Here is a 41,444-nt window from a genome sequence, read left to right on the forward strand (position 1 = left end):
GGAACAAAGGCTTCCAGCAATTGACTCAAGAGAATGCGGCTGCCCTGCAATGGAAACCAGATGGCCCGGCTGAGAAAGTGATGGAATCTGGAGAATCCGGTTTCATCACTCAGGCCGAGCAAGGTCAGGAGGGCAGAGATGGTGCGCTTGCGGGTGGCAAGGATGGACCCGACAAGCAAGGTTTGAGCAGTGATCCAGGTGGGCTGGGTAAACATCTCGGCAAAAGGGGCGATAACATCGGTGAACCATTTTGGGACTTTGAACATCTCCAAATGGTTTCAGGCGGCGCTGAGATTTCTCTCAGCGCCGCCTGAAAAAATGGACAAAGTCGAACTTAGACCCTCAGACTTTTTGACCCTTAGACCCTCCGAAGGAGTTCCCCCATGTCCCCCCTCCCCTTTCTTTTCCTGTTGCCCCTGCTGACGCCCGCGCCCATGAGCGCCGGGACAGTTCTGGGGCTGAGTACGCCGCCGCTGCATTTCGTGATCGCCGCCGATATGACGGGCAGCAGCAAGAATCCCGCCTACAAGTACGCCGAACAGGCCAGATTGCTGTCGCAGAGCATCATGCTCAATCAGGTGCGTTCAGGGGACACGCTCACCCTGCTCCGCATCTGCGAGGGCGTGCAGACGGTGGCCGACTTCAAATTCGCCTCCAAAAATGGCGCGCGGATGGGCAAGGCCGACATCCTGCGCTACACGGGCGCACTGACGCAGCCGTGTACCGGGCGGGGCAGCGCGATTACCGCCGGGCTGAGCAAGGCGAACGAGCTGACCGCCAGAACCGCAGGCACGGGCGACGTGATCGTGATGTTCACCGATGGGGCGCTGCTGGATGACCCGGCGCGGGGCAAGCTGGGAATTATTTTTGACAAGCTGCTGGGCCGCAAGGACACGCGCCAGCTCTTCTTCGCGGGCCTGAGTCCAGAAAAGGACAAGAACGGTAACTCCATCCGCGACGGTTTCGTGAACGCGCTGGGCAAGGCGGGCAACGACGCGCGGGTGCTGACGGCGGGCGCGTATGACCTGAACAACGTCTACCCCACCTTCGCCGACGCCGTGAAAAAAGCCAGGAGGTAGAGCCAGTGACCACCGACAGAACGGTTGAAATCCACCTCTCCAAGAGAGAGCCAGAGCTGACCTCGCCTGAGTCTTCAGCCCCTCAGACCCCTAAGCCTTCAGACGGGGCCAGCGGCCCCACGGACCCCGGAGCCTTTGACCTCTCCAGTTACGCCGCTGCCCTACCGCGCCCGGAAGCGCTGAGCGCCGAGCAATTCCTGCCGGTGCTGAGGCCGGAGCAGTTCTCGGAATTGCTGGACGATTTGAGGGGCGAGTTGCAACTGGTCCCAGATGAGGCGGCCCGCAGCGCCCTGACCTCACGGGCGAGAATATTGCGGCTGAACGTGGACCAGTACCGCATCAATTACGACGCGGCCCGGACGACGCTGGACCGCGTGCTGGCCGAAACCGGCGTGGGCGTGCGCGGCTCCTGGGCACGGCAGCAGGACCACCTGAATTTCATGAACGTGGCCAGCGGCGATGTGGAGCGCGAATACCTGAAGGCCACCGAGGAGATTGAGGCCGCCCGCCAGGGCCGTTTTGAGGCGCTGACCCGCCACGGAGTGCGCCCTGATGTGAACAGCGCCGAGGGCTTTTACCACGAGCAGGCGCTGGCCGAACTGGCGCGCGAGGGCCACGCCCTGCGTCCACCGGAGGGCCGTTCGGGCAGCAAGAAGGTCTTCAATGCGTTTGCCGTGTTCAGCAAATTCTTTGTGGGCATCATCAGCGGCGTGAGCATCAATCTGCTGTTCAACCCGGAAAGTCGGCTGTACATGACCGTCATCGCGCTGACCGCCGGGATCATGTTCAGCGTGCTGCTGCTGTGGCTGGTGGACGAGCTGGCGTACCGCGCCAAATTGGCGACGCGCACCCAGGGCATGGCGCGGCCTATCGCGTACCTGGGCGGCATCGTGGCCGTGACCGCGCTGTATCTGGGCGTGGAAGGTTACCTGAACTGGGACGGCATCCTGCGCGTGACCCAGCAGATTGCCGCCAACGCCGCGCAGCAGGGGCAATTAACTGATCTGAGTGCCGCCTCCGATACGCCGACGGAGCCGCAACACTGGTCCCTGCTGGTCTTTACCCTCGCGCTGGTCAGCATGGCGGCGGGCGCGGCACTCATTCAGGGCCGCGAACGCGCCCGCATTCTGCTGGAGCGCGAACGGCTGGCAAGCAAGGTGGCCGAACTGAAGGTGGAAGGCCGTTACGCCGACGCCGCCCGCGCCACCGATCACGTCACCTATCTGGAGATGGCCCGTGACCGCCTGGCCCCCCCGCGCGACGTGACCAGCCCGGACCACGCCCGCCTGAACGAGCGCGTCCTCAACCACTGGGAACAGGAACGCGACGGGCAGGTGCAGAGCATCGCCGCCGATCTGGTGCGCGAGGCGAGGGCCGTGCAGGACGCCCTGGAAGCCTTCGCACAGGATTTGACCGGGGCCAAGCACCCGCAGACGCGACGGGGATTTGGGTTCTTGTAGGGAGTGAAATGTAGGGCTTTTTGCTCCCTCCCTCTTCATGGGGGACTGGTACAGCTCGGTACGAGAGGGCTGGGGACTTGCAAAGCTGCGAAGCAGAGGGGGTCAGGCGGGCATGGCATCCCAGAAACTCGTTTCCTGATGGCCCCCATTTTTTTCTGAGGGGCCAGGCAACTTGCCATATTTCCCCCCTCCCAGCCTCCCCCGCAAGGGGGGCGGGGCTAAAAGCTCTTATTGATCAGGCTGCCAGCTCTTCCAGCAGAAGGCGCTACCCTGGACTTTCCGCGCTCCTTTCCACCCCGGCACCCGCGCTAAACTCGCCCGCATGACTGCTCCATCCCCCACTCTGACCACCGCCGAGATTCGCGAGAAGTTCCTCAGTTTTTTTGAGAGCAAGGGCCACCTGCGCCTGCCCAGCGCCAGCACGATCTCCCCTGATCCCACGACGCTGTTCACGGTGGCGGGGATGCAGCCGTTCAAGGCGCAATTCATGGGCGCGCCCGCCCGCTTTGAGCAGGGCGCAAACAAGCGCGTGACCACCGCCCAGAAATGCCTGCGCGTCGGCGACATTGAGAACGTGGGGCGCACGCTGCGGCACTGCTCGCTGCTGGAAATGCTGGGCAACTTCAGCTTCGGCGACTACTTCAAGCGCGAATCGCTGACCTGGGCCTGGGAATTTCTGACTGACCCGGAATGGATGGGCCTGGACGGCTCCAAGCTGTACGCCACCATTTACGAGGACGACGAGGAAGCGTATGACATCTGGACGAAGGAAATTGGCCTGCCCGCAGACCACGTCCTGCGCTTCGGGGCCGACGAGAACTTCTGGCCCGCCGACGCGCCGAAGGAAGGCCCGAACGGTCCCTGTGGCCCATGCAGCGAGATTTTCTATGACCGGGGACCGAAGTACGGAGACGACACCTGGGCCGAATACGCCGACACCCGCGAGAGCGCCCGCTTTCTGGAAATCTGGAACAACGTCTTCCCGCAATATGACCGCCAGGAACCGGGGGCAGACGGCACGCCGACGCTGATTGACCTGCCCTTCAAGAACATTGATACGGGCATGGGTCTGGAGCGGATTGCCACCGTCGTGCAGGACGTGTATGACTTTTACAGCAACGATGTCTTCGGCCCGATTGTCGCCAGGGTGGCCGAGCTGAGCGGTCACGCCTACGAGGGGCCGCAGAACGTCTCGCACCGCGTCGTGGCCGAGCATGTCCGCAGCGTCAGCATGGTCATTGCAGACGGCAGCACGCCCGGCAACACCGGGAGCGGCTACGTGATCCGCAAGATTCTGCGCCGCGCCAGCCGCCACGCCTACCTGCTGGGCCTGCGCGAGCCGACGCTGTACAGGCTGGTGCCACTGGTGGTGGAGAGCATGGGCGACGCCTACCCCGAACTGCGGACGGAACAGGCGCGGGTTGAGGCGATGATTAAAAGCGAGGAAGAGCGGTTTTTGAAGACTTTGGAAGGCGGGATTCAGCGGGTCAATCAGTCTATATCAGCACTTATTTTCAGGAAAATTGCAGATCCTGAAATCAATGAGGCCACAGAGGAATTTAAGAACGATCTTTATGGCAGTGGAACCAACACACACACCATTCAATATTATTACAATACTAGCTCAGAAGACTGGCGATTACTAAACAAAATACTCGATGGGAGACTCGAAAATCTTCTAACAAATTTTGAAGAGCAAGATATCAAGAGGAGAGAAATCGAAGGGGGCATTCGTTTTATGCACTTCGATTCTCAGATGAGTCCACAGATGGAAGTCAAACCAGTAAATAGAGAAGCCCCGATGCTCCTCTCTGGCGAGGAAGCTTTCATTCTCTACGACACCTACGGCTTTCCCGTCGATCTGACCAAGGAAATTGCTGAGGAATACGGTGTCAGCGTGGACGAGGCCGGGTACGCCGAGAGCCTGGAAAACGCCCAGAACATCGCGCGGGCGGGCAGCAAGTACGGCAAGTCCGAACTGTTTGGCGCGCAGGAAGCGCTGGAAGACCTGCCCCAGACCCAGTTTGTCGGCTATGACGATCTGGAGGCCGACGGCAAGGTGCTGGCCCTGATGGTGGGCGGCGAACGCATTGAACACCTGAGTGCAGGCGACGAGGCAACCGTGGTGCTGTCCCAGACGCCTTTCTACGCGGAAGGCGGCGGCGAGGTGGGCGACACCGGACGCCTGGAATGGGAGGGCGGCGCGGGCATGGTGCGCGACACCCGCAAAACCCCCGGCGGCGTGTTCCTGCATGACGTGGCGGTTGAATCCGGCGAGCTGAAACCCGGCCAGAGCGTGCGCGGCGTGGTTTCGGGCGAGCGGCACGCGACGCAGCGGCACCACACGGCCACGCACCTGCTGCATGCGGCACTGCGGGCGGTACTGGGTTCGGGGGTGCGGCAGGCCGGGTCCCTGGTTGCGCCGGACCGTCTGCGCTTTGACTTCTCGCACGGCGCGGCCATGACGGTGGATGAAATCGCGGATGTGGAGCGGCTGGTGTCCCGCTGGGTCAGCGCCAACTTCCCCGTGACGTGGCAGGAAATGCCGATTGCCGAGGCGCGGGCGGCAGGCGCAACCGCACTGTTCGGCGAGAAATACGGCGACACCGTGCGCGTGGTCCGGGTGGGCGGCGACGTGTCCTACGAGGGACAGGCCGTGGCGAGCATGGAACTCTGCGGCGGCGCGCATGTCTCGCGCACCGGGGACATCGGCGCGTTCGTCCTTCTCAGCGACGAGAACGTGGCCGCTGGGGTCCGCCGCATTGAGGCTTTGGCGGGCGAGGCCGCAACCGAATGGCTGCGCGAACGCCTGCAACAGATGGCCCGCGTGTCCGCCATGCTCAACACCAATCCCGACGGTCTGGAGGGACGTGTGGCTGGCCTGCAAATTCAGGTCAAAGCGGCTGAGAAGGAAATGGTGGCGGTGCGCCGTCAACTGGCCGAGGCCCAGATGGGCGGCGGCAGCGGCGCGGCTTCCCCGGTGCGCGAACTGGGCGGCTTCAAGGTGGCGTCCCTAAAACTGAGCGGCATTGAGGGCAACGAATTGCGCGGCGCTGCCGACAAGCTGCTGGATCAAAGTGAGGCCGATATTGTCGTCATCGCCGGGGATAAAGGTCTGGTTGTGAAGGCCACCAAGGACGCTGTGGCACGAGGGGCGCACGCCGGGCAACTGGTGGGCAAGCTGGCGGCGGCGGGCGGCGGCAAAGGCGGGGGCCGCCCGGATATGGCGCAGGCGGGGATTACGGATGCGGGGGCGGCTCTGTTGGCGTTGGATACAGCGTTCTGAGTTTATCTTTCAGCCTCAGCTCCGGTTCACCGCCTCCATGCAGGAGTTGACCACGACTGACGGGTGCGGCGCGCAACGCGGTCAGGTCAGCGGCAGGGCCATCGTCCTTCAGCTCACCAGACTGACCCCTGGTTGATCAGATTGGCCTTCCGCTAACCTGACTGACCTATAGTGGGCCTTCATGCGCCCAGGTTTCCGCCTTCTATCTTCTGTGATGCTGTGCCTTCTGATCGTCAGTCCTGTGGGCGAAGCCCAGACGATCAAATACGACAAGCCCATCGTGATCCGCAAGGGCGGCACCTACCGGGGCAACTGGCAAAGCCTGGACCCCAAAGTGCCCGCCGTGACCGTGGCCACCAGCCAGAAGGTCATCATCGAGCGGTCCAACATCCAGAGCAAGGGCACGCTGATCTACACCGCGTTCACCAGCGCCAACCTGACGGTCCGCAACACCAGGGGCGTGGCGCTCAATCCAGACCGGCCCCTCAAGGAATACCGCTATCCGGGCCGTTTCCTGGCCGCCGAGGAATTCAGGAACATCGTGCTGGAGAACAACGAGATGATCGGGACCTCGGGGATTTACCTGCGGGCCTACAAGGGGCGGGCGAAGCTGGGGGAAACCATCAAGATCCTGCGCAACAAAGCCCTGAATATCGACGGGCGCTACAGCGTGGGCAAGGGCCGCTACTCGGACAAGGAATACCGGCTGGTGCAGTTCGTGCAGTTCAACGCAGTCCGCAAGATCAGCGGCGCAGAGATCGCCTGGAATCAGGTCATCAACCAGCCGGGCAAGAGCCGCCCCGAGGAAAACATCAACATGTATCTGTCCAGCGGCGTGCCCAGCAGCCGGATCAAGATCCACGACAACTACATTCAGGGGGCGTATGCCGTCAACCCACGGGTCAGCACCTACGCGGGCGGCGGCATCAACGCGGGCGACGGCAGCGCCAGGACTGTGGCCGAGGCGGCTGGCCACGTGCTGGTCTACAGAAACCAGGTCGTGGCCACGTCCAACAACGGGATCGCCGTGTCTGCCGGTCACGATATCGAGGTCTACAACAACCGCATCATCGCCAGCGGATACTTGCCCAGCGGGGCACCCATTCCTGCCCAGAATGTCGGCCTGTACGTGTGGGACGCGGGCGGCGACAAGGCCAGGAAGACCTTTTTCAACATCACGGTGCGCGACAATCTGGTGGCCTGGGGCAATCCTCTCAAGGGCCGCGAGGCCCAGAATCCCATCTGGTTTCCCGACTGCGAACCGGGCAAATGCCGTGCCAACAGAATCCTCCCTGGCCGCATCACCCTGACGATGGAACGCCAGGAATACACCCGCTGGCTGGCCAAATTGAAGTCGGCCAGAATCACGGTGGGACCAGTTTCCAGGTAAACCGCCTCTGGCCAGGAGAAGCGCAGAGTCAGGCCGCCCGTTTATTTTTTATTAGCGGCCTGACATCTACATTCCGTCATGTCACGAGGTTCGGGCCGGGTCCGTTCCCTCTTCTGGGAGAAGTATGTCTGCAAGCCGTCCGTCCACGCTGTTCCCCGCCCGAAATCGGCCTGCTTTCAGCTCGGCTGACACCCCTCAGCCCCAACACTTTCAGGGCGCACGGATTCTGGCGGTTTCCCTGCGCCCGCGTCCCTTCGTGGGAAAAATGACCGGGACTGACCTGTGAAGTCCATGCCGCTGCGGTCTTCCGGGGCCAGGGGTGAGCTGCCGCGCACCGGCTGGGCGGTGTGGCTGGCGCTGCTGCTGGCCGCGCTGCTGGTGGGCGTCCTGGCCAGTGTGCAGCCGCTGCTGGCCGGTGGCCTGACCGCCCTGATGGTCCTGCTGGCCGGGCTGGCGCGCGTGTGGAGCCGACTTTCGCAGTTTGCCCTGGGATTCATCGGCGTTTCGCTGATCGGCTACGCCTTTCTGGGCAAGGGCTACTCGTATATCGGTGTGCCGCCGCTATTCGTGGGCGAGATGGCACTGGGCCTGGGGTTGCTGGCGCTGTGGCGGGTCGGCACGGTGGGCGTCCGCCACTACCGGGGCCTGCTGGCGCTGCTGGGCGTGTTCCTGTTCATCGGCCTGATCAATACCGTGCCGTACATCGGACTCTACAAAATCGATGCGCTGCGCGACGGCGTGACCTGGCTCTATGCGGCTTTCGCGCTGATCGTGGCGGGGCTGCTGCTGCGCCTGGGCTGGCTGGAACGGGTCACGGCGCAGTACGCCCGCCTCATTCCGTGGTTCCTGGCCGCTGCACCCCTGAGCTTCATCGTCTTCAAGCTGTTCGAGAAGGTCATTCCCGCGTGGCCGGGTAGCGATACCCCGCTGCTGTATCCCAAGGGTGGAGACATCGGCGTGCATCTGGCGGGCATCGTGGCCTTTTTGTTGCTGGGCCTGCACCACCGCTTTACACCGCCGGAGCGCCGCCGGAGCTGGCACGAATGGCTGTGGTGGGGCCTGATCCTGCTGGGCATCCTGGCCACCTCTGAGAGCCGCGCCGCGACGCTGGCCATCGTCGCCAGTGGGGCGTTCATCGTCCTGCTGCGCCCCCGCAGCGGCTGGGGCCGTCCGGTGTATCTGGTGGCCGTGCTGCTGACCCTGCTGATCGCCACCAACTTCAAGGTCAATCTGGGCGGCCAGCGTGACATCTCTGCCGAGGCCCTGCTCCTGAATGTCCAGAGCATCGCCGGGGACTCCGGCTCGGACGTACGCGAGGGCACCCGTACTTGGCGGCTGAACTGGTGGAACGACATCGTGGACTACACCGTCTACGGCCCCTATTTCTGGACCGGCAAGGGCTACGGCATCAATCTGGCCGACTCCGACGGGTATCAGGTGTACGAGGACCACTCACTGAGAAACCCGCACAACGGCCACATGACCTTCCTGGCCCGCTCCGGGGTGCCGGGCTTCCTGGCCTGGACGGCGCTGCAACTGGCCTTCGGCGTTTGCCTGCTGCGCGCCTCCGCCCGCGCACGCGCCGCCCGGAACACGCTGTGGGCCAATCTGAACCTGTGGATCTTTGCGTACTGGGCAGCCTTCCTGGTCAACGCCTCCTTCGACGTGTATCTGGAAGGCCCACAGGGCGGCATCTGGTTCTGGTGCCTGTTCGGCTTCGGGCTGGCTGCCCTGGAAACCCAGCGCCGCCAGTTCGCACGGTCTGACTCTCCCGCCTCACCTTCCGCTCTGCCTGTTCCCACCGCACTCAAGGAGTCCTGAACGATGTCTTTTCCCACCTCACCCGATCTGCGCCCTGCCGTTTCCATCCCACCCTCCCCCACCCTGATCTCCCGCTCGATTCTGGGGATGCGGGTGGACGTCACCACCTATGCGGACGCCACGGCGCGTGTGATGGACTGGGCACGTTCGGGGCAGGGGCGCTATGTCTGTGCCTCCAACGTCCACATGGTCATGGAGACCAGCGACAGCGCCGAATTCCGGGACGTGGTCAACGGGGCCGATCTGGTGACCTCTGACGGCGTGCCGCTGGTGTGGGCTTTAAAGGCGCTGGGCGTACCCCAGGCCGAGCGCGTCTACGGCCCCACCCTGATGCTGCATGTCTGCGAGGCCGCCGCCCGTGAGGGCGTGCCCATCGCCCTGTACGGCGGCACGCCCGAGAGCCTGGAGGAATTCGTCGTTTTCCTGCACTCGCACTATCCGGGCATCGAGATCGCCTGTCTGATCGCCCCGCCCTTCCGCCCCCCTACCCCTGAGGAAGACGCGCTGTACACGCAGCAGATCGCCGATTCGGGGGCCAGGATCGTGTTCGTGGGCATCGGCTGCCCCAAGCAGGAGCGCTGGATGGCCGCCCACACAGGCCGCCTGGACGCCGTGCTGCTGGGTATGGGGGCCGCGTTCGACTTCCATTCCGGGCGGGTCAGGCAAGCCCCCGCCGCCATGCAGAAGCTGGGGCTGGAGTGGCTGTTCCGCCTGATCATGGAACCGCGCCGCCTGTGGAAACGTTATGCCAAGCACAACCCCCGTTTCGTGGGCAAGTTCATGCTGCAACTGCTGGGCCAGAAAGTGATTGACCGGGGACGGACAGCGAGCAGAGGCTGAGGGCTGGGCGGCACAATTCAGAGCAGGATGCGTTTCGGCGGTACAGGGGAGAACCCAGGGTGCCGCCGAATTATTGACTTGAGATATAAAATATGTTTTAATTCAGTATGAAAAAAGTAAGTATACGAATCTCAGATGGTGAGCAGGAATTACAGTATCTGGTTTCGCCCGAAGTCGCAGGAAAGCTGGTACAGCAGCTCAATCAAGCGGTTTTTCCCGCCACTATGCCGCTTCCGCAGGATTTTGACTTCACGCCCGTTTCGCCCAAATATCGGGGGCTTGCAAAGTATCTGCATGAACAGGACGCCGCCCCCGTTCCTCTGACCTTCTCGCAGATTGAAGACATTCTGGGGGAAGCACTCAAGCCTTCGGCCAGAAAACATGCAGCGTGGTGGGCGAATACAGATAGTCACTCACAGGCAACTGCGTGGCTGGCGGTGGGCTGGAAAACCAGTGAGCTTGACCTTGCCAGGGAAACCCTTGTATTTCAAAAAAGTAAGTGAAAGGAGAAATGTCATGACACTGTATTCACATCTGACCGAATTGGCCCTGACCCACGCTGTCCCTCCTGCGCAAGCCTGGGAGAACTCCGTGCAGATCCTGGGCGCACAGGGCATCGGCACAGCGTCCAGCAGAGGCAAGGGCTGTCCGAAGGCGGCGTTCGTGGGTCTGGCCGAGCATGGCTACGTCCGTGGATTCACTGCGTCATCTGACAGGCCGATGAGGGAAAACGCCCGCCATGCCTTATGTGCTTACCGCCTGTATGTGGCTGATCCCTCGTTGCTGGACCGCAAGGCTCTATGGTGGCAGGCTGTCGCTGCTGAGCGTGGCATCTCCCGTAAAAGTCAGAATGGCGTGCTGGATGTTATGACTGCACTGATCCAACAAGACGCTTTTCTTCCGGCAGCAGGGACAGCCTCACACTGACCTGTCACAGCCCGGCACGCGATCAAACAGCGGCAGGGTCACTTCTCCCCGCCGCTCTACCATTAAGCCCATGCTGACCGCCTTCGCCACGCTGCTGTGCGTCACGGCGCTGCTGGCCTACCTGGACGAGCGCTATCTCCACTTTCCCACCACCGTGGGCGTCACGCTGGCCGGGGCGCTGGCGAGCGCCGTCCTGATCGGGCTGGACGCACTGCACCTGATTCCCGGCGTGCGCGGCTGGGCGGCGGGCCTGCTGCAAACGCTGAACTTCACCAATTTCGTGCTGAACGGCATTCTGGCCGTGCTGCTGTTCGCCGGGGCGCTGAGTCTGGACGCCCGGCAACTCCTGCGTCAGCGTGACAGCATCCTGATACTGGCCTTTCTCAGCACATTGATCAGCACCTTTCTGATCGGCTTCGCGGCCTACTTTGTCTTCGGTCTGGTGGGGCTGGACGTGCCGCTGATCTGGGCGCTGCTGTTCGGGGCGCTGATCAGTCCCACCGATCCGGTGGCGGTGCTGGACCTGCTGAAGCGGGCCAAAGTTCCGGCCAAGATCGAAACCCTGATCGCCGGGGAAAGCCTGTTCAACGACGGCGTGGGCGTGGTCATTTTCCTGGCCCTGGCCGGAATCGCGGGCATCGGCGGGCGGCACGATGGCGGCGTGGGAGCGCTGGAAATCCTGATCCTGTTTCTGCGCGAGGCAGGGGGCGGCCTGCTGTTCGGGGCCGCGCTGGGGGTGCTGGGCTACCGCCTGCTGAGTAGCATCAACCAGCACGCCGTGGAAATCCTGGTCACGCTGGCGCTGGTGGTGGGCGGTTACGTCGCCGCCGCCGCGATGGAGATCAGCGGGCCGCTGGCAATGGTGGTGGCCGGACTGGTGATCTCGGCCAACCGGCACGCGGTCTTCAGCGATGAAACGGGCGCATTGGTGGAAAGCTTCTGGGAAACCATCGATCAGGTCCTGAACATCCTGCTGTTTGCCTTTATCGGGCTGGACGTGCTGCTGACCCGCACCACCGGAGCGCAACTGATCGCCAGCGCCGTGCTGATCATGGTGGCCCTGGCCGCCCGCTGGATCAGCGTGGCGCTGCCCTTCATGCTGGTGCGTGCCCGCGAGGGCTACGGGGCCTACACCGTGCGGCTGCTGACCTGGGGCGGCCTGCGCGGCGGCATCGCCATCAGTCTGGCCCTGAGCCTGCCCGCCAGCCCGTACCGCACGCACGTCGTGACCGCCACCTACGCCATCGTGCTGTTCACGATTGCCGTGCAGGGGTTGACCATCCTGCCGCTGGTGCGCCGGGCCGCCGAGGCCAGCCCGGACGCGTGAAGCCAATGCTATTGCATTCCATCTCACATTGATGACTGCCCACAGGCAGCTCAATACCCACATGACAAGTTCAGAAAAGACGATGTCCCGCGAGGTTCAACTGGCCGCCCGGCCCCAGGGTGCGCCCAAAAACAGCGACTTCGCGCTGGTGGACCGCGAACTGGGCCAGCCCGGTGACGGCGAGGTGCTGGTCCGCAACCTGTTCCTGAGCGTCGATCCCTACATGCGCGGGCGCATGAACGATACCAAGTCCTACACGCCCCCTTTCGCGCTGAACGAGACCATGACCGGCGGCGCAGTGGGCGAGGTCATGGCCTCGGGTGCAGACGGCCTGAGCGTGGGCGATCTGGTGCTGCACGATCAGGGCTGGCGCACCCACGCAATGCTGCCCGCCAAGGCGGCGCGCAAGGTGGACGCGATGGACGGCGTCTCGCCCAGCGCCTACCTGGGCATTCTGGGCATGCCCGGCCTGACCGCCTACGCGGGCCTGCTGGACGTCGCCGCCTTCAAGGAGGGCGACGTGGTGTTCGTGTCGGGCGCGGCGGGCGCAGTGGGAAGCGCCGTGGGCCAGATTGCCCGGTTGAAGGGCGCATCTCGCGTGATCGGCAGCGCCGGGTCCGCCGAGAAGGTGGCGCACCTGACTGAGAAACTGGGCTTCGACGACGCCTTCGACTACAAGGGCGGCTCAGTGACCAAACTGCTGCGCGAGGCCGCGCCGGACGGCATCGACGTGTACTTCGACAATGTGGGCGGGGACCATCTGGAAGCGGCACTGTTCGCCTTCAATCCCTTCGGGCGGGCGGCGCTGTGCGGGGCGATCAGCCAGTACAACGCCACCGAGGCCCCCAGCGCCCCGCGCAATCTGGCGCTGGCGATTGGCAAGCAATTGACCCTCAAAGGCTTTATCGTCAGCAGCTACAGCCACCTGTACTCCCAGTTCGTGCAGGAGGTCGGCGGCTGGATCGCGTCCGGCCAACTGCACTACGACGAAACTGTGATGGAAGGCATCGACGGCATGCCCGGCGCGTTCATGGGCCTGCTGGACGGCCAGAACACCGGGAAAATGGTGGTCAAGCTGTAGGCTTGAAAGGCTTGACGGTATCCCCTCGGCTGTGTTGGCTGGGGGGATTAAATTTGAAAGATGCCCAGGAAGAAAATGTCCAGCACACTCCAGAAGCAGTTGGCGGCGGCGCGGTTCACAGTGGCCAGGGGTCAGGAACGGTTGGTCGAGAGCATCACCGGAAGTCTGCGCGTTGCGGGATACGCCGTGAAGCGCAGTGCGGTGGCTGAGGCCGTAACAAGGCGCGAGAAGTAACCCCGTACGAATGGGCATCCCGACGAATCACCACCCCGCAATTGACATCCCCCTCACCTTCTCGCCTCAGTCCCGGATCATGAACATTGGCGAGAATGGGGGTAATGCGTGCCCTCCTGCCCGTGCTGACCCTCGCCCTGCTGGGTGCGGCGTCGGCGTTGCCCGCCCAGGTCAGTATCGGCAACATCAAGCACGAGTATCAGCGGCTGAACAACTGCGGCCCCGTGACGGTGGGCATGGCGCTGAGCCGCTGGGGCGGCACCCTGAATCAGTACGACATCGCGCCGAAGCTGAAGGCGGGCGGCGGCGACGTGAACGTGTCGCCCGAGGAACTGGCCGCCTTCGCGCGGAGCCAGGGCATGAGCGTGCATCTGGCGCGCGGCGGCACTCCGGCCATGCTCAAGCGCCTGCTGGCCGCCGGATTCCCGGTGATCGCCGAAACGTGGTTCATCACCTCCGACAGCGGCGGCATGGGCCATTACCGCCTGCTGACCGGCTACGACGACGCCAAGGGGAAGTTCTCGGCGCTGGACTCCTACATGGGCCGCCTGGGCTTTACCTACGCCGAGCTGGACGAGCTGTGGCGTTCCTTTGGGCGCACCTTTCTGGTGATCACCCCCCCAAGCAGACAGGCCGAACTGGACGCGGTGCTGGGCTATCACGCCGACGCGGGCATGACCAAACGTGCGGCCCTGCGCGTGTCGCTTGCGGAGGCAGAAAAGAAGAACGACGCCGTGGCGTGGCTGAACGTGGGGCAGGCCAAACTGAACATGGGCGATTCGCGCGGCGCGGTGCGGGCCTTCGACGCCGCCTTCGCGGCCCAGCCTGACCGCAGGCTCGATCCCACGCGCCCGGCGCGCACCGTGGGCGGCCTGGCATGGCGCACGCTGTGGTATTCCTTCGGCCCGCTGGAGGCGTACACCCGCAACGGGCGCTACGACGACGTGCTGCGCCTGACGAACGCGGTGCTGCGCGACGTCCCCGCGCACGAGGAAATGTATTACTGGCGGGGCCGGGCGCTGGCCGGAATGGGCCAGACCGCCAAAGCCCAGGCGGCTTACCGCGAGGCGCTGCGGTTGCGCCCAGGCTTCGGTGCGGCACAGACGGAACTGACGAAACTCTAAACCCCGTCCGCTTTTCTCTGGGGATTGGAGTGGGTTGCGGGCCGCTCCAGCAACTTCCTGACCCTGTAAGCCGTATAAAGGGGCATGAATGAACCTGTCCTCCAGGAGACGGTGATTAACCTGCGGCCCTCTGGCGGCGCGGAACTGGCCCCCCGGCCCGTCACGGCGGGCAAACTGGTACTGGCCACCGGCGGCGGCGTGCTGGCGCTGGCCGTGCTGGGCGGCGCGGCGGTGGCGCTGTTCAACGTGGCGCTGACCACCGTGACCATCGCCGCCTTCGGCGTGGCGCTGCTGGCCGTGATCGTGCTGATGCCCGCGCTGATGCTGGCCCTGAACGCGGGCCGGGTGCGGGCCAAGGAAGCGGTGGCCCGCGCCATGCCGCTGGAAACGCTGATCTTGCAGCGCACGCAATTCGAGAACCTGATCACCGCCAAGAGTCGCCAACTGGCCGAGGCCAACGGCCATCTGGAAGACTTCCGCCGCCTGATCGACACCAACAGGAAGGACATGGACGCCGCCGATCTCGCCCGCTGGGAAAACGACTTGCAGGTCAGCCGCGACGCCTTTGCCCGCGCCCAGACGCACATGGAAAACCTGCGCGACGATCTGGGCGAGTTTGACCGCCAGATCAAGAAGGCGCGTATCGACACCCAGCTCGCCCAGGCCAAGGGCAACGTGGCCTCCGCGCTGCAACAGGCCAACCTGAGTGCCGAGGACCGCCACGTCACCGAGAGCGCCCTGAGCGAGATCGCCCGCCGCGCTGGCCGCAACGCCGCCCTGCTGGACGAGGCGCTGGCCGCTGGCGAGCAGTCGGGCCGCGCCCGTGGAGGCGGGGCATGAGGCCGCAACGATGACCCGCGCCCGCGTGCTGACTGCCGTACTGGCCGCCATCCTGCTGCTGTGCGCCGCCGCCGTGTACCTGGATCAACAGGGCTTTTTCGGGGGCGAGTCCGCCGTATCAACGCCCACACAACCCGCCACCCCTGCTCAACGGTCCACCCCCGCCGCGCCCCCAGATACCACCAACGGCGACGGCTACGGCGAGCTGAAATGAAATCTTCTACTGGAGGTCCGCTATGAAACGCCCCCTGACCCTCGTGCTGCTGTCCACGCTGGCCCCAGCCCTGTTGAGCAATGCCCAGGCTGCCGATCCCATCTCGTTCAACGTCGCCACCGGCAGCCCCACCGGCACCTACAGCGCCATGTTCAAGAACATCGGGCGGGTGTGTACCGGGAGCGCGTATCTCAAGGAGCGCGGCACCGGCGGCAGCCTGGATAACATCGATCTGCTGATGAACAACGAGGTCTCGCTGGCCTTCGTGCAGAGCGATGTCCTCAAGGCCCGCCAGCAGATCGATGGGGACCCGCGCGTGGCGAATATTAAAGCGCTGCTGCCGCTGTACGACGAGGAAATCCATATTTTTGCCAAGCCGCCCGTGACCAGCAAGAGCTTTCTGGGCAAGACCACCGTGACCGGCGTGCAGACGTTTAACGACCTCAAAGATAAACGGGTGGCGGCCTGGGGCGGTAGCGTGATCACCGCCAAGGTGCTGAGCGCCAAACTGACCGTGCCCTACAGCATCGTGCCCGTCAAAGACCAGCCTGCCGCCTTTGCCGCGCTGAACGCCGGAACGGTGGACGCCGTGCTGGCGGTAATCGGTCAGCCTGCCGCCTGGGTCAAGGGACTTACTGGTGTGCGGCTGGTGCCGTTGCCGTTCAGCCCGCCGCTGGAGGGCATCTACACCTCCGCCAAGCTGCTGTACCCCAATCTGAGCGTATCGGGCGTGCCCACGGTGGCCGTGCAGAGCGTGCTGGTCACGCGCGACTTCAAGACCCCCGACAGGAAAGATCGGTTGCTGACCTACAAGAAGTGCGCCGAGGGCAAGCTGGTCAACCTTCAGGAAGACGAGGGGATGCACCCCAAATGGCAGCAGGTGACCTTCAAGACATGGCCGTGGCCGGAGTACAGGTAGGCCAGAAATTCAATCTGCGCCCAGAAAGCTGTTCAGATGACGCGACAGATGGTTGCCACCCAGCGGCTGCGGGGTCTGGAATGTCAGCACGGCCAGCGTGCAGTGCGGCCCCGAGGCGCTGTGGCCCTCGGCGTAGGCCCCCTCCAGCAGGGCGCTGAGGGCGCGGGCCAGCCGCCGGTACCGTTCGGGCGAGAGGCGCAGCGTGAGCGAATCCAGATGGGTCGGATGGGTTTCCAGACTGGCGCTGTCGGGCGGTGGCGGCAGCGAAATCGGACGCTCGCCTGAGCCGAAGCCGTACACGTCTTCCTCACCCTCGTGCATTAGCGCCCAGGAGCGTTCGTAGGCGCGCAGAAAGCCCCCGCTCAATTCGCGCATATCCGCCGTGCCGTTGCCCTCTGAATCCTCTGGAGGCAGCAGACCACTGGGCACCCGGAACTCCCGCGCCGCCAGCCTATAAAAGACCCTACCGCTCTCCCTCTTGACTTCCAGCAGCAGGCCCAGACCGGCCAGTTTGCGGGCGTGGTGGTGCGCCAGATTGGCCGCCATGCCTGCCGAAGCGGCAATCTCGCTGGGCGAACGCGGCTGCGTGAACAGGCCCAGAAAGCCGATGTTCTGCCGCAGTGCGCGGACAGTGTCGGCGTCGGTGATTCTCTGCGTTTCTGCCTGGGAAGTGGTCATGTCGCCCAGTCTGAACTTCCGGCTTTCAGCGCGCGAGGGCCTGGGCTGAAAGCCCGTCTGATGGGACAGGGGGGCCGGATGGCCCAGACCGCGCAACCGCTGGGCGAAGACAAGCAGGTCTGCCCGGCCAGGCTCGTCAGGATCGGCCTCCCAGAAAGGCAACGCGTGGGCACAGGCGCTACCGCAGAAGCCGCTCGCCCCGAACGCAATACAGTGTGACCGAAAGAGCTTTAAGACGTATGGCACAGCCGCAACGGGCAGTGCGGCGTCTCCGGCTAACTGAGAGCGGCGAACAGTGGGGCCTGCCTGCGCCTTAAATAGCGCCCGAATGCACCCACCCACGACACCCTCACCCGGTAACAGATGGGACACTCGTGAGATTGCTCATGGTGGGGGCAACCGATTTTTTATGAGTGCTGGAGCGTCCTTTCTCACCTGAAACATTGAATAGTGGGAAGCGTCATGAAGCAGAAGATTATTCTTTTCTCATCTGCCCTGCTTCTAGGGGTGGCCGGAGCCGGGCTGGCGCAAACAGGCCCCGCACAAATGAATTCAGCGCAGACCAACCCGGCGCAGGCAAATCCAGCGCAGGGCGGCGATCCCTTCTTGCGCGGGGTTCCGGCGCAGGCCGCGCCCGTGGGGGTAGGGACGCTCAACGCGGCCCCAGCCCCCATCAACCTGACTGGAGTTCAGAACGCCGCCTTCGGTATGCCCCGTTCCAGCCAGAGCGGCAGCGTGACGCGCGTGGTCTTTGACCTGCCCACTGGCGTCAGCTACACCCTGACCCCCACCTTCACCGGGCTGCGGCTGGACATTCAGGGCGCGCGGGTGATCCCCACCGTTTCCGGCAAGCTGGGCGACAGCGTCAACGAGTACCGCGCCGGGGGCGGGCAGGCCACCCTGGTCACGCCCTATCCCCTGTCGCTGACCGGCGGCTGGAAGGCAGCCGAAACCACCATCGGCACGGGTGGGCGGGTTCTGGTTCTGGATTTTGGGGCCTCCGTAACAGGTGGGGCCAGCGCAGAACTCAGTGGGCAGGTCCGCACGGTGGCGCAGGGAACAGCACCACAGACAGCGGTGACCCAGGCAACGGTTAATCAGGCAACAGTGACCCCGAAAAGCGTGCCCACACCCATGACTCCGGCCCCCGTTGCCGTCAGCCCCACGCTGAATCCCCCTGCGGTCCTCTCGGTGCCGCGCGCCGTGACCACCCGGCCTGCCACCACCCCGCCCGGCGATGATGTCGCGCCCACGCCCGGTGGCCCGCTGCCGCCCGCGCCCGCCCTGCCCGGCGCGAATTCGGAAACCCCCAGCGCCCTGAGCGGTCAGGTGGCGGGCACAGCCAGAGGCATCCTGCTGAATCCGCCGCGCATCGGCAAGAATCCTGGACAGACGCGGGTGGTGCTGGACCTGCCGCCGGGGACGACGTACCGGATCGTGCCAGGGGGCATCGGCCTGCGCGTGGAACTCAGCGGCGTCAGCGTGATCCCGATGGTGGCGCAGAACATCAGCCCCGAACTGCGCTCCTGGCGGGCCGAGACGACGCCGGGCGGGGCCACCTTCACGCTGCTGACCGCCTCGCCCACCACGGCCCGCAGCGGCTGGCGTGCCCAGTTGCTGCCGCCCGCCAGCGGGGACCTGTCGCGGCTGGCCATCGACCTGTCGCCTGCGCTGGCCGACCTGACCCCGCTGCTTCCCCAGCAAAAACTGCTGGCCGCCGTGCCCGCCATTCCAGCGGCGCGCGGCACGGCGATTCTGGCCCTGAGCGCCAGCTACGTGCGCCCGCGCGTGGTCCTCGATCCCGGCCACGGCGGCAGGGACCCCGGCGCAGTGGGAGCCGTCGTGGAAAAGGAGATCGTGCTGGACGTGGCCCTGCGTGTGGCTGCCCTGCTGCGCGCCGCCGGGATCGACGTCGCCTTGACCCGTGACAGTGACCGCGCGCTCGATCCGGTGAAGAACACCGATCTCAACCTGCGCGCGAAGGCCGGCACGCCCGGTACGCAACTGTTCGTGAGCATCCACGCCAACGCGATGGACGCGCGTAGCGCCCTGCTCGGCTACGGCATCGAAACGTGGTGGAACCCCAACCATCCGCTGTCCAGCAGTCTGGCGGCGCTGCTCCAGACCAACATGATCAACGAAACCGGGGCATTCTCGCGGGGTCTCAAGAACAGCCAGTCGCTGGCGGTGCTGCGCGGCAGCCGCATTCCCGCCGCGCTGATCGAGATCGGCTACACCAGCCATCCCGTGGACGGCCTGAATTTACAGGACACCAATTACCGCGACCGCGTGGCGCTGGGCATCGCGCTGGGCATCCGCGAGGCGCTGGTGTCGGGCATCGTGGACGGCGGCGCGGTGGGCGGCGCAGGCAAGTAGGTGCCGGAGGAGTCAGGAAAGACAGCCGAGTTCCAGGCGCGGATTCTGGCGCTGGTGGCCCGCATTCCGCCGGGCCGGGTCATGACCTACGGCCAGTTGGCCCTGCTGGCCGGGCATCCCGGCGCGGCGCGGCAGGCGGGCCACGTCATGAACGGCCTGATGGGCGGCCAGGACGCGGCAGGGGCCGGGTTGCCGTGGCAGCGGGTCATCAACGCGCAGGGCCGCGTCAGCACGCACAAGCTGGGTTTTGGTGACCTGCAAGAGCGGCTGCTGAGCGCCGAGGGCGTGCCCTTCGACGCCTCCGGGCGCTGCGATCTGCCCGCGCGGCAGTGGTGGCCCGAGGAAGACCGGGGTGCCCCACCCGAGGCGCTGTTCTAACATCAACAGCAGCACGGCAGAATGTGACTGCAACAGTAAGCCTTCTGGACCAGCAATGACGACGGATATGGCCGCCGCCACCCGGCCCCCAATCTGTTCTCTGGAAACCTGCTTAAAGGCCGCCTAAAAGGGCTGGGGGCGGCACGTCCCGGCCCTCCCAGCGTATGCTGAGCGCATGAACAGAACGCACAATCGCCGCAACCCCTGGGTAGAGGGGAGTCTGGCTTCCTGGATGGGCGGCGTGACCCTGGGCGTGGTCCTGGGCGTCACCCTGTTGATCGTCACCCCCCGCCTGATGGCTGCCCCCGGCGAGACCGCCAAAGCGCCCACTGCCGCCGAGCAGACCACCGATTCGGCCCCTGCCGGAACCCCCATGACCGGGTCCGACGACATGGCCGGCGGCACCGCTGCCAACCCGGACACGTCCAGCACCGCAGAAACGGCCACCACCAATGCTCCCACCACCGAAACGCCCGCCGCCGAGCAGGACACGGGCGGCGAATTGCCCGCCGCGCAGTCTCCTGCTGTGGCTGAAACCACCACGGGTGATCCGGCCCAGCAGGACACCGACGGGGAAGCGGAAACGGTGGCGGCGGGCGGCCAGAGCGACGCGGCCCCCACCCCCAACGCTGCCGAGGGCGACGCCGAGGCAGGCACCGCCATCTTCGCCAGCAACTGTGCGGGCTGCCACGGCGCGCAGGGCGGCGGCGGCATCGGCCCCACGCTGGTCACCGATCAGGGGCCGAAAGCCTGGACGCTGGCCGAATTCACCACCGTGATGCGTGAGGGCGTGGTGCCCGGGGGCCGTGAACTGAGCGCCGTGATGCCCCGCTTCAGTGACGCCCAGCTCAGTGACACCCAGGTGGCCGATCTGCTGGCCCACATCAAGACCCTGAACTGAGTCTCTCTTCCTTGAAGTCGCCGTCCTGTACGAACAGGGCGGCGATTTCGGCTATCCGGCCTCGCCCAGCCGTGCGGCCAGCGCCCGCAGGTCCGCCCGGTCCTCATCCGCCACGCGGTAGGCCATGCGCCAGCGCTCCGGGGCGATCAGCGGGCGGACGTTCCACAGTTCACGCACGCGGCCCCGTTCCAGGGCGTCCCGAACGGCGAACAGCGGCACCAGCGTGGCCCCCAGCCCCACCTCTGCCGCGCCCACCACCGCGCGCAGATCGGGGGCCACCACCGTCTGCCGGGCCGCGAACCGCTGGCCCAGCACGCCCAGAAAAAAGCGCCGGGTCACGGGCAATTCCACGCTGGAGCTGACCCAGGGACGGGCATTGAGCCACCCCGCCAGACCGCCCAGCGGCACATCCGGCGCGGGCCAGTCGGGCGGGCCGATCAGGACATACGGCACCCCGGCCAGCGCCCGCTCGCTCAGGGCGCGGCCCTGGACCGGAACGCTGACCAGCGCGGCGTCCAGCGTTCCGGCCTCCACGCGCTCCAGCAGGCCGCGCGCCTCGCCGAAGCTGAGATGCAGGGGCTGCTCCCAGCCCTTCAGGCGCGGCAGGACGTGGCCGTGCAGGAATTCCGGCGTGCTGCCCAGCCGCAGCGGCGTCTCGGCCAGGATGGGGCGCGAGACGCGCAGGCCACGGGCCACGTTGTCCAGCCGGTCCACCGCGTCGGCCACGGCGGCGTACAGCAGCTTGCCGCGTTCGGTGGGCGTCACGCCGCGCGGCGTGCGGATAAACAGCGCCTCGCCCACACGGGTTTCCAGCGCGGCCAACTGGGCACTGACCGCAGGCTGGGTCAGGTGCCGCTCGCGGGCCGCACCGCTGACACTGCCCGCCCGGTAAATCGCCACGAACACCCGGAACGCCTCTGCCATTGCCATCAGTTTCTGTTATACCGCCCAGCAGTAGCCATGATTTGATGTCATGGCCAGGGGCCGCGCACAATCGGCACATGACGAACGATCCCGCCTCCAGCCGCGCCCAGTTCAACGCCCACGCCAGCAAGTACGCCGCCAGCGAGGTCCACAGGCACGGCCCCAGTCTGCCCGTGTTGCTGGACTATGCCGCACCCACACCGCAGGACCGCGCGCTGGACGTGGCCACCGGGACGGGCAACACCGCGCACGCCCTGTCGCCCCACGTGCGAGAAATCGTGGGCCTTGATCTGGCCGAGGGGATGCTGGCCCACGCCCGCCAGCGTGCCACGGACGACGGCCAGACCAACGCCAGTTTCGTGGTGGGCAGCGCCGAGGACATGCCCTTCCCCGACGCCTCTTTCACGCTGATCACGTCACGCCATGCCCCACACCATTTCCTGAATCTGGACCGCTTTCTGGCCGAGGCGTTTCGCGTGCTGGAAGGCGGCGGGCGGGTGGTGGTGGCCGATCAGATCAGCCCCACCCCCGCCGTGCAAGTATGGATGGACGAATACCAGACCCTGCGCGATCCCAGCCACCACGCCCAGCGCACCGTGGAGGCGTGGCAGGAGCTGGCGGAAGCGGCTGGCTTTGTGTGGACGCAACACACGCTGGTCCCGTACCGTCTGGACTTCGCGTGGTGGACGGCGCAGTCTGGTTGCAGCCCCGAAACTGTGCAGCGTCTGCGTACCCATGCCGACGCCCTGAGCGAGACAGAGCGGCAGGCTGCGGGGCTGGAATATGACGGCGGCGCACTGATGGCCCACCACGAGCAGATGATGGTGGTACGGCTGGAGAAGCCCTGAAGAACAGGCCGATCCTTGAATCAGTCTGGCCCTGAGCGTTCTCCTCTGGCTGCCAGCCGCCGCGTGATCTGTGCCAGGAGTTCGGCGGCCCGCAGCAGCTCGCCCTCGTCCAGCCCGGCGCTGATGCGGTTGGCCCAGGCACTCTGGGCCGTTTCTATCCCGGTCAGGGTGCGCTGACCGGCGGGGGTCAGGCCCAGCAGTTTTGCCCGCTTATGTTCAGGGTTGGGAAAGTATTCAGCCAGTTCATCGGCCACCAGCAGATCGGCGGTGCGCTGCACGCTCTGACGGGTCAGGCCCAGGCGACGGGCGACGGCGGCCACCGTCTGTGGCTGCGGATCAGCGCAGGCCAGCACGGCGGCGCGTGCGCCCGTCTGCCCGCTGGGCGCAGCGAGGCGGTCCTCGGCCCCGGCCAGCAGGCCCGCCAGGTGTTGCACTTGCAGAGCCAGAGCCATGAGTGCCGCGCCACTGGGAGTTTGCGCCATAGTCTTGACAGCATACTGTCATCTGAGGCAGACTGGGAAAGTTGACAGCACTCTGTCAATCTGGCCCTCTCGTTCTGGAGGTTACATTGAACGTTACCGAGTCTGCGATTTCCCTGAACGTCCCCGATATCGCCGCGTCTGCCGCCTTTGTCCGCAAACACTTTGGCTTCGTGGCCGAGATGGATCTTCCCGAAGTGGTGTCCCTGCGCCGCGAAGACGTGGGCTTCAGCCTGATCTTTCTGCCCACTGGGTTGAAGACCTTCAAACCTGCCGAAGCTGCCGGGAGTGCGGGAATGGGCCTGCTGGTGGCGTTCGTGGTCGATGACATAGACGCCGAATACGCGCGGCTGCGGGCGGAGGGCGTGCAGATCGTCACCCCGATGGAAACCGAGGAATGGGGCGAACGCTATTTTCAGATGCGCGATCCCAACGGCGTGATCTATCAACTCGTGCAGTGGGTGACGTCACCCCCAGCGCCCTGAATGCGGTTCCTCTTTACCTGTGGTTCAGGGAGCGGGCACGTTCGTAGAATTTCCTGCCACCCGACGGCCAGCCCAATGCGGCGGCCTGGGTTCACGGTTCTGAAATCAGGCCCAATTCCGCCCGTGCCGCCCGCGTCAGGCCCGCCACCACCAGCGCGTGACTGACCGCCAGCAATTCCCCCACCAGCGCATCGGGCAGGCTGCCGTCCAGCGTCAGGGTGACCCAGTGGCGTTTGTTCAGGTGATAGCCGGGAACGATAGCGGCGTGAGCGGCGCGCAACCCATCGCCGTGGGCCGGGCGCACCTTTAGCGACAGCTTCAGCGGATCGCCCGTGATGCCGCTCAGCGCGTAGACCTTGCCACCCACCTTCCAGACCAGCGTCGTGGGGCCAAAGGGAAATGTTTCCTGTGAGCAGGCCAGCCGCCCACACGCCGCCCGCAGTTCGGCCACCGTTTGCATGGTTTCAGGATATGGCGCTCATGCCCCTGCCGGACGGGGCGGGAATCTCAGGCAGGGTGCGCTGGGGCAAGCCCTCTGGCATGTGAAGGGCAGGTTGAAAGACAGGCAGAGAAAAGGGACGCGGCCTTCCACTCGCCGCGTCCCCCAGTTCCCGCAACTCTTACTTGGGCATCATCTTGTACAGCTCCATTCCCCGCGCCGTGCGGGCCTTGAACCCCTTCCAGGAGGTGTCGTCGGCCTTCGGCGTACCGTCGGCGTTGCGGCTGACCTTGATGTCGTTGGATTTTGGAGTGGGCACGTTCAGGTACGCGGCGTCCTCGGCCTCGCCCTTCAGCTTCAGATCCAGGAACGCAGTCACGAAATGCTGGTTGATGTTGTTCAGGCGCGCCATGTCCCAGGCGGGTTCGGCGTAGTGCATGTAGTCGTCGAAGCTGTTCAGGGACGCGGCGGGCGGCGGGTTGGGCGCAGAGTTATGCGCGGCGTTCTGATAGACCAGCATGTAGCGCTCGGCGTTCACGGCGTTTTCGAACAGCGGCTTGACACCGCCCTCGTAGTAGGACACGTCGTCCCGGTCCCCCACCACGAACATCGTCGGCACCTTCAGCCCGGCCAGTCCCGCCTCATCCCAGAAGCCGTATTTGCCGCCAAAGTTGACACCGATGCCCTTGACGGCGGCGTCTCCACCCCACGGCGCGAAGGCCACCACCGCCTTGATGCGGGGGTCCACCTTGAAATTCCCGGTCTGCCGGGCCTTGAGCGCGCCGCCCGGCACCAGTGGCACCATTTCCGGGCCGTAGCCTGCCCCAGCCGCGTTCAACGCGCCGTAACCGCCCATGCTGTAGCCCACCAGCGCGGTCTGGTCTGCGTTGATCAGACCGCTTAACGGCGAGCCGCTGCCCGCCGCGCCCAGCCGCGCCATCTCGCCCAGCACGAAGTTGTCGTCTATCGCCCGGTTCAGCAGCGTGCTGGCAAAGGCGGCCTTGTCGGCGTGGGTGCTGTCTGTGTGATCAATCGCAGCCACCACGTAGCCCTTGCTCGCCAGGTTCTCGGTCAGGTAGGTCATCAGGTAACGGCTGCCCGCATAGCCGTGTGAGACGATCACCAGCGGGTAAGGCGCGGCAGCCGCAACGGGCGGGGCGTCGCGGGTGGCGCGGCCCAGCGTGATGAAGGGCGTGTTGGGGCGCTTGGGATCATTGGGACCGCTGCCCAGCACGTCGGTGTAGGTGGTGACGCCACTGCCGCTGTCGCCCTGCGCCGGATACCAGACCTCCACGGTCAGCGGGCGGTCATAGCGGGGAATGTCGCCTTCCTTGGGGGCGTTCACGATGTCCAGTTGGCCGGGGTTGGTCAGCGTCAGCGTCCGCACACCCACGGCGTAGGGGCCGCGTGCGCTCAGCTCCGGTGCGTCGGGGCGGGCGTCACCAGGGACCGACTGGGAAGGGACCGACGGCGCGAGTTGGGCGTGGGCAGCGGGAACGAGCAGGGCCAGGGTCAGAAACAGGACTGATCTTTTCATGGCAAAAAACCTCCGGGAAAGCAGGCAACGGCACTCGCCGCGCGGGGGCGGCAGGGTTGGGTTGTCAATGCGCTTTCCAGGGTAGCTCTAAAGCGGGCGGGTCATGCGGGGGTCAGCCGGGCCGCCAGCCGCCGTCGCCGCACAGGGTCAGCAGATCCAGTTCCCACAGCAGCGCGGCGTGGAGTCCAGCGTTCAGACCAGATGCGGCGGCCTGATGCAGCAGATCCTCAATAGTTTCCGCGCGCACGGAGAAACGGTCCTTCAAGCCGTGGAGCCGTACCCACCCATTCATCAGCACCTCCAGCGTCAGTAGCGTGTCGCCCCCGTCGTCGCGCAGATGGACGAGGGTGCGCCGGACGATAGGAGCATTCATCTCAAGTTTAGCCGCCAGTAAACCCGACCGCCAAAAAAGGAAACTGGAGCGTCACGTTCTGCGGCCTCCAGTCCCTGCACTTCAGATTTAGAACTCAGCGGGCGCTGCCCTCGCCCGGCGGGAAATCGTCGGGGATGAAGTTGAAGATTTCCAGATCGTCCACGGCGCTGCCTGCTCCCTGAAGCTGGGCCAGTTCGGCGGCGCTGGCACGCGGCTGCTGCGTATCGTGGCCGTACCCCAGCGCGTCGGCCATCACGGCAGCGGGCACGGCGGAGAACATGCGGGCGGCCTGCGCGGGGCTGGCGTCCAGCAGAACGTCAGACAGCACCTCGTCGGGAATGTCCTGGGAAATGCGGGCGCGGGCGGCGGCGATGGCGGCGGGGTCCAGCTCAGGCCGCTCGGCGGTTTCCTCGTCCAGATGGGCGGTGCCGGGCGGACGCAGCCCACCGAGACCCTTGCCCTTGCCCCGCCACCAGAACGCCGCCAGCAGCAACACGGCCACAACCACCACGAATATCATGGCCGCAGGTTACGGCCCGCCGTCTCACGGCGTTCTGCCCGCTGGTGGCATGAATGACGGGAATTGCACACCCCTGCCCCCACTGGGCCACCCGCCCAGCCGTTTACGCCTCGCTGTAGGTCTTCTCGATGGGCATGCCCACCGCGTTGCCCCACTCGGTCCAGCTTCCGTCGTAGTTACGCACTTTGGGGTAACCCAGCAACTCGCGCAGCACGAACCAACTGTGGCTGCTGCGCTCGGCGATGCGGCAGTACGCGATCACGTCCTTGTCGGGGGTCACGCCCTCGCCCGCGTACAGCTCCTTCAACTCGTCGGCGCTTTTAAAGGTGCCGTCCTCGTTGGTGGCTTTGGCCCACGGAATGCTGCGTGCGCCGGGAATGTGGCCGCCGCGCAGCACGCCTTCCTGCGGGTAGTTCGCCATGTGGGTGACCTTGCCCGAGAACTCGTCGGGGCTGCGGACATCCACCAGCGCGCCCTTGCCTGCCTGCACACTTTCCAGATGCGCCCGCACCTCGTCGCGGTAGGCCCGCAGGCTCTCGTCACGGGTCATTTCGGGGTAGGTGGTGGCTTCATGGCTGGGGTAGTCGGTGCTAACCTCGCGCTCCTCGGCCATCCATTTCTGACGTCCGCCGTTCATCAGCTTGAGGTTCCGCACGCCGCTGTAAGACAGGAACCAGTACGCGTAGGAGGCCCACCAGTTGCTCTTGTCGCCGTACAGGATGATCTGATCATCGGGTTTAATGCCCAGACGGCCCAGCAGTGCGGACACCTCATCAGGGCCGATAAAGTCGCGCTCCACCGGATGCCAGAAGTCGGTCTGCCAGTCCACCTTGACCGCGCCGGGGATGTGGCCGGTGTCGTACAGCAGGATGTCTTCATCCACTTCAATCAGGCGAACGCCGGGGGTGTTCAGGTTCTGGGCGACCCAGTCAGTATTTACCAGTACATCTTTCACGTATTCCATAAATCGAACCTCCAGATTTTTTACTGCTTAGGTCTTCTAGGCACAGTCTAACCTTCACCACTAGTTGACCGATCATGTCAACTGGACAAACCTCACCATAGCGGCCCGGGGCGGGGCGGTACAGTGACGCATGACCTCTGACCCCTCCGCCAGCGCCGTCCTCCCCGACAAGCTCCAGAGCATCGTGAGCCTGTTCAAGAGCGCGCCCAAGTCGCTGCGCCTGCAAGCCTTGCTGGAATACAGCCGCAAGTTGCCGCCGCTGCCCGCCAAGTATGTGGAACACCCGGAATTTATGCAGCCAGTGCCCGAATGCACCAGCCCGTTTTTCCTGGTGACCGAGCAGGACGGGAGCGGCGGCGTCAACATGTATTTCAAGGTGCCGGAGGAAGCCCCCACCGTGCGCGGCTACGCGGGCATCCTGCATGAAGCGCTGGACGGGGCCTCGCCCGAGACCATCCTGAACATCCCCGACGACTTCTATATGAACATGGGCCTGTCCGAACTGATCACGCCGATGCGCCTGCGCGGCATGGGCGCGATCCTGATGCGCCTGAAGAACGTGGTGCGCGAGGGTGAGAAGGTGGAAAGCTAGAGCCTCGGCTTCTGTTCTGAAAGATCGGCCCCTCTCCTGCAAATGGAGAGGGGTTTTGTCTATTCTCTACCCGGCAGCACCCTGTCCAGCGCCAGCGCGGTCAATCCCAGTCCCAGACCGTAGGCCAGATGCGCGCCCAGACGGTTGATGTGGCCCTTCGGCGTGGACCCACCGGGGCCGTCCTGAAGCCCCATCAGCGGCACCAGTCCCTCGTCCATCAGCGCCCACAGGCCAACGCCGAAGATGGCGGCCTTGAGCGGCTGATCGGGGCCAGTCAGCGCGCCGTATAGCCCGCCGTTCAATACGCCCATGCCCCAGTGGACGCCCTCGCTGAGCGCGGTGCGGGTGCCGTCTTTCCTGGGGGTGTGGCCCTCGGCAGCCTCGTAGGCCAACCGTCCCAGGGCGGCAGTGCTGCTTTCGCCGGGCGCGTGCAACTGCCCCAGCGGCGCGATGCTGTGGCGGTCCGGCGTCGGCTTCTGATCACCGTCCCCATCGCCCTGAAGCAGCGGGGCCACCCGCGTCCAGTACTGCCCCATCGCCAGCGTCCCCACGGCCCCACCGATCAGGCCGATCACGATATTTCGGAAGAGTGCCATCCCATAGAGTAAGAACAAATACCGTTCTGGCCGCCGAGGATAAAGGAAGTGGGAACACGCGTCGGGCTGCCAGTCGGCCTCCTCTACACTGTCTCCCATGCAGCCCTACCTCGACCTGATGCGGCAGATTCTGGATCACGGCGCGGTGAAAACAGACCGCACCGGCACTGGCACCCGCAGCATCTTTGGCGCGCAGATGCGCTTCGATCTGGCGGACGGTTTTCCGCTGGTCACCACCAAGAAGATTCACCTGAAGTCGGTCATCCACGAGTTGCTGTGGTTTCTGTCGGGGAGCAGCAACGTGGGGTATTTGCAGGAAAACGGTGTAAAAATCTGGGACGAGTGGGCGGATGAGCAGGGCGAACTCGGCCCGGTGTACGGCGTACAGTGGCGCAACTGGCCCACGCCGGACGGGCGGCACATCGACCAGATTAAACAGGTAGTCGATCAGATCAGGACCAACCCCGATTCTCGCCGATTGATCGTCAGCGCGTGGAACGTGGGCGAGATTGAGAACATGGCGCTGCCTGCGTGCCACGCGTTATTCCAGTTCTATGTGGCCGATGGACGCCTGAGCTGTCAGCTCTATCAGAGAAGTGCAGATTTTTTCATTGGCGTGCCGTTCAACATTGCCTCCTACGCCCTCTTAACAATGATGATCGCTCAGGTCACAGATTTGCAGCCAGGGGACTTCGTCTGGACCGGGGGCGACTGCCATCTGTACAGCAACCATCTGGAGCAGGCGCGTGAGCAACTGTCGCGTGATCCCAGGCCGTTGCCCACCATGCACCTGAACCCGGACGTGAAAGACCTGCTGGCTTTCAAATACGGGGATTTCAAGCTGACGGGTTATGAGCCGTATCCTCACATCAAGGCGACGGTGGCGGTTTGACCCTGCATCCAAAAAAATCGCGCCTGACGTTCGTGGTGGCGATGGCCGAGAACCGCGTGATCGGCAGAGACGGCGATTTGCCCTGGCGCTTGCCCGCTGATCTGGCGCATTTCAAGCGGCTGACCGTGGGCAAACCCGTGGTGATGGGCCGCAAGGTCTACGACTCGATTGGCAGGCCGCTGCCCGACAGACAGAACATCGTCCTGACCCGCAATCCAGAGTTTCAGGCCCCCGGCTGTGTCGTCGTCCACTCGCCAGAGGAAGCGCTGAAAGCCGCCGCTGGGCCAGAAATCATGATCATCGGCGGCGAGGAGATTTACCGGCTGTACCTGCCACAGGTGAATCGGGTGGAACTGACCCTGGTCCACGCGGAAATCGGGGGCGACACCTTTTTCCCCGAACTGCCCGACCAGTGGACGGAAACGGCGCGGCGTGAGCGGGCGGCAGACGAGCGCAATCCATATGACCTCAGTTTCCTGACGTTGGAGAGGGCGCTGTTCCCCTGACGCTACGGCAAACCTGCCATTACAGCTCAGGTTGCTACAAACAGGCCACCCGGAATCCGTGTCAGCTTTCCGCTTCCGACACAGGCAGCAGGACCGTATCCACCAGCGGGCCACTCTGCTGCGCCAGTGCACGGGCGGCGGCGGCATCCAGCGGGGGCGAGATGTAAAAACCCTGCGCTAGCGTGAAGCCCAGCGCCCGGACCTGCGCGTACTGCTGGGGCGTCTCGATGCCCTCGGCCACGGTGGTCAGCCCCAGCGCCTGCCCCAGTTCAGCCACCGCTCGCACCAGCGCCGTGCTGGTATGGCCGCCGTCCAGATCAGCGATAAAGCTGCGGTCCACCTTCAGGTCGCTGATTGGAAACTGGCGCAGGTAACTCAGCGACGAGTAGCCGGTACCGAAATCGTCCAGGGCCAGCCCCACGCCCAGTTCGTGCAGCGCCCGCATGGTGTCCAGGGTGGTCGTGCGGTCATTCATCAGGACGTTCTCGGTCAGCTCCAGCGTCAGGCGTTCGGGGGCCAGCCCGCTGCTGCCCAGCACGCCCCGGACCTCGGCCACCAGACCGGGCAGGTGCATCTGGGCTGCTGTCAGGTTGACTCCCAATCCCAGGGCCGTGCGTCCGGGCAGGGCGGGCCATGTGGCCGCCTCATGGGCCGCCGTCCGCAGCGTCCAGCGGTCCAGCGGCACGATCAGACCAGTGTCCTCGGCCAGCGGAATGAAGGCTTCGGGAGACAGCAGGCCGCGCGTAGGATGGGGCCAGCGGACCAGGGCCTCGAAACCCCGCAGGTGGCCGCTGCCGAGGTCCACGACGGGCTGATAGTGAACCTCCAGCGCGCCGCTGCCGATGGCCGCCCGCAACTCGGTTTCCAGTTCCAGGCGGTCCAGAACCTCGCGGTGCATGGCGGCGTCGAAGACCTGAGCGCGGCCCCGGCTGTGGGCCTTGGCGTGGTACAGGGCCACGTCCGCGTTTCGCAGCAGGGTTCCGCCGTCCAGCGGTGTGCCGCCTTCCAGATCGCCGCCCGGATCGTCATACAGCGCGATGCCCAGGCTGGCGCGCACCTGTAATTCCAGACCCTGCACGGAAATCGTCGGCTCCAGCGCGCGCAGCAGCCGGTCCGCCGCCTCGGAAGCATGCTGGGAGCCGGGCAGATGCTGGAGCAGCACGGCGAATTCGTCGCCGCCCAGCCGGGCCACTGTGTCACCCGGACGCACGCCCGCCTGAAGGCGCTGCCCGGTCAGGATCAGCACCTGATCCCCGGCGCTGTGGCCCAGGCTGTCGTTGATGGCCTTGAAGTTGTCGAAATCCATCAGCAGCACGGCCAGACTGTTGGGGGCCGGGGACGCCTCCAGCGCCCGCGCCACACGCTCGCCAAACAGACGGCGGTTGCCCAGCCCGGTCAGTGGATCGTGCAGCGCCAGGTAAGCCAGCCGCGCACTCAGGTGCTGCCGCTCGCGGATCACCGCCCCCAGCAGCAGCCCCGAGACCGTCACCGTGACCAGCCCGAATTGCAGGGCCAGTCCGCTCGTTTCCGCGATCTGGCCACCGGTCAGCAGGGCCACGCCCACGTTCAGGGCCAGCACGCACACGGCGGCGGGGGCAAAACCGTGCCGGGTGGCAATCCACAGCACTGGAATGAACAGGGCGTAGCTGTAATTCAGGGTGGTGCCGCGCGGCCCGCCGTACCCGGCCCAGACCGCCGCCACCACCAGCACGGCGGCCACGGCGGCGTCGCGCGCCCAGGGCCAGACTTCTGATCTGGGCCGGGTTTCCGGCGGAAAGGTGGGGGCCTGTGCGGGGGCAGACGACCACAGCCCCGGCCAGCGCCCCAGCCACAGCAGCAGCGGCGGCGCCAGCAGCCCGACGCCAGTGGCGCTGCCCGCCCACAGTTGCAGGGTCAGGGTCAACCCCTTTGAAGCGGGAAGCAGCCCGGCCACCGTCAGGTTAAAGACCTGCAAGGCCGACATCACCAGCGGCGCGCCCAGCATCGCCACCGTCACGAACAGCGCCGCGTCGCGCAGGCGCGGCAGACGCGGATCGATGTGCAACGAACGCAGCAGCATGTAGGCCGCCGCCACCGTGGCGGCCACCGTCATCACGATGTAGCCCAGCAGGGGCCAGAAGGGCAGGGTGTCCACCACGAAAAAGGTATGTACCAGTCGGCTCAGGATCAGCAGCGGCCAGAAGCGCAGGCCGAACACCAGCAGCAGCACCACGTCCAGCCCCACCGCCGGATACCACACCGTCACCTCTGGCGAGGTGGCGAACTGCTGCGAGGCCACATCCAGCCCGTACCATGCCAGCAGATACACCGCCCCGATCAGCACTGGCCGGAACCACAGATTGAGCATGTTCTTACATTAGGCCGAATGCGAATCCAGAAACGAGAAAAACTTCAAGACTTCAGGTCAGCTCCTGGCCCTGAACTTCAATCCCCTGTCAGGTGGTGCAGGAGAGGGCAGGACAATAGTGCCCACCGCCCTTGTTCTCCCTTCCCAGGACCACTAGGCTGTTCCTCTTGTACTTCCCCTGCGCTTCGCCACGTCGGCGAGAACCACGGGGGGAAGATCGGCGGGAAAGCCTAGTGACGCCGGGGCTGACCGAAACCGAAGGAGCGTTTAAAAATGCATAAAGTTGCCATTGTGGGCCGACCCAACGTCGGCAAATCAAGCCTGTTCAACCGCCTGATCGGGCGGCGCGAGGCCGTCGTGGCCGACTTCCCCGGCGTGACCCGTGACGCCAAGGAAGGCATGATGCTGTACCAGAACCACCGGATCACGCTGGTGGATACGGGCGGATTGTGGAGCGGCGACGAGTGGGAAGCCGCCATTCGCCAGAAGGCCGAGTGGGCCATCGAGGGCGCGCAGGCCGTGATCTTCGTGCTGGACCCCCGCGAGGGCCTGAGCGCCGCAGATTACGAGGTCTCCGACTGGCTGCGCCGCCTGGGCATTCCGGTGATCGTGGTGGCCAACAAGATCGACAGCCAGAAACATGAGGTCTATCTGGCCGAGCTGTGGGGCCTGGGCTTCGGCGACCCGGTGCCGATCAGTGCCGAACACGCACGCGGCCTGGACGAACTGATGGACCGCGTGATGACCCACATGCCCGACGACGACGACGACGTGCCGGAAATCGCGCCCATCCGAATTTCGTTGATCGGGCGGCCCAACGTGGGCAAGTCCAGCCTGCTGAACGCGATTGTGCAGAGTGACCGCGCCATCGTGGCCGATCAGCCGGGCACCACCCGCGACAGCCTGGACGTGGAATGGGATTACGGCGGGCAGCGCTTTGTGCTGGTGGACACGGCGGGCATTCGCAAGAAGCCCCCCACCGCCATCGAGGACTACGCCATCCAGCGCAGCCAGGCGGCCATTGCCCGCAGCGACCTGATCTGGCTGGTGGTCAACGCCGACGAACTGGGCGACCACGAGCTGAAGCTGGCCAACCTCGCCTACGACAGCGGCAAGCCCGTGATCGTGGTGGTCAACAAGTGGGACCTGATCCCCGACGCGGACCTGAAAAGCACCGAGCGCGACCTGAACCAGAAGCTGCACCATATTTCCTACGCGCCGCGCGTGTACACCAGTGCCATCAACGACTACGGCATCCACGAGATGCTGGCCGAGGCCATGAAACTGCACGACAAGTGGCAGAGCCGCGTGCCCACCAGCGAGCTGAACCGCTGGCTGGAAGTCTGGCAGATGCGTCAGGCCGTGCCGAACTTCCACGGCAAGAAGCTGCGGATGTACTTCATGACCCAGGTGGAAACCGCGCCGCCCACCTTCGCCATCTTCTGCAACCGCGCCACTTTCGTGACCCGCGCCTACGAGGGCTTCCTGCAAAACCGCATCCGTGAGGATCTGGCGCTGGCCGGAATACCGGTGCGGCTGAAGTGGAAAGAAAAGGGACCGTACAAGCGCGGCGAGAAGGGTGAGGCGGCGGAAGTTTAACCCTCTGTCAAGCCCCACACTGCTGCCGATACAGACTCCGATTGAATCGTTTGGGCAAACGATGAACATCTGAGGTAAGTGGGGACGAGAAGAACAGGTTCCGGGCGTGGAATTGGCAAACTGGTGTTTTCCCAGTTTGTTAACCAAATAGACGGAATCTGTATGAACCGTTAGCCTGCGGGCATGACTGTTCCGCAGACCGCCGCACCGCGCCGCTTCCGGGCCATCGCTGTGCAGCCGAAATGGAGCGCTGAGCATTTCGTCAGCGACGATGCCTTCCGGGGCTGGCTGCGCGGCCAGTTGGAGGCGGTCCGGCCCCATCTGTCGCCGGACCGTCCCAATCTGGTGGTCCTGACCGAGCTGAACGGCCTGCCGCTGGTGCTGCGCGGCGCGGGCTGGGCGCTGCCCCTGAAGACCTTCGAGCGGGTGGCCCTGGCCCTGTTCCTGGCCCGCCTGCCCCACGCCTTGCCGGTGCTGCTGCGCGAGAAGGTCTCCCCCATCCGCGCGCTGCAACTGGCAGGCGGCGCCGACAACACCCGCCTGTACCTGCACACCTGCCGCGATCTGGCGCGCGAGTACGGTGTGTACCTGTGTTGCGGCTCCGCGCCCACGCCGCGCTACCGCGTGGTGGACGGCCAGCCTGTGCGCGGGGCGGCCACCCTGACCAATCAGACCGTGCTGCTGGCCCCGGACGGCACCCTGATCGGCGTGACCGACAAGGTCCACCTGACCCCCGCCGAGGAGGCCGGCGGCGTGGACCTGTCGCCGGGCGAACTGAACGAGATGCGCGTGTTTCCCACCCCGGTGGGGGATCTGGGCGTCGCCATCAGCCTGGACGCCTTCCGCGCCGACGTGATCGGGCGGCTGGAGGCGGGCGGCTGCACCGTGCTGCTGCAACCCGACGCCAACGGCGCAGCCTGGACCTCGCAGGAGGGTCTGCCGCCGGACCCGGCCCACCTGCGCGATCAGCCGGTGGCGTGGCTGGAATCGAGCTGGACGGCTACCACCACAGGAAAGAACATCCGTTATGCGGTCAATCCGATGGTGGTGGGCAACCTGCTGGACCTCAGCTTCGACGGCCAGAGTGCCATTACAGGCCGCGTGGCGGACGCCCCGGAGCTTCGCAGCTACGTGATGACCGATCCGCGCCCCGGTTTTCTGGCCCTGACGCCCTGGGTGGCGGACGGTCCCCACGCGGAATTGCGGATGGTGGGCCAGCAGCTCGCCGCCCACAGCGGCCACCCGCGCGAGGACGCCTACCGCACGGACGTGCTGTATGCAGACCTGGAACTGCCTGCCAGCACACTGGACCCGCCGCCCCATACCCCGCATGAACAGGCCCTGGAAATCATCCTGAAACAGGTGGATCAGCCGCGCCGCATCCCTTCAGCGGGTGTGTGGCTACTGGCTGGGCTGGGCCTGATCGCCGCCGTCTCCGCACTCCGGCGCAGACCTTAGACCCAAAGCTGGACGCGCTGACGTTGACAAGTTGGGGGGGCCTCCCTATACTTCACTTCGCGCTTTTGGGGTCACTCCCAGAGACGCACCCGCCGTCAATGGGGGGTTGGCCGAGTGGTTGATGGCAACAGTCTTGAAAACTGTCGTGGGGTAACCCACCGGGGGTTCGAATCCCTCACCCCTCGCCACAGCACAGCGGCTCAGCACGACCGGGGATCAGGACAACCGAGGAGAGGTGGGTGAGTGGTTGAAACCGCACCCCTGCTAAGGGTGTGTACCGCAAGGTACCGAGGGTTCGAATCCCTCCCTCTTCGCCACCGTTTCACTGTTCCACCCAATACCGTGTACCCGTAGCTCAGCTGGATAGAGCGTCTGACTACGGATCAGAAGGCCAGGGGTTCGAATCCCTTCGGGTACACCAACAGAAACCTCGTCCTAGACGAGGTTTTTTCGTTTACAATTCGCCATCTGAAAATATACTTAGAGCCGATTTTGCCCAAACTTTGCCCAAACGGTCCGAAGTCCGTACCCCCAGTGACTGCTGGTGAAGGCGTGAGCCACTCGCTGGAAGTGGCGGATCTCGGAGAAACATGTATGTGTTTATAGAAATCAGGTGGGATTAGCGGGATAGATGGGATCACAACCTTCTCAGCCTGTAGCAGACGTACTTTTCACTTATCCCACGAGTCTACTGAGTGCGGGATAGTTAAGCACTCGAAACGTGAATTAGCCGCCCTCAGACTGCTTATACCCGCTATCCCATTGCCGAGCTTTCCAGTGGCATGGTTGAGGTACATCAGCCTCGCCCCCTACTTCCGGCGCGGCCCACCCTTTCGTGGGCGCATTATGCGACGGCCCGAGTGGGGTACTTTCCCACCTGCATTCTGCTCTTCGACGTCTTGGCTTCCGTCCTCGATAGACAGACAGATCGCCTGCTTGACTTCTGCTATTACCGGTCCCTCTGCTTGTTCTACCTGTGACCCCAGATCTAGCACCATGCCCCGACGTTCATCCAGAAAATCATGTCGATAAATATCCAGCGTCGTGCTAATCAAGGAGTGGCCTAATTGACGGCTTAAAGCCGCGATATTGAAGCCCTGAGCATGTCCCAATGTGGCGAAGGTGTGACGTAGCGCGTGGGGAGAGAGCATTGGTAAGCCTGCCCTCTCACACGTTCGGTGCATGATGCCCCGCGCGGAGTCATGGCGAAGAGGCTTCCCACTCGTGGAGGGGAAAACATAGATGGGCGGCCCCTGGCCGTGCGCCTGTCCTTCAAAGGTGAGGTGTACGCGCATAGCATCCAGAATGTCCAGCACCGCTCCCGATAGGTGGATGAATCTATTCGACTTGGGTGTTTTGGGGGGGCCTTCCGAAACCCTGCCCCTATGCTCAACCCGCGTCCGCTGGATGTGCGCCCAAATTGCGCCCGGCGTTCCGTCTTCACGCGTGGGCGCGTGCTTGTCCGGTTCGAAATCTGCCCAGTGAAGAGCAATCATCTCTCCAGGCCTTATCCCAGTCAGTAGCATAAAGGCAAGACCTAGCGCCCACCGATCTTCCAGCGCCGCTTTAAGGAAGATCCGCGCTTGGTCTGGGGTGAACGCTTTAACTTTCCCTGGGCCTCGTTGCACTGTAGGGACGGCGTGGGTCATAGGGTTATGTGTGAGGATGCCGTCTGCAATGGCCCGCTTGTATGCGCCATTCAGAAGTGAACGAACAAGCCGTTGTGTATCAGTACCCAGTCCCAGCCGGTCTAGGTGCTGATAGTGCGTTCGTATGCGGGGCGAGCGAACGCCTGCCGCTTTCGCATGTCCCAGCTCCGGCATGATGTACTTCACCAGCAGATATTCGTTGTCCCAACCGGTCTTAGGCCTCCATATAGGCCGTTTAGCTTCGATGTATTCCTCTACCATCTGCCCCACTGTCAGGGAACGGGAGACGGGGCGCTGTCCGGCATCGGCCTCATCCTGTTTCGCCCGCACCGCCGCATAGGCTTCCATCTTATTGTTCGCTGTGCCACTGGGACGTGCCTTTGTGCCGTCCGGGTACGTGACCCGTACACGCCATCCCACGCGCCCGGAAGGCAAATCGGTGTACTGTCCATGACCGTGTCCCCTCTTCTTCGCCACGCCCACAAGGTAGGACATATCGGGAAAGCATGGGAGGGGGCGGGAAGGGGTGGCACTGGTTGCCATATAGCATGGCTACTCCAAACGTCCCCATAGCCTCACGGCTCGAACCCAACCGAGTAATCATGGAATCCCCTACACCCACTACATGCCAGATAGCAGAGCAAGAGCGGGAACTAATCCACCCACGCTCAGAGCGCAGTGGGTGTTCACAACTTTCCACCTTCATTGGTCTTCGCGATTTCGGGCTGGTTCGGTTCCACTGTCAGGCGTATGTCTAGGGCTTCGAAAATGGATGCCCATAGCTCCGGGACTTTGCCACCCCTCCCACCCGTGTCATTCAAGGCGCGTGAGATCGCGTTTGGGTTTGCGCCCACAGCACGAGCGAGATCCGCTCGCGACATTCTCTTCTCTTGCATCAGGATGTCTATCGTTCTCCTAATTTTTGCATTCATAATTTGACACTACCAAATTTGGAGTTCTCCAAGCCTGACATCGCTAGATTTTGATGACCTCCAAATTAGATATCGTCTAAATCTGGTGATCTCCGAAATCGATATCGTCTAAATTTGACATCATTCTCCAATTTGGATAATATAAGTCTAGCAGAAAGAGACGCTTCCTTCGCCAAGATTCCGCGTCTCTGACTGACTCCCCCACAGTAATGAAAGGAGCAAGATGAACACTAACACCCGCGCCACTTCACGCACTTGGAAGGCCCACACCACCTACCGGGAATGCAGCGTAGTTACGGCCCTCACCACGCATATGGTCACGATTACCCGCACCGCTTCAGGCTTCCAGGCTATCGTTGACGGCCTGCTTGTGGGCGTACTAGAAGCTGACCGCGTCCTGAGAGCCGCTGACCGCCTGGAAATAATCGCCGAAATGCTGGAGAACGGTCCAATCGGCACGCCTGCCACCCGTGAGCTTCACCACAAGCTGAGCCGTCTGGGCTTCCACAACCACTACCAGACTGCGAGCGATGCTCTGGCCGGCTCCGTTCCTTCCCTCGCTGCTCTGAGCGAAGCGGATGCCTACGCCGCGCGCGTGATCGCGCACGGCCAGTGGGGCATGACCGCCTAGACCGGGTAGGGGAATGCACCTAGCCCCCAACTTGCCCTTTACTGGAAGCTATACCCGCGTACCGATTAACATGGCAAGGAGGCCGAAGCGCCTGCGCCTGCCCCGTTTACGCTTCCAGTCGCGCCTCATTCGGAGCTGTCTCCACATGGAAGGACAGCCCACCATGACGCGCGCCCTAGCTGCCACAGTGCTGGCTTACCGCTTATGCGCCTGCATGCAAGCTGAGGAATAGCACACCCGACGAAGCCTAGAAGTGGCACCGTGGCTTGAGTCGGAGAACTCAGGCAGGCGACAACACAGGCTGAGCCAACACTTCAGCGGCAGGCAAGAGTGACACCATCTGAGTCTCGGCATGAAGATCAACGGTGATCAGGCGAAGCGTGATTCCTCCGGCCAGTTCGATGGGAGCCATGCTAAGCGGCAGCGACGGAAGCTGTGGATAGATCAGGCATACCTCCCTCTGCACTTGCGCGTGCTGGAACACCTGGCTGTAGGCCAGCATCTGATAGGCGTCGGTATTCGAGACATCGTAAGTAGGAGCTTTCTTGGGATCAAGGCGTTTCCATTTGGTGTCCGCCACGATGACCTGGCCGCCCGGAAGAGTAACAAGCAGGTCAGGGCGCAGCCGGAAAGCACGGTGGAGGCCAACTTTTCCCAAAGCGCGGTCCGTCACCTGCGTTTCAACACTCCAGGTGGGTTGCTGAGCGCGCAGGAGATGGGCCACGTACGCTTCATAAACCTTATTCATGTCGAAGAGCAGAGCATGCGCTGTGGCCTCCTGCCCCCCTACCAGTGGATTGAGTTCCAGCAATACTAGGCGACAGAGCGCCTCCAGGGTGGCGAAGTGGCTGTGGCCGCGTTCGAGCCGCCACGCGCTGAAGTCGCGGCGAATGTCGGCACTCGGCGGCACGTCGTCCATGACATAACCGAGTTCACGGGCCAACCGGCGGGTGCCGTCCACTTTCGTGAATTGGCCGATCCTGCTCACTGCAAGCCGCACCAGTCGGGTTTCAGCACGGTCCGGCAGATACTCGTCGAAGGTGACATGGAACAGGTGGGCGCGGCTGGCGGGCTGGCGCACCTGTCGGGGCAGGTCAAGGCGTCCGCGCAGGCCGGAGCGTTCCTGCTGCACATTCACGTAAGCGTGTGGAACCCCGCGTCTAACCGCCGCGCGCATGCCCTCCAGCGCATAGCGCAACACCACTTCCAGCAAAGGCATGCGGGCCGTGTCTAGCTCGGCGGGTGGGGCCACACGGAAGCGCTCGTCAGTCGTTGCAAGCATCCTCAGCAACAAAGTGCGGCTGCGGAGCAGCGACTCCGGTTCCTGACGCGTGCCGGGCCGTTCATGGGTCTTCGGCAGAATCTCCACAGTCGTCCCGCCCGGTAGCCGGATGATTCCTACCCATTGGGCCAGCTTCAGCGCATTGGTGCGCCCTGAGCGCGTCAAGGTTGCCACCGGGTTCAAGTTTTCCGCTTTAGCGTTCCCCTCTCCCTGGTCAATGACGAGGGACTGGAGCGCCTCAAAGTCCTGCAGACTCAGCATATGAACGTTCTTCTCACCTGTCCGGCTGACGTTGCCCTGAAGAAGCGTGTCGTGTTCCCGTACCAGCAGGTGCGCCTGCCCGTGTCTGGCGATCACGAGTCGAATCGAAACGCCGAATCGTCCAGACTGCTATAGACCCGCACGAAGGCTTCCACATCCTTAAACGCCGCGTCGTTGCGGTGATAGCGGATATCGGGGCCGTTGCCGACACGCTCGATGAATTGCATGCCTGCCGGTTTGCCGTCGTCACCCAGCACTTCCCGAATCTTGCCCCAGTCCTCGAAGAAATACTCTTCGAGAAGTGGCAGGATACGTTCGCGTAGAGCGCTTGCCACCCCCTCCAGCGTGGCGGGCAGCCCTAGCAGATAGGCATGACCAATCATCTGCTCGCGGCCTAACAGGCGCTCGATGCGCGTGTTAATGGCGTACAGAAACTTACGGAGGTCCAGCGCTACGCCGTCCTCCAACTCCAGCACGGGCAGGATTTCGGGTTTGGGCCAGATTGGATGGAACACGAAGCGCCGCCGCAAAGCCGCGTCCAGCAGGGTCAGGCTGCGGTCTGCGGTGTTCATGGTGCCGATCACGTACAGGCTGCGCGGAATACCTAGCGCTCGGCGGCTGAGGGGTAGTGTGACCGTCAGGGCTTCCGCCGCGCCAACCCGCTTGTCAGCCTCCAAAAGGGTCAGTAGCTCGCCGAAAATCTTAGCGACATTACCCCGGTTGATCTCGTCAATGATCAGTACGTGCGGCCGCATCCCTGCACCCTTGCCCTCACTTATAGGTTTAGCTGCCTCGTCGCCTGCCACAGGTCCAAGCTGTGCCAGCACCTGCGCTGTCGTAATGCCTGCCACCCGCTGTAAGGTCTGCTGCGTGAATGCCTTGCCCGTGACCGCCTGCGCGTCCAAGCTCAGGCCCTTGGCCAGCCAGCGCACGGACCGGGCGTGGGCGTAATTTAAACTGACCTTACGCGGCAGAGTTTTGAAAATTCTCGGATTGCTGCCTCAGCCTTTGTAATTCCTCGTATGAAGTTTTAAGAGCGGCGATATACATCTTTGTTCGCATCGCAAAGTGATTTTCCTTGCGGATGATTTTCAATTTTTCCAGCTTGATATGTCCGTAGAATGAACAGAGAATGTGTTTGATCTGACATGCAGGTGTACTGGCAGGCGACTTCCCAAGAGAGGCATTTTGCTTGAGTGATTTGTGAAATTCTTCTACGGGCCATCGTTTCTGATAGATCGCAAGGGTTTCATTT

The 41,444-nt window shown here is 64.1% G+C and carries 41 protein-coding genes, 3 tRNA genes and 1 pseudogene; 30 read left to right on the plus strand and 15 right to left on the minus strand.

Going from position 1 to position 41,444, the window contains the following annotated elements; all coding sequences use genetic code 11:
* The 16 genes from Q319_RS27885 to Q319_RS0110855 form a co-directional block, all read left to right on the plus strand.
* The coding region (locus Q319_RS27885; protein WP_211252347.1) for a hypothetical protein at positions 1-314 on the plus strand (314 nt) is incomplete at its 5' end.
* Between the two features lie 69 nt (positions 315-383).
* Positions 384-1,079: a VWA domain-containing protein gene (locus Q319_RS0110785; protein WP_029482494.1), complete on the plus strand. Its 696-nt coding sequence runs from the start codon at positions 384-386 to the stop codon at positions 1,077-1,079.
* A 5-nt stretch (positions 1,080-1,084) separates the two neighbouring features.
* Positions 1,085-2,539, plus strand: a complete 1,455-nt coding sequence (locus Q319_RS0110790) for a hypothetical protein (RefSeq protein ID WP_245619118.1) — start codon at positions 1,085-1,087, stop codon at positions 2,537-2,539.
* A gap of 322 nt (positions 2,540-2,861) precedes the next feature.
* The gene (gene alaS, locus Q319_RS0110795; protein WP_029482497.1) at positions 2,862-5,825 is read left to right on the plus strand and encodes an alanine--tRNA ligase; all 2,964 of its coding nucleotides are present in this window, start codon (positions 2,862-2,864) and stop codon (positions 5,823-5,825) included.
* 214 nt (positions 5,826-6,039) lie between these two features.
* On the plus strand, positions 6,040-7,215 hold the full coding sequence (locus tag Q319_RS28660) for a hypothetical protein (protein WP_245619120.1): 1,176 nt from the start codon (positions 6,040-6,042) through the stop codon (positions 7,213-7,215).
* Positions 7,216-7,506: 291 nt separating this feature from the next.
* The gene (locus Q319_RS0110805) at positions 7,507-9,036 is read left to right on the plus strand and encodes an O-antigen ligase family protein (RefSeq protein ID WP_081845989.1); all 1,530 of its coding nucleotides are present in this window, start codon (positions 7,507-7,509) and stop codon (positions 9,034-9,036) included.
* Positions 9,037-9,039: 3 nt separating this feature from the next.
* Positions 9,040-9,876, plus strand: a complete 837-nt coding sequence (locus Q319_RS0110810) for a WecB/TagA/CpsF family glycosyltransferase (RefSeq protein ID WP_245619122.1) — start codon at positions 9,040-9,042, stop codon at positions 9,874-9,876.
* A gap of 107 nt (positions 9,877-9,983) precedes the next feature.
* On the plus strand, positions 9,984-10,379 hold the full coding sequence (locus Q319_RS27065) for a DUF7662 domain-containing protein (RefSeq protein ID WP_156039291.1): 396 nt from the start codon (positions 9,984-9,986) through the stop codon (positions 10,377-10,379).
* Positions 10,330-10,803, plus strand: coding sequence for a DUF6979 family protein (locus Q319_RS0110820; RefSeq protein ID WP_211252348.1), 474 nt, complete (start codon positions 10,330-10,332; stop codon positions 10,801-10,803). Before Q319_RS27065 ends, Q319_RS0110820 begins: the two co-directional genes overlap by 50 nt.
* A gap of 70 nt (positions 10,804-10,873) precedes the next feature.
* The gene (locus tag Q319_RS0110825; protein WP_029482505.1) at positions 10,874-12,130 is read left to right on the plus strand and encodes a cation:proton antiporter; all 1,257 of its coding nucleotides are present in this window, start codon (positions 10,874-10,876) and stop codon (positions 12,128-12,130) included.
* A gap of 61 nt (positions 12,131-12,191) precedes the next feature.
* Entirely contained in the window at positions 12,192-13,211 is a 1,020-nt protein-coding gene (locus Q319_RS0110830) for an NADP-dependent oxidoreductase (protein ID WP_029482506.1), read from the plus strand.
* Between the two features lie 60 nt (positions 13,212-13,271).
* Positions 13,272-13,445, plus strand: coding sequence for a hypothetical protein (locus Q319_RS27070; RefSeq protein WP_156039293.1), 174 nt, complete (start codon positions 13,272-13,274; stop codon positions 13,443-13,445).
* 104 nt (positions 13,446-13,549) lie between these two features.
* Positions 13,550-14,569 carry a C39 family peptidase gene (locus Q319_RS0110840; RefSeq protein ID WP_029482507.1) on the plus strand — a complete coding sequence of 340 codons (1,020 nt, stop codon included), beginning with the start codon at positions 13,550-13,552 and terminating at the stop codon, positions 14,567-14,569.
* An 84-nt stretch (positions 14,570-14,653) separates the two neighbouring features.
* Positions 14,654-15,409 (plus strand): lipoprotein, encoded by a 756-nt coding sequence (locus Q319_RS0110845; protein WP_029482508.1) that lies wholly within the window; start codon positions 14,654-14,656, stop codon positions 15,407-15,409.
* Positions 15,410-15,419: 10 nt separating this feature from the next.
* On the plus strand, positions 15,420-15,623 hold the full coding sequence (locus tag Q319_RS0110850; protein WP_029482509.1) for a hypothetical protein: 204 nt from the start codon (positions 15,420-15,422) through the stop codon (positions 15,621-15,623).
* A 22-nt stretch (positions 15,624-15,645) separates the two neighbouring features.
* Positions 15,646-16,542, plus strand: coding sequence for a TAXI family TRAP transporter solute-binding subunit (locus Q319_RS0110855; RefSeq protein WP_029482511.1), 897 nt, complete (start codon positions 15,646-15,648; stop codon positions 16,540-16,542).
* A gap of 9 nt (positions 16,543-16,551) precedes the next feature.
* On the opposite strand, the gene Q319_RS0110860 is transcribed toward Q319_RS0110855, so the two are convergent.
* Entirely contained in the window at positions 16,552-17,220 is a 669-nt protein-coding gene (locus tag Q319_RS0110860; protein ID WP_156039294.1) for a winged helix-turn-helix domain-containing protein, read from the minus strand.
* Positions 17,221-17,682: 462 nt separating this feature from the next.
* On the opposite strand from Q319_RS0110860, the gene Q319_RS0110865 reads away from it, so the two are divergent.
* The 3 genes from Q319_RS0110865 to Q319_RS25530 all read left to right on the plus strand — a co-directional run bounded on the left by Q319_RS0110865 (position 17,683) and on the right by Q319_RS25530 (position 20,875).
* On the plus strand, positions 17,683-19,596 hold the full coding sequence (locus Q319_RS0110865; protein ID WP_034414693.1) for an N-acetylmuramoyl-L-alanine amidase: 1,914 nt from the start codon (positions 17,683-17,685) through the stop codon (positions 19,594-19,596).
* Positions 19,597-19,974, plus strand: a complete 378-nt coding sequence (locus tag Q319_RS0110870) for an MGMT family protein (RefSeq protein WP_029482516.1) — start codon at positions 19,597-19,599, stop codon at positions 19,972-19,974.
* A gap of 175 nt (positions 19,975-20,149) precedes the next feature.
* Positions 20,150-20,875, plus strand: coding sequence for a c-type cytochrome (locus Q319_RS25530; RefSeq protein ID WP_156039295.1), 726 nt, complete (start codon positions 20,150-20,152; stop codon positions 20,873-20,875).
* A gap of 51 nt (positions 20,876-20,926) precedes the next feature.
* On the opposite strand, the gene Q319_RS0110880 is transcribed toward Q319_RS25530, so the two are convergent.
* Positions 20,927-21,799 (minus strand): LysR family transcriptional regulator, encoded by an 873-nt coding sequence (locus Q319_RS0110880; RefSeq protein WP_029482519.1) that lies wholly within the window; start codon positions 21,797-21,799, stop codon positions 20,927-20,929.
* Between the two features lie 77 nt (positions 21,800-21,876).
* Between Q319_RS0110880 and Q319_RS24455 the strand changes: the two genes are divergently transcribed.
* Complete coding sequence (locus Q319_RS24455; protein WP_034414696.1) at positions 21,877-22,647, plus strand: class I SAM-dependent methyltransferase; 771 nt, start codon at positions 21,877-21,879, stop codon at positions 22,645-22,647.
* A gap of 20 nt (positions 22,648-22,667) precedes the next feature.
* Here the strand turns inward: Q319_RS24455 and Q319_RS0110890 are convergent, their stop codons facing one another.
* Positions 22,668-23,129, minus strand: a complete 462-nt coding sequence (locus tag Q319_RS0110890) for a MarR family winged helix-turn-helix transcriptional regulator (protein WP_029482523.1) — start codon at positions 23,127-23,129, stop codon at positions 22,668-22,670.
* Between the two features lie 86 nt (positions 23,130-23,215).
* Between Q319_RS0110890 and Q319_RS0110895 the strand changes: the two genes are divergently transcribed.
* A complete protein-coding gene (locus tag Q319_RS0110895; RefSeq protein WP_029482524.1) occupies positions 23,216-23,611 on the plus strand; it encodes a VOC family protein in 396 nt (131 codons plus the stop codon).
* 91 nt (positions 23,612-23,702) lie between these two features.
* On the opposite strand, the gene Q319_RS0110900 is transcribed toward Q319_RS0110895, so the two are convergent.
* From Q319_RS0110900 to Q319_RS0110920, 5 genes are all read right to left on the minus strand, one after another.
* Entirely contained in the window at positions 23,703-24,071 is a 369-nt protein-coding gene (locus Q319_RS0110900) for an MmcQ/YjbR family DNA-binding protein (protein WP_029482526.1), read from the minus strand.
* Between the two features lie 160 nt (positions 24,072-24,231).
* Positions 24,232-25,587, minus strand: coding sequence for an alpha/beta hydrolase family protein (locus tag Q319_RS0110905; RefSeq protein WP_029482528.1), 1,356 nt, complete (start codon positions 25,585-25,587; stop codon positions 24,232-24,234).
* Between the two features lie 112 nt (positions 25,588-25,699).
* The gene (locus tag Q319_RS0110910) at positions 25,700-25,960 is read right to left on the minus strand and encodes a hypothetical protein (RefSeq protein ID WP_029482530.1); all 261 of its coding nucleotides are present in this window, start codon (positions 25,958-25,960) and stop codon (positions 25,700-25,702) included.
* Between the two features lie 94 nt (positions 25,961-26,054).
* Entirely contained in the window at positions 26,055-26,480 is a 426-nt protein-coding gene (locus Q319_RS0110915; RefSeq protein WP_029482531.1) for a hypothetical protein, read from the minus strand.
* Positions 26,481-26,583: 103 nt separating this feature from the next.
* Positions 26,584-27,444: a sulfurtransferase gene (locus Q319_RS0110920; protein WP_029482533.1), complete on the minus strand. Its 861-nt coding sequence runs from the start codon at positions 27,442-27,444 to the stop codon at positions 26,584-26,586.
* 130 nt (positions 27,445-27,574) lie between these two features.
* Between Q319_RS0110920 and Q319_RS0110925 the strand changes: the two genes are divergently transcribed.
* Positions 27,575-28,036 (plus strand): SufE family protein, encoded by a 462-nt coding sequence (locus Q319_RS0110925; RefSeq protein WP_029482534.1) that lies wholly within the window; start codon positions 27,575-27,577, stop codon positions 28,034-28,036.
* Positions 28,037-28,095: 59 nt separating this feature from the next.
* Here the strand turns inward: Q319_RS0110925 and Q319_RS0110930 are convergent, their stop codons facing one another.
* Positions 28,096-28,632, minus strand: a complete 537-nt coding sequence (locus tag Q319_RS0110930; RefSeq protein WP_051655291.1) for a hypothetical protein — start codon at positions 28,630-28,632, stop codon at positions 28,096-28,098.
* Between the two features lie 97 nt (positions 28,633-28,729).
* Here Q319_RS0110930 and Q319_RS0110935 point away from each other — a divergent pair, with 97 nt between their 5' ends.
* Both Q319_RS0110935 and Q319_RS0110940 read left to right on the plus strand, forming a co-directional pair.
* Complete coding sequence (locus Q319_RS0110935; protein WP_029482536.1) at positions 28,730-29,524, plus strand: thymidylate synthase; 795 nt, start codon at positions 28,730-28,732, stop codon at positions 29,522-29,524.
* Positions 29,521-30,030, plus strand: a complete 510-nt coding sequence (locus tag Q319_RS0110940; RefSeq protein ID WP_245619124.1) for a dihydrofolate reductase — start codon at positions 29,521-29,523, stop codon at positions 30,028-30,030. The genes Q319_RS0110935 and Q319_RS0110940 overlap by 4 nt, the downstream gene beginning before the upstream one ends.
* Before the next feature lie 61 nt (positions 30,031-30,091).
* On the opposite strand, the gene Q319_RS25535 is transcribed toward Q319_RS0110940, so the two are convergent.
* Positions 30,092-32,377 carry a putative bifunctional diguanylate cyclase/phosphodiesterase gene (locus Q319_RS25535; RefSeq protein ID WP_051655292.1) on the minus strand — a complete coding sequence of 762 codons (2,286 nt, stop codon included), beginning with the start codon at positions 32,375-32,377 and terminating at the stop codon, positions 30,092-30,094.
* 273 nt (positions 32,378-32,650) lie between these two features.
* Between Q319_RS25535 and der the strand changes: the two genes are divergently transcribed.
* From der to Q319_RS0110970, 5 genes are all read left to right on the plus strand, one after another.
* Positions 32,651-33,976: a ribosome biogenesis GTPase Der gene (der, locus tag Q319_RS0110950; protein WP_029482540.1), complete on the plus strand. Its 1,326-nt coding sequence runs from the start codon at positions 32,651-32,653 to the stop codon at positions 33,974-33,976.
* Between the two features lie 183 nt (positions 33,977-34,159).
* Positions 34,160-35,434, plus strand: coding sequence for a nitrilase-related carbon-nitrogen hydrolase (locus Q319_RS0110955; RefSeq protein WP_029482542.1), 1,275 nt, complete (start codon positions 34,160-34,162; stop codon positions 35,432-35,434).
* 100 nt (positions 35,435-35,534) lie between these two features.
* Positions 35,535-35,622 (plus strand) — tRNA-Ser (locus tag Q319_RS0110960).
* A gap of 41 nt (positions 35,623-35,663) precedes the next feature.
* A tRNA-Ser gene (locus tag Q319_RS0110965) sits at positions 35,664-35,751 on the plus strand.
* A 27-nt stretch (positions 35,752-35,778) separates the two neighbouring features.
* Positions 35,779-35,855: transfer RNA gene (locus tag Q319_RS0110970), tRNA-Arg, on the plus strand.
* 388 nt (positions 35,856-36,243) lie between these two features.
* On the opposite strand, the gene Q319_RS0110975 is transcribed toward Q319_RS0110970, so the two are convergent.
* Complete coding sequence (locus Q319_RS0110975; RefSeq protein WP_162178645.1) at positions 36,244-37,578, minus strand: tyrosine-type recombinase/integrase; 1,335 nt, start codon at positions 37,576-37,578, stop codon at positions 36,244-36,246.
* Between the two features lie 191 nt (positions 37,579-37,769).
* The gene (locus Q319_RS29120; protein ID WP_029482544.1) at positions 37,770-38,015 is read right to left on the minus strand and encodes a helix-turn-helix domain-containing protein; all 246 of its coding nucleotides are present in this window, start codon (positions 38,013-38,015) and stop codon (positions 37,770-37,772) included.
* A 223-nt stretch (positions 38,016-38,238) separates the two neighbouring features.
* Here Q319_RS29120 and Q319_RS0110985 point away from each other — a divergent pair, with 223 nt between their 5' ends.
* Entirely contained in the window at positions 38,239-38,646 is a 408-nt protein-coding gene (locus Q319_RS0110985; RefSeq protein ID WP_051655294.1) for a hypothetical protein, read from the plus strand.
* A 280-nt stretch (positions 38,647-38,926) separates the two neighbouring features.
* On the opposite strand, the gene Q319_RS0110990 is transcribed toward Q319_RS0110985, so the two are convergent.
* The 3 genes and pseudogenes from Q319_RS0110990 to Q319_RS28245 form a co-directional block, all read right to left on the minus strand.
* The gene (locus Q319_RS0110990) at positions 38,927-40,285 is read right to left on the minus strand and encodes an McrC family protein (RefSeq protein ID WP_245619126.1); all 1,359 of its coding nucleotides are present in this window, start codon (positions 40,283-40,285) and stop codon (positions 38,927-38,929) included.
* Entirely contained in the window at positions 40,282-41,121 is an 840-nt protein-coding gene (locus tag Q319_RS24460; RefSeq protein ID WP_051655295.1) for an AAA family ATPase, read from the minus strand. Before Q319_RS24460 ends, Q319_RS0110990 begins: the two co-directional genes overlap by 4 nt.
* A gap of 31 nt (positions 41,122-41,152) precedes the next feature.
* Positions 41,153-41,444 (minus strand): annotated as a pseudogene (locus Q319_RS28245) (hypothetical protein); the annotation flags it as partial.

Origin of the sequence: Deinococcus marmoris DSM 12784 (genome assembly GCF_000701405.1) — a bacterium.
Taxonomy (GTDB): Bacteria; Deinococcota; Deinococci; order Deinococcales; family Deinococcaceae; genus Deinococcus; species Deinococcus marmoris.

Bases quoted from the DNA above. Each gene is read 5' to 3' on its own strand.
- Q319_RS0110785 (WP_029482494.1), top strand. From the start codon at position 384: ATGTCCCCCCTCCCCTTTCTTTTCCTGTTGCCCCTGCTGACGCCCGCG.
- alaS (WP_029482497.1), top strand. From the start codon at position 2,862: ATGACTGCTCCATCCCCCACTCTGACCACCGCCGAGATTCGCGAGAAG.
- Q319_RS28660 (WP_245619120.1), top strand. From the start codon at position 6,040: ATGCTGTGCCTTCTGATCGTCAGTCCTGTGGGCGAAGCCCAGACGATC.
- Q319_RS0110805 (WP_081845989.1), top strand. From the start codon at position 7,507: ATGCCGCTGCGGTCTTCCGGGGCCAGGGGTGAGCTGCCGCGCACCGGC.
- Q319_RS0110810 (WP_245619122.1), top strand. From the start codon at position 9,040: ATGTCTTTTCCCACCTCACCCGATCTGCGCCCTGCCGTTTCCATCCCA.
- Q319_RS27065 (WP_156039291.1), top strand. From the start codon at position 9,984: ATGAAAAAAGTAAGTATACGAATCTCAGATGGTGAGCAGGAATTACAG.
- Q319_RS0110825 (WP_029482505.1), top strand. From the start codon at position 10,874: ATGCTGACCGCCTTCGCCACGCTGCTGTGCGTCACGGCGCTGCTGGCC.
- Q319_RS0110830 (WP_029482506.1), top strand. From the start codon at position 12,192: ATGACAAGTTCAGAAAAGACGATGTCCCGCGAGGTTCAACTGGCCGCC.
- Q319_RS27070 (WP_156039293.1), top strand. From the start codon at position 13,272: ATGCCCAGGAAGAAAATGTCCAGCACACTCCAGAAGCAGTTGGCGGCG.
- Q319_RS0110840 (WP_029482507.1), top strand. From the start codon at position 13,550: ATGCGTGCCCTCCTGCCCGTGCTGACCCTCGCCCTGCTGGGTGCGGCG.
- Q319_RS0110845 (WP_029482508.1), top strand. From the start codon at position 14,654: ATGAATGAACCTGTCCTCCAGGAGACGGTGATTAACCTGCGGCCCTCT.
- Q319_RS0110850 (WP_029482509.1), top strand. From the start codon at position 15,420: ATGACCCGCGCCCGCGTGCTGACTGCCGTACTGGCCGCCATCCTGCTG.
- Q319_RS0110855 (WP_029482511.1), top strand. From the start codon at position 15,646: ATGAAACGCCCCCTGACCCTCGTGCTGCTGTCCACGCTGGCCCCAGCC.
- Q319_RS0110860 (WP_156039294.1), bottom strand. From the start codon at position 17,220: ATGACCACTTCCCAGGCAGAAACGCAGAGAATCACCGACGCCGACACT.
- Q319_RS0110865 (WP_034414693.1), top strand. From the start codon at position 17,683: ATGAAGCAGAAGATTATTCTTTTCTCATCTGCCCTGCTTCTAGGGGTG.
- Q319_RS25530 (WP_156039295.1), top strand. From the start codon at position 20,150: ATGAACAGAACGCACAATCGCCGCAACCCCTGGGTAGAGGGGAGTCTG.
- Q319_RS0110880 (WP_029482519.1), bottom strand. From the start codon at position 21,799: ATGGCAGAGGCGTTCCGGGTGTTCGTGGCGATTTACCGGGCGGGCAGT.
- Q319_RS24455 (WP_034414696.1), top strand. From the start codon at position 21,877: ATGACGAACGATCCCGCCTCCAGCCGCGCCCAGTTCAACGCCCACGCC.
- Q319_RS0110890 (WP_029482523.1), bottom strand. From the start codon at position 23,129: ATGGCGCAAACTCCCAGTGGCGCGGCACTCATGGCTCTGGCTCTGCAA.
- Q319_RS0110900 (WP_029482526.1), bottom strand. From the start codon at position 24,071: ATGCAAACGGTGGCCGAACTGCGGGCGGCGTGTGGGCGGCTGGCCTGC.
- Q319_RS0110905 (WP_029482528.1), bottom strand. From the start codon at position 25,587: ATGAAAAGATCAGTCCTGTTTCTGACCCTGGCCCTGCTCGTTCCCGCT.
- Q319_RS0110910 (WP_029482530.1), bottom strand. From the start codon at position 25,960: ATGAATGCTCCTATCGTCCGGCGCACCCTCGTCCATCTGCGCGACGAC.
- Q319_RS0110915 (WP_029482531.1), bottom strand. From the start codon at position 26,480: ATGATATTCGTGGTGGTTGTGGCCGTGTTGCTGCTGGCGGCGTTCTGG.
- Q319_RS0110920 (WP_029482533.1), bottom strand. From the start codon at position 27,444: ATGGAATACGTGAAAGATGTACTGGTAAATACTGACTGGGTCGCCCAG.
- Q319_RS0110925 (WP_029482534.1), top strand. From the start codon at position 27,575: ATGACCTCTGACCCCTCCGCCAGCGCCGTCCTCCCCGACAAGCTCCAG.
- Q319_RS0110930 (WP_051655291.1), bottom strand. From the start codon at position 28,632: ATGGCACTCTTCCGAAATATCGTGATCGGCCTGATCGGTGGGGCCGTG.
- Q319_RS0110935 (WP_029482536.1), top strand. From the start codon at position 28,730: ATGCAGCCCTACCTCGACCTGATGCGGCAGATTCTGGATCACGGCGCG.
- Q319_RS25535 (WP_051655292.1), bottom strand. From the start codon at position 32,377: ATGCTCAATCTGTGGTTCCGGCCAGTGCTGATCGGGGCGGTGTATCTG.
- der (WP_029482540.1), top strand. From the start codon at position 32,651: ATGCATAAAGTTGCCATTGTGGGCCGACCCAACGTCGGCAAATCAAGC.
- Q319_RS0110955 (WP_029482542.1), top strand. From the start codon at position 34,160: ATGACTGTTCCGCAGACCGCCGCACCGCGCCGCTTCCGGGCCATCGCT.
- Q319_RS0110975 (WP_162178645.1), bottom strand. From the start codon at position 37,578: ATGTCCTACCTTGTGGGCGTGGCGAAGAAGAGGGGACACGGTCATGGA.
- Q319_RS29120 (WP_029482544.1), bottom strand. From the start codon at position 38,015: ATGAATGCAAAAATTAGGAGAACGATAGACATCCTGATGCAAGAGAAG.
- Q319_RS0110985 (WP_051655294.1), top strand. From the start codon at position 38,239: ATGAACACTAACACCCGCGCCACTTCACGCACTTGGAAGGCCCACACC.